This window comes from Secundilactobacillus paracollinoides DSM 15502 = JCM 11969, assembly GCF_001311135.1.
Taxonomy (GTDB): Bacteria; Bacillota; Bacilli; order Lactobacillales; family Lactobacillaceae; genus Secundilactobacillus; species Secundilactobacillus paracollinoides.
Map to the genome: position 1 here is coordinate 1 of NZ_BBAG01000005.1, position 54,799 is coordinate 54,799.

64 protein-coding genes and 11 pseudogenes (1 of these 75 cut by a window edge) are annotated in these 54,799 nt (G+C 46.9%); 45 read left to right on the forward strand and 30 right to left on the reverse strand.

All coding sequences use genetic code 11. From position 1 onward, the window contains the following. The 7 genes and pseudogenes from JCM11969_RS18025 to JCM11969_RS03235 all read left to right on the forward strand — a co-directional run. Positions 1-450: pseudogene (locus JCM11969_RS18025) on the forward strand (hypothetical protein); the annotation flags it as partial. 43 nt (positions 451-493) lie between these two features. After that, positions 494-1,708 carry a hypothetical protein gene (locus tag JCM11969_RS03210; protein ID WP_054708177.1) on the forward strand — a complete coding sequence of 405 codons (1,215 nt, stop codon included), beginning with the start codon at positions 494-496 and terminating at the stop codon, positions 1,706-1,708. A 9-nt stretch (positions 1,709-1,717) separates the two neighbouring features. Then, a complete protein-coding gene (locus tag JCM11969_RS03215; protein ID WP_054708179.1) occupies positions 1,718-2,920 on the forward strand; it encodes a hypothetical protein in 1,203 nt (400 codons plus the stop codon). Next, the gene (locus tag JCM11969_RS03220) at positions 2,910-4,199 is read left to right on the forward strand and encodes a hypothetical protein (protein ID WP_054708189.1); all 1,290 of its coding nucleotides are present in this window, start codon (positions 2,910-2,912) and stop codon (positions 4,197-4,199) included. Before JCM11969_RS03215 ends, JCM11969_RS03220 begins: the two co-directional genes overlap by 11 nt. A gap of 203 nt (positions 4,200-4,402) precedes the next feature. After that, positions 4,403-5,056 carry a hypothetical protein gene (locus tag JCM11969_RS03225; protein WP_054708192.1) on the forward strand — a complete coding sequence of 218 codons (654 nt, stop codon included), beginning with the start codon at positions 4,403-4,405 and terminating at the stop codon, positions 5,054-5,056. A 184-nt stretch (positions 5,057-5,240) separates the two neighbouring features. Then, a pseudogene (locus JCM11969_RS03230) lies at positions 5,241-5,960 on the forward strand (SDR family oxidoreductase); the annotation flags it as partial. Between the two features lie 338 nt (positions 5,961-6,298). Next, positions 6,299-6,835, forward strand: a complete 537-nt coding sequence (locus JCM11969_RS03235; RefSeq protein ID WP_054708195.1) for a TetR/AcrR family transcriptional regulator — start codon at positions 6,299-6,301, stop codon at positions 6,833-6,835. A 69-nt stretch (positions 6,836-6,904) separates the two neighbouring features. On the opposite strand, the gene JCM11969_RS03240 is transcribed toward JCM11969_RS03235, so the two are convergent. Then, complete coding sequence (locus tag JCM11969_RS03240) at positions 6,905-7,213, reverse strand: hypothetical protein (protein WP_054708198.1); 309 nt, start codon at positions 7,211-7,213, stop codon at positions 6,905-6,907. Between the two features lie 237 nt (positions 7,214-7,450). Here JCM11969_RS03240 and JCM11969_RS03245 point away from each other — a divergent pair, with 237 nt between their 5' ends. The 4 genes and pseudogenes from JCM11969_RS03245 to pepI all read left to right on the forward strand — a co-directional run bounded on the left by JCM11969_RS03245 (position 7,451) and on the right by pepI (position 10,646). Further along, positions 7,451-7,771, forward strand: coding sequence for a PadR family transcriptional regulator (locus JCM11969_RS03245; RefSeq protein WP_054708201.1), 321 nt, complete (start codon positions 7,451-7,453; stop codon positions 7,769-7,771). Continuing rightward, a complete protein-coding gene (locus tag JCM11969_RS03250; protein ID WP_054708204.1) occupies positions 7,764-8,396 on the forward strand; it encodes a DUF1700 domain-containing protein in 633 nt (210 codons plus the stop codon). Before JCM11969_RS03245 ends, JCM11969_RS03250 begins: the two co-directional genes overlap by 8 nt. Beyond that, the gene (locus JCM11969_RS03255; protein ID WP_054708205.1) at positions 8,393-9,352 is read left to right on the forward strand and encodes a DUF4097 family beta strand repeat-containing protein; all 960 of its coding nucleotides are present in this window, start codon (positions 8,393-8,395) and stop codon (positions 9,350-9,352) included. The genes JCM11969_RS03250 and JCM11969_RS03255 overlap by 4 nt, the downstream gene beginning before the upstream one ends. A 416-nt stretch (positions 9,353-9,768) precedes the next feature. Beyond that, positions 9,769-10,646 (forward strand): annotated as a pseudogene (gene pepI, locus JCM11969_RS03260) (proline iminopeptidase). Positions 10,647-10,691: 45 nt separating this feature from the next. Here the strand turns inward: pepI and JCM11969_RS03265 are convergent. Both JCM11969_RS03265 and JCM11969_RS16945 read right to left on the reverse strand, forming a co-directional pair. Beyond that, positions 10,692-11,117 (reverse strand): TetR/AcrR family transcriptional regulator C-terminal ligand-binding domain-containing protein, encoded by a 426-nt coding sequence (locus tag JCM11969_RS03265; protein WP_054708208.1) that lies wholly within the window; start codon positions 11,115-11,117, stop codon positions 10,692-10,694. Next, the gene (locus JCM11969_RS16945) at positions 11,117-11,293 is read right to left on the reverse strand and encodes a TetR/AcrR family transcriptional regulator (RefSeq protein WP_162231446.1); all 177 of its coding nucleotides are present in this window, start codon (positions 11,291-11,293) and stop codon (positions 11,117-11,119) included. The genes JCM11969_RS03265 and JCM11969_RS16945 overlap by 1 nt, the downstream gene beginning before the upstream one ends. Positions 11,294-11,388: 95 nt before the next feature. Here JCM11969_RS16945 and JCM11969_RS03270 point away from each other — a divergent pair, with 95 nt between their 5' ends. Both JCM11969_RS03270 and JCM11969_RS03275 read left to right on the forward strand, forming a co-directional pair. Next, positions 11,389-12,852, forward strand: a complete 1,464-nt coding sequence (locus tag JCM11969_RS03270; protein WP_082409151.1) for an MDR family MFS transporter — start codon at positions 11,389-11,391, stop codon at positions 12,850-12,852. Positions 12,853-12,905: 53 nt separating this feature from the next. Next, on the forward strand, positions 12,906-13,865 hold the full coding sequence (locus JCM11969_RS03275) for an alpha/beta hydrolase (protein WP_156319239.1): 960 nt from the start codon (positions 12,906-12,908) through the stop codon (positions 13,863-13,865). A gap of 379 nt (positions 13,866-14,244) precedes the next feature. Here the strand turns inward: JCM11969_RS03275 and JCM11969_RS18575 are convergent, their stop codons facing one another. Both JCM11969_RS18575 and JCM11969_RS18580 read right to left on the reverse strand, forming a co-directional pair. Further along, the gene (locus tag JCM11969_RS18575) at positions 14,245-14,592 is read right to left on the reverse strand and encodes a hypothetical protein (RefSeq protein WP_225353105.1); all 348 of its coding nucleotides are present in this window, start codon (positions 14,590-14,592) and stop codon (positions 14,245-14,247) included. Further along, entirely contained in the window at positions 14,589-15,053 is a 465-nt protein-coding gene (locus tag JCM11969_RS18580) for an SDR family NAD(P)-dependent oxidoreductase (RefSeq protein WP_225353106.1), read from the reverse strand. Before JCM11969_RS18580 ends, JCM11969_RS18575 begins: the two co-directional genes overlap by 4 nt. A 147-nt stretch (positions 15,054-15,200) precedes the next feature. On the opposite strand from JCM11969_RS18580, the gene JCM11969_RS03285 reads away from it, so the two are divergent. The 3 genes from JCM11969_RS03285 to JCM11969_RS03295 all read left to right on the forward strand — a co-directional run bounded on the left by JCM11969_RS03285 (position 15,201) and on the right by JCM11969_RS03295 (position 16,733). Then, positions 15,201-15,779 carry a TetR/AcrR family transcriptional regulator gene (locus tag JCM11969_RS03285; RefSeq protein WP_082409152.1) on the forward strand — a complete coding sequence of 193 codons (579 nt, stop codon included), beginning with the start codon at positions 15,201-15,203 and terminating at the stop codon, positions 15,777-15,779. Between the two features lie 71 nt (positions 15,780-15,850). Next, a complete protein-coding gene (locus JCM11969_RS03290; protein ID WP_225353107.1) occupies positions 15,851-16,462 on the forward strand; it encodes a TMEM175 family protein in 612 nt (203 codons plus the stop codon). A 76-nt stretch (positions 16,463-16,538) separates the two neighbouring features. After that, positions 16,539-16,733 (forward strand): hypothetical protein, encoded by a 195-nt coding sequence (locus JCM11969_RS03295; protein ID WP_054708212.1) that lies wholly within the window; start codon positions 16,539-16,541, stop codon positions 16,731-16,733. Positions 16,734-16,788: 55 nt separating this feature from the next. On the opposite strand, the gene JCM11969_RS03300 is transcribed toward JCM11969_RS03295, so the two are convergent. Beyond that, positions 16,789-17,181 carry a tautomerase family protein gene (locus JCM11969_RS03300; protein ID WP_054708215.1) on the reverse strand — a complete coding sequence of 131 codons (393 nt, stop codon included), beginning with the start codon at positions 17,179-17,181 and terminating at the stop codon, positions 16,789-16,791. 107 nt (positions 17,182-17,288) lie between these two features. Then, positions 17,289-17,447, reverse strand: coding sequence for a hypothetical protein (locus JCM11969_RS17535; RefSeq protein ID WP_156319240.1), 159 nt, complete (start codon positions 17,445-17,447; stop codon positions 17,289-17,291). A gap of 190 nt (positions 17,448-17,637) precedes the next feature. On the opposite strand from JCM11969_RS17535, the gene JCM11969_RS03305 reads away from it, so the two are divergent. Next, the gene (locus JCM11969_RS03305; RefSeq protein WP_054708421.1) at positions 17,638-18,813 is read left to right on the forward strand and encodes a DNA/RNA non-specific endonuclease; all 1,176 of its coding nucleotides are present in this window, start codon (positions 17,638-17,640) and stop codon (positions 18,811-18,813) included. A gap of 58 nt (positions 18,814-18,871) precedes the next feature. On the opposite strand, the gene JCM11969_RS03310 is transcribed toward JCM11969_RS03305, so the two are convergent. Beyond that, positions 18,872-19,471, reverse strand: coding sequence for a TetR/AcrR family transcriptional regulator (locus tag JCM11969_RS03310; protein WP_054708218.1), 600 nt, complete (start codon positions 19,469-19,471; stop codon positions 18,872-18,874). Between the two features lie 162 nt (positions 19,472-19,633). Here JCM11969_RS03310 and JCM11969_RS03315 point away from each other — a divergent pair, with 162 nt between their 5' ends. Next, on the forward strand, positions 19,634-20,374 hold the full coding sequence (locus tag JCM11969_RS03315) for a DUF3658 domain-containing protein (RefSeq protein WP_054708221.1): 741 nt from the start codon (positions 19,634-19,636) through the stop codon (positions 20,372-20,374). 37 nt (positions 20,375-20,411) lie between these two features. On the opposite strand, the gene JCM11969_RS03320 is transcribed toward JCM11969_RS03315, so the two are convergent. After that, a complete protein-coding gene (locus JCM11969_RS03320) occupies positions 20,412-21,743 on the reverse strand; it encodes an FAD-dependent oxidoreductase (protein WP_054708224.1) in 1,332 nt (443 codons plus the stop codon). 102 nt (positions 21,744-21,845) lie between these two features. Between JCM11969_RS03320 and JCM11969_RS03325 the strand changes: the two genes are divergently transcribed. Together JCM11969_RS03325 and JCM11969_RS03330 are read left to right on the forward strand one after the other, a co-directional pair. Further along, entirely contained in the window at positions 21,846-22,205 is a 360-nt protein-coding gene (locus JCM11969_RS03325; protein ID WP_054708227.1) for a winged helix-turn-helix transcriptional regulator, read from the forward strand. Then, positions 22,206-22,613, forward strand: a complete 408-nt coding sequence (locus JCM11969_RS03330) for a MerR family transcriptional regulator (protein WP_054708230.1) — start codon at positions 22,206-22,208, stop codon at positions 22,611-22,613. It abuts the gene before it with no gap. 89 nt (positions 22,614-22,702) lie between these two features. Here JCM11969_RS03330 and JCM11969_RS19610 read toward each other — a convergent pair whose 3' ends face one another. Together JCM11969_RS19610 and JCM11969_RS19615 are read right to left on the reverse strand one after the other, a co-directional pair. Continuing rightward, positions 22,703-22,966: an SDR family NAD(P)-dependent oxidoreductase gene (locus tag JCM11969_RS19610; RefSeq protein ID WP_263849993.1), complete on the reverse strand. Its 264-nt coding sequence runs from the start codon at positions 22,964-22,966 to the stop codon at positions 22,703-22,705. Next, positions 22,963-23,406 (reverse strand): SDR family NAD(P)-dependent oxidoreductase, encoded by a 444-nt coding sequence (locus tag JCM11969_RS19615; RefSeq protein ID WP_263849994.1) that lies wholly within the window; start codon positions 23,404-23,406, stop codon positions 22,963-22,965. Before JCM11969_RS19615 ends, JCM11969_RS19610 begins: the two co-directional genes overlap by 4 nt. Before the next feature lie 199 nt (positions 23,407-23,605). Between JCM11969_RS19615 and JCM11969_RS18585 the strand changes: the two genes are divergently transcribed. Together JCM11969_RS18585 and JCM11969_RS03345 are read left to right on the forward strand one after the other, a co-directional pair. Then, positions 23,606-24,694, forward strand: coding sequence for a TOTE conflict system archaeo-eukaryotic primase domain-containing protein (locus tag JCM11969_RS18585; RefSeq protein ID WP_054708233.1), 1,089 nt, complete (start codon positions 23,606-23,608; stop codon positions 24,692-24,694). Next, the gene (locus JCM11969_RS03345) at positions 24,625-26,409 is read left to right on the forward strand and encodes a DEAD/DEAH box helicase (RefSeq protein WP_369523186.1); all 1,785 of its coding nucleotides are present in this window, start codon (positions 24,625-24,627) and stop codon (positions 26,407-26,409) included. Before JCM11969_RS18585 ends, JCM11969_RS03345 begins: the two co-directional genes overlap by 70 nt. A gap of 113 nt (positions 26,410-26,522) precedes the next feature. Here the strand turns inward: JCM11969_RS03345 and JCM11969_RS03350 are convergent, their stop codons facing one another. Further along, complete coding sequence (locus tag JCM11969_RS03350; RefSeq protein ID WP_054708239.1) at positions 26,523-27,053, reverse strand: TetR/AcrR family transcriptional regulator; 531 nt, start codon at positions 27,051-27,053, stop codon at positions 26,523-26,525. A gap of 253 nt (positions 27,054-27,306) precedes the next feature. On the opposite strand from JCM11969_RS03350, the pseudogene JCM11969_RS18590 reads away from it, so the two are divergent. Beyond that, positions 27,307-28,575, forward strand: a pseudogene (locus tag JCM11969_RS18590) (FAD-dependent oxidoreductase). A gap of 124 nt (positions 28,576-28,699) precedes the next feature. Here the strand turns inward: JCM11969_RS18590 and JCM11969_RS17540 are convergent. The 3 genes from JCM11969_RS17540 to JCM11969_RS03375 form a co-directional block, all read right to left on the reverse strand. Beyond that, positions 28,700-29,041: a hypothetical protein gene (locus JCM11969_RS17540; protein ID WP_054708245.1), complete on the reverse strand. Its 342-nt coding sequence runs from the start codon at positions 29,039-29,041 to the stop codon at positions 28,700-28,702. 79 nt (positions 29,042-29,120) lie between these two features. Next, complete coding sequence (locus tag JCM11969_RS03370) at positions 29,121-29,441, reverse strand: MFS transporter (RefSeq protein WP_054708248.1); 321 nt, start codon at positions 29,439-29,441, stop codon at positions 29,121-29,123. A 20-nt stretch (positions 29,442-29,461) separates the two neighbouring features. Next, on the reverse strand, positions 29,462-30,577 hold the full coding sequence (locus JCM11969_RS03375) for a DHA2 family efflux MFS transporter permease subunit (RefSeq protein ID WP_054708251.1): 1,116 nt from the start codon (positions 30,575-30,577) through the stop codon (positions 29,462-29,464). 165 nt (positions 30,578-30,742) lie between these two features. Here JCM11969_RS03375 and JCM11969_RS03380 point away from each other — a divergent pair, with 165 nt between their 5' ends. The 4 genes and pseudogenes from JCM11969_RS03380 (at position 30,743) to JCM11969_RS03395 (ending at position 36,723) form a co-directional block, all read left to right on the forward strand. Further along, the gene (locus tag JCM11969_RS03380) at positions 30,743-31,171 is read left to right on the forward strand and encodes a MarR family winged helix-turn-helix transcriptional regulator (protein ID WP_054708254.1); all 429 of its coding nucleotides are present in this window, start codon (positions 30,743-30,745) and stop codon (positions 31,169-31,171) included. A gap of 5 nt (positions 31,172-31,176) precedes the next feature. Then, positions 31,177-31,791, forward strand: a complete 615-nt coding sequence (locus tag JCM11969_RS03385; protein WP_054708257.1) for a flavin reductase family protein — start codon at positions 31,177-31,179, stop codon at positions 31,789-31,791. A 673-nt stretch (positions 31,792-32,464) separates the two neighbouring features. Beyond that, positions 32,465-33,800 (forward strand): annotated as a pseudogene (gene brnQ, locus JCM11969_RS03390) (branched-chain amino acid transport system II carrier protein). A 390-nt stretch (positions 33,801-34,190) separates the two neighbouring features. Beyond that, a pseudogene (locus tag JCM11969_RS03395) lies at positions 34,191-36,723 on the forward strand (M1 family metallopeptidase). A 99-nt stretch (positions 36,724-36,822) separates the two neighbouring features. On the opposite strand, the gene JCM11969_RS03400 reads toward JCM11969_RS03395, so the two are convergent. The 7 genes and pseudogenes from JCM11969_RS03400 to JCM11969_RS18030 all read right to left on the reverse strand — a co-directional run bounded on the left by JCM11969_RS03400 (position 36,823) and on the right by JCM11969_RS18030 (position 39,417). Then, positions 36,823-37,251 (reverse strand): nitroreductase family protein, encoded by a 429-nt coding sequence (locus JCM11969_RS03400; protein ID WP_054708260.1) that lies wholly within the window; start codon positions 37,249-37,251, stop codon positions 36,823-36,825. Further along, positions 37,209-37,457, reverse strand: coding sequence for a nitroreductase family protein (locus JCM11969_RS20255; protein ID WP_082409157.1), 249 nt, complete (start codon positions 37,455-37,457; stop codon positions 37,209-37,211). Before JCM11969_RS20255 ends, JCM11969_RS03400 begins: the two co-directional genes overlap by 43 nt. Beyond that, a complete protein-coding gene (locus JCM11969_RS03405) occupies positions 37,441-37,671 on the reverse strand; it encodes a hypothetical protein (protein ID WP_054708263.1) in 231 nt (76 codons plus the stop codon). The genes JCM11969_RS20255 and JCM11969_RS03405 overlap by 17 nt, the downstream gene beginning before the upstream one ends. 50 nt (positions 37,672-37,721) lie before the next feature. Continuing rightward, positions 37,722-38,281, reverse strand: a pseudogene (locus JCM11969_RS03410) (SDR family NAD(P)-dependent oxidoreductase). 104 nt (positions 38,282-38,385) lie between these two features. Further along, a complete protein-coding gene (locus tag JCM11969_RS03415) occupies positions 38,386-38,823 on the reverse strand; it encodes a TetR/AcrR family transcriptional regulator (protein ID WP_054708269.1) in 438 nt (145 codons plus the stop codon). Positions 38,824-39,020: 197 nt separating this feature from the next. Next, the gene (locus tag JCM11969_RS03420) at positions 39,021-39,305 is read right to left on the reverse strand and encodes a hypothetical protein (protein ID WP_054708272.1); all 285 of its coding nucleotides are present in this window, start codon (positions 39,303-39,305) and stop codon (positions 39,021-39,023) included. Then, positions 39,238-39,417, reverse strand: coding sequence for a hypothetical protein (locus tag JCM11969_RS18030; RefSeq protein ID WP_162231447.1), 180 nt, complete (start codon positions 39,415-39,417; stop codon positions 39,238-39,240). Before JCM11969_RS18030 ends, JCM11969_RS03420 begins: the two co-directional genes overlap by 68 nt. Before the next feature lie 221 nt (positions 39,418-39,638). On the opposite strand from JCM11969_RS18030, the pseudogene JCM11969_RS03425 reads away from it, so the two are divergent. From JCM11969_RS03425 to JCM11969_RS18610, 9 genes and pseudogenes are all read left to right on the forward strand, one after another. After that, a pseudogene (locus JCM11969_RS03425) lies at positions 39,639-40,530 on the forward strand (ABC transporter ATP-binding protein). Position 40,531: 1 nt separating this feature from the next. Then, a complete protein-coding gene (locus JCM11969_RS03430; protein ID WP_065901791.1) occupies positions 40,532-41,398 on the forward strand; it encodes an ABC transporter permease in 867 nt (288 codons plus the stop codon). A 31-nt stretch (positions 41,399-41,429) separates the two neighbouring features. Further along, positions 41,430-41,900 carry a hypothetical protein gene (locus JCM11969_RS03435; RefSeq protein ID WP_054708275.1) on the forward strand — a complete coding sequence of 157 codons (471 nt, stop codon included), beginning with the start codon at positions 41,430-41,432 and terminating at the stop codon, positions 41,898-41,900. Next, positions 41,876-42,088: a YdeI/OmpD-associated family protein gene (locus JCM11969_RS03440; RefSeq protein WP_054708278.1), complete on the forward strand. Its 213-nt coding sequence runs from the start codon at positions 41,876-41,878 to the stop codon at positions 42,086-42,088. Before JCM11969_RS03435 ends, JCM11969_RS03440 begins: the two co-directional genes overlap by 25 nt. Before the next feature lie 34 nt (positions 42,089-42,122). After that, on the forward strand, positions 42,123-42,575 hold the full coding sequence (locus tag JCM11969_RS03445; protein WP_054708281.1) for a LytTR family DNA-binding domain-containing protein: 453 nt from the start codon (positions 42,123-42,125) through the stop codon (positions 42,573-42,575). A gap of 10 nt (positions 42,576-42,585) precedes the next feature. Then, positions 42,586-42,999 carry a DUF3021 domain-containing protein gene (locus JCM11969_RS03450; protein ID WP_054708284.1) on the forward strand — a complete coding sequence of 138 codons (414 nt, stop codon included), beginning with the start codon at positions 42,586-42,588 and terminating at the stop codon, positions 42,997-42,999. Positions 43,000-43,401: 402 nt separating this feature from the next. Continuing rightward, positions 43,402-43,983, forward strand: a complete 582-nt coding sequence (locus tag JCM11969_RS03455; protein WP_054708287.1) for a TetR/AcrR family transcriptional regulator — start codon at positions 43,402-43,404, stop codon at positions 43,981-43,983. 79 nt (positions 43,984-44,062) lie between these two features. Further along, a complete protein-coding gene (locus JCM11969_RS18605; protein WP_054708288.1) occupies positions 44,063-44,509 on the forward strand; it encodes an aldehyde dehydrogenase family protein in 447 nt (148 codons plus the stop codon). A 26-nt stretch (positions 44,510-44,535) separates the two neighbouring features. Then, positions 44,536-45,015 carry an aldehyde dehydrogenase family protein gene (locus tag JCM11969_RS18610; protein WP_056987007.1) on the forward strand — a complete coding sequence of 160 codons (480 nt, stop codon included), beginning with the start codon at positions 44,536-44,538 and terminating at the stop codon, positions 45,013-45,015. Positions 45,016-45,067: 52 nt separating this feature from the next. Here JCM11969_RS18610 and JCM11969_RS03470 read toward each other — a convergent pair whose 3' ends face one another. From JCM11969_RS03470 to JCM11969_RS18625, 5 genes are all read right to left on the reverse strand, one after another. Continuing rightward, a complete protein-coding gene (locus JCM11969_RS03470; RefSeq protein WP_054708295.1) occupies positions 45,068-46,387 on the reverse strand; it encodes an MFS transporter in 1,320 nt (439 codons plus the stop codon). A gap of 640 nt (positions 46,388-47,027) precedes the next feature. Further along, positions 47,028-47,423: a VOC family protein gene (locus tag JCM11969_RS03475; protein ID WP_054708298.1), complete on the reverse strand. Its 396-nt coding sequence runs from the start codon at positions 47,421-47,423 to the stop codon at positions 47,028-47,030. Positions 47,424-47,512: 89 nt separating this feature from the next. After that, positions 47,513-47,839, reverse strand: coding sequence for a zinc-binding dehydrogenase (locus JCM11969_RS18615; RefSeq protein WP_225353110.1), 327 nt, complete (start codon positions 47,837-47,839; stop codon positions 47,513-47,515). Then, a complete protein-coding gene (locus JCM11969_RS18620) occupies positions 47,808-47,960 on the reverse strand; it encodes a zinc-binding dehydrogenase (RefSeq protein WP_263849996.1) in 153 nt (50 codons plus the stop codon). Before JCM11969_RS18620 ends, JCM11969_RS18615 begins: the two co-directional genes overlap by 32 nt. Continuing rightward, on the reverse strand, positions 47,899-48,456 hold the full coding sequence (locus JCM11969_RS18625; RefSeq protein ID WP_225353111.1) for an alcohol dehydrogenase catalytic domain-containing protein: 558 nt from the start codon (positions 48,454-48,456) through the stop codon (positions 47,899-47,901). Before JCM11969_RS18625 ends, JCM11969_RS18620 begins: the two co-directional genes overlap by 62 nt. Before the next feature lie 148 nt (positions 48,457-48,604). Between JCM11969_RS18625 and JCM11969_RS03485 the strand changes: the two genes are divergently transcribed. Further along, the gene (locus tag JCM11969_RS03485) at positions 48,605-49,117 is read left to right on the forward strand and encodes a TetR/AcrR family transcriptional regulator (RefSeq protein WP_054708301.1); all 513 of its coding nucleotides are present in this window, start codon (positions 48,605-48,607) and stop codon (positions 49,115-49,117) included. Positions 49,118-49,131: 14 nt separating this feature from the next. Next, on the forward strand, positions 49,132-49,689 hold the full coding sequence (locus JCM11969_RS03490) for an IS1096 element passenger TnpR family protein (RefSeq protein ID WP_054708304.1): 558 nt from the start codon (positions 49,132-49,134) through the stop codon (positions 49,687-49,689). A 96-nt stretch (positions 49,690-49,785) separates the two neighbouring features. Here the strand turns inward: JCM11969_RS03490 and JCM11969_RS03495 are convergent, their stop codons facing one another. Continuing rightward, positions 49,786-50,193 carry a MarR family transcriptional regulator gene (locus JCM11969_RS03495; protein ID WP_225353112.1) on the reverse strand — a complete coding sequence of 136 codons (408 nt, stop codon included), beginning with the start codon at positions 50,191-50,193 and terminating at the stop codon, positions 49,786-49,788. 170 nt (positions 50,194-50,363) lie between these two features. Here JCM11969_RS03495 and JCM11969_RS19620 point away from each other — a divergent pair, with 170 nt between their 5' ends. The 4 genes and pseudogenes from JCM11969_RS19620 (at position 50,364) to JCM11969_RS17545 (ending at position 50,940) form a co-directional block, all read left to right on the forward strand. Next, positions 50,364-50,504 (forward strand): TMEM175 family protein, encoded by a 141-nt coding sequence (locus tag JCM11969_RS19620; protein WP_082409167.1) that lies wholly within the window; start codon positions 50,364-50,366, stop codon positions 50,502-50,504. After that, positions 50,501-50,569, forward strand: a pseudogene (locus JCM11969_RS20260) (hypothetical protein); the annotation flags it as partial. The gene JCM11969_RS19620 and the pseudogene JCM11969_RS20260, both read left to right, overlap by 4 nt. Positions 50,570-50,590: 21 nt before the next feature. Then, positions 50,591-50,791: a hypothetical protein gene (locus JCM11969_RS19625; protein WP_263849997.1), complete on the forward strand. Its 201-nt coding sequence runs from the start codon at positions 50,591-50,593 to the stop codon at positions 50,789-50,791. After that, positions 50,788-50,940 carry a hypothetical protein gene (locus tag JCM11969_RS17545; protein WP_156319241.1) on the forward strand — a complete coding sequence of 51 codons (153 nt, stop codon included), beginning with the start codon at positions 50,788-50,790 and terminating at the stop codon, positions 50,938-50,940. The genes JCM11969_RS19625 and JCM11969_RS17545 overlap by 4 nt, the downstream gene beginning before the upstream one ends. Positions 50,941-50,984: 44 nt before the next feature. Here JCM11969_RS17545 and JCM11969_RS03505 read toward each other — a convergent pair whose 3' ends face one another. Then, positions 50,985-51,245, reverse strand: coding sequence for an NADPH-dependent FMN reductase family protein (locus JCM11969_RS03505; protein ID WP_054708310.1), 261 nt, complete (start codon positions 51,243-51,245; stop codon positions 50,985-50,987). Beyond that, positions 51,226-51,603, reverse strand: coding sequence for an NAD(P)H-dependent oxidoreductase (locus tag JCM11969_RS03510; RefSeq protein ID WP_054708313.1), 378 nt, complete (start codon positions 51,601-51,603; stop codon positions 51,226-51,228). Before JCM11969_RS03510 ends, JCM11969_RS03505 begins: the two co-directional genes overlap by 20 nt. A gap of 160 nt (positions 51,604-51,763) precedes the next feature. Between JCM11969_RS03510 and JCM11969_RS03515 the strand changes: the two are divergent. The 3 genes and pseudogenes from JCM11969_RS03515 to JCM11969_RS03525 form a co-directional block, all read left to right on the forward strand. Then, positions 51,764-52,263 (forward strand): annotated as a pseudogene (locus JCM11969_RS03515) (GNAT family N-acetyltransferase). A gap of 580 nt (positions 52,264-52,843) precedes the next feature. Continuing rightward, a pseudogene (locus tag JCM11969_RS03520) lies at positions 52,844-53,959 on the forward strand (thiamine pyrophosphate-dependent enzyme); the annotation flags it as partial. A gap of 161 nt (positions 53,960-54,120) precedes the next feature. Further along, positions 54,121-54,799 carry the 5' portion of an FAD synthetase family protein gene (locus tag JCM11969_RS03525; protein ID WP_054708314.1) on the forward strand. The gene runs 194 nt beyond the window's last position, so the window shows 679 of its 873 coding nt (coding positions 1-679); it begins with the start codon at positions 54,121-54,123; its stop codon lies off the right edge, out of view.

Sequence of the window (54,799 nt, forward strand, 5' to 3'; positions counted from 1 at the left end):
AATATAGAAACTTATAAAATTTTAGTGCTCACAACTGATAAATTTATTCGAAGCTATACGCCTTTTTTTGAAGCGAATGCGGTTCCATTTCAATTTGCACAAGTTTTGAAGAACAGTTTGGTTGTTCTTGATGAATTTGATAGTACAAAAGAGCGTCTATTGGAAAAAAGTATTGACGATGCTCTAAAAGTTAAAGTTGATTTGCTGAATTTGTTTAAGGCAATATACCGAAATTTGCATAAGATAGCTGATTTACCATCAGAGCTTCAAGAGATTATGACAGAAGAGCAATCTGTGGAATTTAATCGCTTAGAAACCAGATCAGATACACTATTAAGTCGTTTTGGCTTGAATTATCTCTATAAAACGCTTGATAGAAATGAAACTGAAAACTTTTTGATTCATGCGCCTCAAAGAACATTAATTAGTAGCGGAAAAAAATTGGCATAGTCATTTTAATGAGCAGACAAACTCTGTTGACTTAGGTGTTGAGATGAAGGACGATTTGAAATTCCAGCCAATGTTGTATCAGGTTGTCAGCTTTATTAGACAGTTTACTAAGTTTGTTATTTACTGTGGGCGTAAATATCAAAACAAAAGGGCTCAAAACGCTGACTATCATCAAGATAGCATTAATTTACGAGAGGCTTGTTATTCTATCTATGATGCCTGGACGTTTGAACCTAATCAGATAAATGTTCTTTTAAGTTTAGGATTGGATGGTAAACCAAACCATCAACACAATAACAAAAAATCTATACCAAAATCTGAGCATAGATTTCAAGATTATGGCCTGAGTTTATTTAGTTTTACAAACGCTGAGCGTCATGACCTCCGTACTGACATTAATGCTTCATTTTTCGCGATAACTCCGGAACACTATCTTTTGGATATTTTGGATAAAGTTAATGTTTTAGGTTTATCCGCCACGGCAGATGTGCCTTCAGTTCTTGATAACTATGATTTAGGATATCTCCACGAAAAATTGGGAAAATCGTTTATGGACGGCAGACAGTATCTCACTGAGGCGACTCAAGCCGAATTTAATTATGATGCTCGATATACTGAAAATGGTATTGAAGTTGTCGCACAAGTTGTTAGTCGAGTTTTACACTTTAAAGAAATGCTCAAAAAGTTCATTTCAGATCAAGAGATAAAGCAACATGAAAGTTTGATTGAACAGCTAGAAAATGAGTTACAAAAAGTGGTGAACAAGATAAAAGTAGCAGATGACAGGGATACCTTTAAACAGCAAAATTATTTTAAAGAAAGATATTTTAATCTTTTTAGTAGTTTTATCGCGTTTTTAACTGACCAGAATTTAACGTCATTCCTTGGGTTACAAACATTATTACCGAAACATAATAATCCGACTATGTCATTTGAATTTGTGACGCAGACGTTTACGGCTCTGTGTGAAATATTGGCAATACCTGAGCCTAAGCGCCCTCAGTTGATGATAATTGCTAAGTTCAAGAAGCAGGATGCAATTTCTGAAGAAGTTGAATCTGCTTTGGAGTTGCCTAGCCAATCAGAAACGAGAGTATATTTACTCAGTGCCTACAAAGCACTCGGAATTGGTCAAAATCTGCAACATAGGCTAGGTGATTTTGAGAAAAACCGAGTCCGAAGTATTAGGATATCTGATTCAGATTTTAAGGATAGTCGAAATGAAACTGTAGATTTAGCGGGTATGTATTTGGGTTAAATTACTAATGTGTTAAGTAATGGGGAGCATTTTGAACTTAATCACGATGGGATTAAACTGCTGACTGAACTTGAGTATTTAATTGACGATAATGAACTCGAGTATTCTGAAATGCAAAACCAGTTCCATTTTTTGGAAGATCAGACTCGTCATTACCGTAAGCCTAAAAACCTGCGAAGTGTTGCTGCAAGTCATCTAGGTATGATTATTCAGGCTCTTGGCCGAATGAACCGAACGTTTAACAAAATGCCGAAAATAACTATTCTTGTTGCTAGTCAAATTGTGAAAAATTTAAATACGGTGGGCATGAATGCCGACTTGTTAAGTCCTGAGGTTAAAAAAGTATTGGCGTGTGGTAAAAACACTGAAGACCAAAAACAGTATGAAGATACGCATAATTTAGCACAAAAACAGAGTTTAACAGCATATACGCTTCGTGATTTACATCGATTACTTGGTGGCCTTCAGTCAATAAAAACTGTCAGTGCGGAATACCAAAATTTGCGGGAATATTTTTTACAGTACCCGACTATTGATGGAAAAAAGTTGGCAAAACAACAGAATATTACCTCGGCAGGATGCCTGCAATATTTACCAAATGCTTCTCGAGTAACGCACTACAGCACTTTATGCAAGAACGAAAAAACGGGATACTTCACTTTTCCAGGAAATATTGATGTTTCAGCTTCATCCTCGGGGCTTGAAACCATGTTAAAATTTCCAGGATTAAAACAGGAATTCAATCGGTTGGGTTATGCAACCTCTTGGCAACAAGAGGACTATATTCTAAATCCTGTGCAGTTTATCAATATGTATTTGGGAGTTTTAGGAGAGGCTGCTGGTAAATACATCTTCGAAAAAGTTTGGGATGAAAAGTTAATGACTTTTCAACAAATCGAAAATAACGAGCTCTTCGATTTTAAGACTAACCATCACGTTGCGATTGATTTTAAAAATTGGCGTGAACCACATATGGCGTCGTTAGACAAAGAACGGCGTCACATTATAGATAAACTTGACCATTTAAGGGAAAACACTAACGAAGAATGGCGGGTAGCTGTGATTAATATTATTTCTACCAAGGATGTTAAGCCGGTTGAAACACATGATCATAAAATTTTAGAAGTTTCGGCTTTGATAGGTAACGATGGTCAACTTGTTCTTAGTGATGCTGAAAAAATTGAAGTTGGGAGATTCCTAATTGAAAACTAAAAAAACGATTTTAACAAATATAGTCGATTATACCTTTGATAAGATAGCATTTGATATGGATTTCCGGCTGATTAGAGTTCAATTACAGGACAATTCAGAGCAAAGTCAATTTCAACAAATAGTTCAGCGTATAGATGTAATTGCTATGACGAATCTAAGCAGCAGTATGTGCTATCTTTTAATGGTGCGGAGAGGGACGTCTGTTACTGAATTGGAGAAATCCAATCTTGTTTTCGAAATTATCAGACTTGGTAATCTTCCGGATAATGTTTACGAAAATCAAGTTTTTCAATTACTTTTAAATCAGGAATCTGCATTAGAAAATTTACAGCCTGAAAAAAATAAAAGTCCTCATCTACTGATTAGTCTGAACGATTGGGTGAACAAACCTAAAAGGACAAATGATTGGAAACAGCGATACGCACTTAGAGTTGGATTGAATTGGGAAAGTGATCTCGATTTAAAAGTGCAAACTTATACGCATTTTCCCAAGAGTAAGGAAACAGACGAGTTATTTTATTGGAATTCTGAGAGGAGAAATCTACAAAAATCATTCATGCACAAGGAGTCCGTGCTTTTTCGATATAAAAATGGTACCGGACGAAATAGTACAGTTGCATTTTTGAATTTGGAGCAGATTGAAAAATTTGAAGTATCTGAAGTCGGTGTGGCTTGGATATTGTTAACAAACGTTAGTAAGCATTTTGGTAAATATTTTGAACAATTGCCTAAATATTTAGGTAGTGAAGTTTTGCAGTTTGATAAACAGAAGTTGGATAATAAGGCAGCCATTTGGCGACAATTTAAAGGCGAAATCATCAACATTTATTATGATTCCAATGAACCACTGACGAAAGTTTTAGCTTTGGAAATTAGTCATGCGTTACAAGATAGCGGAATATTAAATGATTATGGTATCCAAATTAAGTTGTCAGATAAATCAAGTTCTGGATTTAACATTCAAATTATTCGCGATGCACGAGATACTGGCAATATTAGTGACACCTATGAAGTTGGCGATAGTCAAAGATATATTCAACACGCAACTATTGAAAATTTTGGTGGCTTTGATAAGCGAACGAATGCATTGAATTGGCAATTAGATCAAACTGGGAAAGTAGATGCAGCTAATGACGATACCCTTGTTAAGTTGGCACAAGAACTCATCATTAAACGAGATTTGGCGAATCGTGATGCCTCAATAATTTCCCTGCCATTAGTCAAAAAACATGTGATTATAAATTTTACAGAATTGAGTGGATACAGCAATCCCCATTAATAGTTGTCGTCATTCAATTTACAATTGACGCATTTAGACATATTAAGCTTACCAAACGAGTCGTTAACTTTGATGAATTTGATGCAGATGATGAGTTTAGTCAACTGGCCTTTAAGGTTAAGAACAGTCTAAATTCTACACAAGATAAGCGGTTTCTTTGGCAGCAAATTGATTGTATTATCAGTCGTGGTGATGATCTTATAATGATTCAACAAACGCCTCGTCGTACAATGCCAAATGGAGAGTTGTTGTCTCAAAAGCTGGGTCTTAGTGACCCATATCAGCCTCTTTTGCAAGCAGAGGTTATTGAAGCTTTGAAGACATTATTTGATTCTCATGCTGGGCAAAAACTATATCAGGGAACGGTTCAGAATCTAATCCAAATTATATCTTCGATGGATGATAGTAATCCTGATCTGGGTGACATCAAAAAAGTCATAAAGAAAAAAGAAATTACATTTAAAAATAAAATTTTGCAAACAATTGATAACGATCTAGAGGAAACTGCCGGTTTTGCCTTTAGCAGCTCAGTTAGGCAAAAAACAAATTCAGCAATGTTGGAAGGATTGCAGGGAATTGGACTAACCAAAATTGCGAATGACTTTTATTATTATGTTGGTTCCGACAAAGCATTGAAACTATCCGTTAATCGTGCTGTTATGCTCAGAAAACTAGTTGTCCTTGATGGTGATGATTCGGCAGTTGAGAAAGAATTTCCAGATTTTTCTAAAATGATGAGTGTTGAGTTTGTTAGAAATGGTCAATATACGGTGTTGCCATATCCAGTTAAATATTTGAGAGAATTTTGGAACTATGAACAACGTATTCATCCAATTGATCCCGCTAAATTTGAGTGATGAGTCTAGTTGATTATTAGATCTTTTGATTCTGAGTAAAAAAGATACAAACACTGAGTGACTTGTATCCTATCCTCACAATCCCCGTGCAATCCCCACCCAACGTGCTATTCTAGTTTCTCGTAAACAAAAACTAACCGCACACATTGGAGGATTGACGATGACAGCATAATTAGAGAATAAAGTCGCATTAATTTCAGGATCCACAACCGGGATCGGTTTAGGAATCGCACAGTGTTTTGTTGATGAAGGGGCCAAGGTGATCATCACCGGCCACCGGTTGCATGATGAAACCAAAATGTTTTTGGCCGACCACGCAGACAGTGCTGAATTTCAGCCACTTGAGGTTACGGATGAGACTAACTGGTCGAAATTAACCACCGATATCGTTTCAAAATATGGTCACTTAGATATTCTTGTGAATAACGCTGGCGTCTTCCCCCAGCCAGTGCCGATCGATGAAGAAACGCTTGAGGACTGGAATCACGTCATGGACATTAATTTGACCGGGACGTTTCTCGGCATCAAGCATGGCATGAAAGCCATGCGCAAGGGCGAGGGCGGGTCAATTATCAACATATCGTCAGTCGAAGGCATCGTTGCTGAACCAACTGCCGCAGCGTACAACGCCAGCAAGGGTGGCTCACGATTGCTGACAAAATCAGCAGCACTAGATTCAGCCGCAAACAACTATGGCATCCGGGTTAATTCAGTCCACCCAGGATTTGTGAAAACAGATATGATTCCAGACGAGGTGGAACAAGCAACCAGCAAGTTGACACCGCTGGGCCACATTGGCAAGCCGGAAGATATTGGCAACATTTGTGTTTATTTAGCATCCGATAAGTCAAAATTTGTCGCCGGTGCTGAGTTTGTGGTGGATGGGGGATTTAGTGCAAGGTAGAGAGTGTGGAGCAAGGCGTTTTGAGGGCGGAGCGTAAGTAACTCTGGTCAGAAAAGTCCGGGTCTGACTTTTTTGACCAGAGTTGCTTACGCAGTAGCCCTCAGCCTTGCGGAACACGTTTAGGCAATCTAACCGAGAACCACGTCGCCAAACTATCTTTGAACAAAAAATGCACAACCAACCCACCAGTGTCAATTAATACCCGAATACTCTGAATCCCTAAGCCCCCAACAAGCCAGCAAAAAAAAGCAATCCAGGCTCACCCCCAGCTCGCTTTTAAATTCCCAAAATAAGCCTATACTATCCCTAAAGCCTAAAGTTCGAAAGGGGATAGTCAAATGGACAAGCGCCTCATCAAAACAAGAGAACGTCTCTGGCAGGCACTCTTCAAACTGATGAAAACGAAGTCGATCGCCGATATCACAGTGACCGAATTGTGTGACATCGCGGGCATTACACGGCGCACCTTTTACCGCTCGTTTAACAACGTGATGGCGGTTTTCGACAGTTACAGCGACACCCTTTCAGACCGCAGCAAAGAGGCGTTATCAGCGCATTTTACGGATGTGGACCACCTTTTAGCAGCGGTGGATGAGACAGTTGTCGCTAACTATGAGGGGCTGAAACTCATTTATACGGATCCGCGCCACGGGCAGTTGCGCGCGAATTTTGTTGACGATTTTTACCAGAGTTTGGTTCGCATCGTGCTGCCAGATCCGACGAACGTGCACAATCAATTGGTGATGAAGTATGTTGCGAGTGGCGTGATGGGCATGTTTAGTGAATGGTTCAAAAGTTTCACAGACGTGTCCTACGGTGATTTTGCCAAAATGGCGAAGCCGTTGATCCATAATAGTTTAACGATGCTTGAATAGCTGCCACAATTTGAATTGGCATCAAAAACCACTATCTGTTAGTTGCAGATAGTGGCTTTTTTAATTTGGTTACCCAATAAAGCCATGCCCGCGCAAAGCCTCACGGGAGAAATCGTCCGCGGCTTGGTACCCGTGATCGAGTTGGTCGTTGATGTAGATCTTGTTATAGAAAAACGAAAAAATAATGCCAATGATGCCGGCGCCAAATCCAAATGTGGGTAGGCCGAACACGGCTTCAACGATCAACAGAATAAAAAACCACTTCCAGTCACCGCGAAACAGTGGCGGTAGGCAGCCAAAGAAAAAGACGGTCCAGGAAAACCCAATTTTTGCTGATTTGACCTGATGAGTTTCCGGATTTGATAGATTGATATGCACGGATGTCGCTCCTTTTTAACTCGTGATAATAGCGTGTTACCTCACCCATTATGCCATAGCCCGGTTTCAAACGATATGATTATAGAAAAATAAGGTCGGTTAACGCCGATATGATACGGTTATGGGCAACATCTGTTGCACGTACTAAACAAAGGCGCTTGACACAACCCCCTGACCTCAGGTAAGATGTTCATGAAATCATATTATACGAAGTATAATATTGTGGGAGGTGATAACGTGGCAATTCAAGTCAGTTCAGAATTGTTGGATGGCTGTGTGCTGGCCATTTTGTCGGAACAAAATTATTACGGTTATGCGCTGACGCAGCGGGTCCAGGAGTCCATTAAGGTATCGGAATCTACCATGTACCCGGTGTTGCGCCGGTTGAAGAAAAACGGGTGGTTGACCACCTATGATGAACCGTATCAGGGACGTAACCGGCGTTATTACGAGATTACATCGGAGGGCAAATTGCATTTAGCAACGATCCGTAACGAATGGCGGACGTTTAAAAATGGCATCGAATCTATGTTAGGGGATGAAACAGAAAATGGATAAATACTTGAAGGCGTTCAGCAGCTACCTCAACCAGCTCAACGATGCAGAACGTGACGAAGTGATGAACTTTTATTCAGAATACTTACAGGATGGCGGGTTCACGAATTACGATGATATCGTGGCTGAATTAGGGACGCCCAAACAGTTGGCACGTAAGGTGCTGGCGGACTATTCGATTCGCATCTTAGATGATCCGGACACAGGGAGTACCCGGACGAAGACGCAACAATCAAAAACGCAGGTGCGGACGATCTGGCTCATTGGGTTAGCGTTGTTGTCAACACCAGTAACGATTCCAATGGCAATCGCTGCAGTTGCTGTCATGGCGGCTGTGATGATTGCGGCGGCTGGGGTGTTGTTTGCCATTATCATGGCGATTATTGGAATTCTTATCGGCGGTTTAACGGGATTTGTTGTCGGTTTTGGTGTGTTGGCGACCTCATTTAGTACTGGACTGACGTACATTGGCGGCGGTCTTGCCATTATCGGAATCTTCATGATGCTGATTCCGGTTATTGTTTGGATCGTTCGGGGGATCATTCGCGGGACATTGGGGTTCAGTCGCTGGTTATACAGCAAACTTTCGCGGAAGAATAAAGCTGAGGAAAGGCGGGATCACAAATGAAAAAGACAGCAATTATTGGGGGCATCATCGCGCTCATCGGTGTGATCCTGTTTGCGGTCGGACTGGGACAGGGTGGTCTGAAATCTATTTATTGGGACAATGGCTTTAGGGTCAACCACAGCGAAACCAAAACGGTTAAGTTTAAAAAAATCAACCAAATTGACGTGACAGCCTCGACTTCCGGTCCGATTATCATCAAGCAGGGCAATACACCGGAAGTGAAGGTGCATTCGACAAAAGCGAGTCCAGTAAAGGCTTCGGTTGCCGGAAATAAACTGACGATTTCAGCGAACCGCAAATCAGGGTTCCTGGTTCATGGGTTTAGTTTTGAATACACTTCTGATTCAAGCGGCTATGGTAACGCCAGCGTAACGGTGACGGTGCCTAAAGGGATGAAGCTTGATACGCTCTCAACTGACGGAGATTCAAGCATCATCGTCAAAAATGTATCCGTTAAAACGATTCAAAATGATGGCGATAACGATATTGACCTCTCGCATATGCGGTTAGCGGATACCCTGAACATTCAGGGGTCTACTTCTGGTGATAGCGACGTGACGCTTAACGATGTCGCCGCTAAGGGTCTTAAACTGGACGCAACCGACGATGTGACCATTGCCAATAGTCGCTTTAACGCGCAAGACAGCCAGATTCAAACGGATGATGGCGACATTACGTTGCACAATAATGAATGGCGTAGCTTGACCGCCAGCAGCAGTGACGGAGATATTAGCTTTAATCAACAGAAGTTGGGTCAGACGCTGAAGGCCAGCACCACTGATGGCGATATTAACGGCGTCGTTGCACCGGATAAGGGTGTGGGCATTCAGACGCACGTTTCAGATGGCGATTCGACGATCTTTGGTCATAGTGGGCGTAGTTATGGGTCCGCTAAGGCAACGCAGACATATGTGCTGTCTTCTACTGATGGTGATATCACGGTGAATATAAATTAAATCGGCACGCTAACCTTGGGGATCTGAGCTGGGCTGGCGTGTTTTTTTGTTTTGGGGTGATGAGTCAAATGTGCCCATATGTCACATTGTGTCAGCGTTTGGTCCTACAAGGTTGAGGCGGGGTCTGCAATGCTGAAAGGCTCCACTACGCTACGATAACAGTAATCGTCAGCATAAATGGTAGGGCCTTCATAAGGGGGCATGGACTCTGTTATTTAATCGGTACGGACAACTGGCACATCATTAAGAAGCATTGCTGTCAATGGCCTTACTGGCAGTCGCGAGCCACCACACGGAGTGCCAAATTGCGGAATGCAACGGACGAGTACCCATTATTAGAAGTCCCCTTGGTTTGCCGTCAATGAAAGCGTACAATCGAAATTGATACCATTGACTATGTAAAGGAGATCGATCATATGAAAATTGAAGAAGGGTACATGCCGTTTCGCGGGTTTAAGACCTACTACCGCATTGTCGGTGAAGCGAACGGAAAGGCGCCATTATTACTGATTCACGGTGGCCCCGGCTCATCACATAACTATTTTGAACTGTTGGACGACTATGCCGAAACTGGTGACTGCCAGCTGATCATGTACGACCAAGTTGGCTGCGGGAAATCCTCCTTGCCAGAAGATGAGTCCGTCTACGTCAAAGAGACCTGGGCAGAAGAACTGATTGCCTTGCGCAAGTATCTGAAATTAGACGAAGTACATATGCTCGGCCAGTCCTGGGGTGGGATGCTGGAAATGCTGTACCTGACCCAGTATGATCAGACCGGCGTCAAGAGCGTCATGATCGATGGGTCGCCAGCCTCAATTAAGTTGTGGACGCAAGAACAACATCGTTTGATTTCATATTTGAGCTATGAAGATCGTGAAGCGATTGCGGAAGCTGAACGGACAGGGAATTTCTCTGGGCCGAAGTATCTCGCTGCTAATGACCGTTATATGGAACGTTATTGCTGGGACGACCCGGATGAGAATTCGCCGGAACCGTTGCGTCGTGAAACAAACGGGAAACGTGCGAGTCTGATCGCTGAAGGCCCAATGAATTTACCGAAAACGGGACGATCAGCGACTACGATGTGACTGATGATCTGCATAAGATTCACGTGCCGGTTCTGGTTACCAATGGGACGGATGACCTGTGCACACCGTTGATCGCCAAGTCGGTTTACGACCATATTCCGGGTGCCAAGTGGCACTTGTTTGCAAATAGCCGGCATTTAGCGCTGCTGGATCAGCATGATGAATTCATTGCTGTTTTGGATAAGTGGTTAAAGGAGAACGACTAATTTAAAAAGGACCGTTAAGCTCATTTTTGAGTTTAACGGTCCTTTTTAGTGCGCACTATTTAAATAACTCGGCAATAATATTTGGTCAACGAACTGGCTAACGGCGTCATCCGAAAGCGCGCCCTTAGTCAAAATCTCAGAAGCAACCAGAATCAATGGCAGGCTGATCAACGATGGCCCAATATGCGCTAAATCAACTTCGCCGCGATCAGCTGCGTGGTCGAGCACCTGGTGCATGATCTTCGCAAAACGGTTATCTTCAGATTCCTCACCCAGAGACGCGGTCACTTTATCCAACGTAATGTCGTGCAACCGGTCGAGTAAAACACCCTCTAGCATCCCTGTGGTCAGCGTTTTGAGCGCCATTTGAAAGTAGTCAAACAGGCCAAACAGGTCATCACGCAGATTACCAGTGTCTGGAAGCTCGAATTTAATTTCCGGCCCGTACTTGCTGAACGCACTGATGACCATCACGCTTTGGTGGGCCAATGCCGATACAGGGTATTCTTATTGGTGCCCGCTAACGTTGCGATGTCTGAAATGGTGAGATCCTCATAACCAACTTTATTTAATTGTGTCCAAACCGTTGATAGAACAGCCTCTTCTAAGGCTTTCCCACGGCGACGGGTGCTCTTTTTTTCTGCCATTTTAAATAAACCCCTTGCATTTTTAAGGTACCGTGGTACCATAAATATCATATTAAAGGTACTACAGTATCTTAACACAGATTCGAGGGAAAAACATGACAGAAAAAAAGGAACGCAGTTTTACAAGTATTGCAACGATTTTAGTGCTTGGTGCCATCGCGCCAATGCTGGATAGTACGGTGATGAACGTTGGTATCAACACGATCATGACCGCCCTGCACAGTTCAGTGAACACGATTCAGTGGGTGACCACGGCGTACGTGTTAGCGCTGGGAATCATGGTGTTATTTACAGGGTGGGCCGCTGACCGGTTCAGCGGTAAATCGCTCTATGTTGCAGGGTTGAGTGTTTTCTTAGTGGGGTCAATTGTGTCTGGCGTTGCCGGCAGTGTTGACGTGCTACTGGCTGGCCGGATCATTCAGGGGGCTGGTGCCGGTCTGATTATCCCATTGTTATCGACGCTGCTGGTGCGCGCCACTGGTGGTAAGAATCTTGGCAGCACCATGGCAATGGTTGGTCTGCCGGTGGTGTTTGCCCCGATTCTTGGGCCGACGATCGGCGGGTTCATCATTGACCAGCTCAACTGGCACTGGATCTTTTACATTAACATTCCTATCGTAATTGCGGCGCTGATCTTGATCTGGGTCATGATGCCGACGTTTCCCGCAACGCAGAAAACGAAGCGGTTTGACTGGTTCAGCTTCATTGACCTTGGTGCCATGTTTAGCTTGCTGATCGTTGCTATCATCAACTTCAGTGAACACACCAACATTACCCACGCCAGTGTCATTTGGCCAATAGTTGCCGCAATTGTCCTGCTGATTGCCTACGTCATTTACGCCTGGAAACGGCCGAAGAATGCACTCGTTAGCTTGTCGTTATTTAAATCCAAGAATTTTTCCGGTTCAGTTGTCATCTTGTTGATGTCAGGGATCACCGTCAACGGCGCGCTGTTCCTGTTGCCGCTATACCTGCAAAATGTCCGCGGGCTCAGTGTCGTTTGGTCCGGGATTTACCTAATTGCGCAGGGGGTCGGCATGCTGCTGACCCGGACACAGGTCGGCAAACTCACTGACCAGTTTGGTGCGCGTTGGGTCGTCATCATTTCAGTTGCCATCACAATTGCCAGCACGCTGCCGTTTGTTTGGTTTGGTGCTTCGACCAGCAAGTATCTGGTCATGGCGATGCTATTCTTCCGCGGTATCGGCCAAGGTGGGCTGACCATTCCGGTGATGTCGGACTCCTTTGTTGGTCTGCCAAGTGACATGATTTCGCAGGCCACTACCGCTACCCGGATGATCCAAAATGTGGGCAGCGCGCTCGGGACTGCCGTGTTAGCAACCGTCATTTCAAAGCAAATGACCGGTGTCCTGCCAACGGTTGCCCACATGAGCAACGCCTACCACATGGCCTTCATCTGGTCGGTTGCGTTTACCGCCGTGGCAATCATCCCAGCTTGGTTCCTATCCCACCACGCAAAGGTGAGTGCAACTAAGGATGTTAAGTCTCAGGAAAACACCGATGATACCCATGTGATTGAAAAACCGAAAACGATATAATAATGGCAACTTATTAAACCTATTCGCAAAGATGGGTAAAGGGAGTCGTCATTATGCCACACATTTCAAAACAAGATATTCATCCAGATCTGCGGGCAACCGCTAGTCTGGTCAAACACGTGATCCACTTTCGTAAGCCAAGTCAGTTTGCCCATGCCAATTGGGTCATGACTCACTTTACCAAGGGGCATTTTCCAAAGGATCTGGATATTACCGAAGCCTGGGCCGTCCGCGGTAACGGGACGAAATTACGGCTGCTAGTTGCACGCCCAAAGGACCAATTGCCAAACGCAACGGGTGTTCTCTGGCTGCATGGTGGCGGATATGCCACTGAGGTGCCGGAGGAGGACTTTGGGTACGTGCGCCACATTCAGGAGGTCGCCAACGCGGTGGTGGTCTTGCCAGACTACCGTTTATCAACGGAAGCGCCATATCCAGCTGCCCTGGATGACGCTTACTTGGCGCTGAAATGGTTGCACGATAATGCCACTGATTTGGGCGTGAATACAAACCAACTCTTCGTTGCCGGCGAGAGTGCGGGCGGTGGCCTGACTGCAGCCTTGTCGCTGTACGCGCGGGATAAGGGCGCCATCAAGATTGCGTTTCAAATGCCGCTGTATCCAATGTTGGATGATCGGCCAACCGAAACGTCAGCGGATAACGATGCGCCGGTTTGGAATATGGAAGCAAACCGGGTAGCCTGGCAGATGTATTTGGGTGAACTGTCTGGGACGGATGACGTGCCGCCATACGCTGCTCCAGCGAGGGCAACCACTTACGATAAGATGCCGCCGACCTATACCTTTATTGGGACGATCGAACCGTTCTATGCTGAAACGATGGCGTACATTAAGCATCTGCAGGATGCGGGTGTGAACGCCCATGTCGATGTGTACGAAGGTGCCTTCCGCGGGTTTGATTTAATTGCGGCGAAGAAGCCGATCAGTAAGCGGGCGACGGAAGGTTGGCAGGCTGCGTTTAAGGATGCGAGCGAGCGGTATTTTACGGAGTAGAGTAGAGTGTGAAGCAAGGCGGTTTAGGGGCGGTGTGTAACGGACTCTGGCCGAAAAGTCCGGTCCTGACTTTTTGGCCAGAGTCCGTTACACGTTAGCCCCGTGCCTTGCTGAACACGTTTCGGCACTGTTGCCAAGAAAGCCGTAAACAGGCATCACCCAGTAGCCAAAGTGAATAATTTCCGTGCCTGACTTTTAGATCCAGAGACCGTTACACGTTAGCCCCGTGCCTTGCTGAACACGTTTCGGCATGGTTTCCAAGAAAGCCATTAGTCTGCACTACCAAGTGATTTAAGTTAAAAAATGAATGCTCACAGAATCAGACAAGCAGAAAAAACGCGCATTATCGCCTAATAGTCAGGCAATAATGCGCGTTTTACTACACCTTCAACATCCGTTCCGCAACCTTATCCAACACCTTATAGGGCATCAACCGAGCTCCTTTCATGGCAATCTTATCCTGGCGGGTCACCTGATAACGTATCTTTGGCTTATCAGCAGTAGCGGCCTTAGCAATCACACTCGCCACCTGTGCCACAGTCTGCGTTGCCTGCGTGATCATGCTGGCCTGTTTCTCAGCAGCCTTCCGATAGGGTGAGGTCTTTGGCGTGACCTTTAGCATCTGTTCATTCGTTACGTTTGCCCAGTTGGTTTTTGTAATGCCAGGTTCCACAATAACGACATCAATGCCAAACGGTTTGAGCTCAAGTCGTAGCACATCACTCATTGTTTCCAGCGCGTGTTTTTAGATGTAGTACCAACCGCTAATGCTGAGTAGCTTTGGCCAGCGAGGGAGGAGATGTTAATGATCCGGCCGCTGTGCTGGGTGCGCATAATGGGAGTGACTTGTTGAATTAGGTCAACGATGCCGAACAAATTGACGTCAAGTTGCCGCCGCGCTTCATCCAGCGGCACTTCTTCCAACGCCCCAAAAGATCCGTACCCAGCGGCGTTGACTAAAACGTCGACCCGGCCGTAAGTTGACTTAATAAATTGCACAAAGTCCTGAACGCTGTCGTGGTCGGTCACATCGAGCGGATGAAAAACGACCCCGGCTTTTACTAATTCGTCAGCGTTCTTGAGATGCCGGGCTCCGCCGACAACGGTGTAGCCCTGAGCCGCAAAATCGAGGGCGGTTTGGTAGCCAATTCCGGATGAAGCACCAGTGACCACTGCAATTTTTTTCATGATTAACACTCCTCTTAAACGATAATTCTATCGCTAATAATAAATGACGATAGTATAAACGATAGGACTATCGCTTGTCAATGGAATGGCGTATACTAAGTAAGATGATTTCATCAGCCAAACAACTAGTGCTGGTGGGGAGGTGCGATGATGAAACTAAAAAGTGAAGCGCTGCGGAAAAAAATTATCGCTACGGCAACGACATTAATGATTGAAGACGGCATCGAAGGGACGTCAACGGTCAAAGTTGCGAAACAATTGGAGATGGCACAATCGAATGTGTATTCCTACTATAAAAGTCGTGAGGACTTGTTATTAGCTGTTTTTACCTACCATCAACAGCTAATGGTGGCCAGTCTCATGCCTTTACTGGATGAAAGCGCGGCACCGATTCAACAATTTGAGACTCTGTTTTCAGGCCTGATCCAGTTTGCGAAGGTCCACTATGATTCGATCCGCATCATTATGCTATTTCGTAATCAGCCGAACTGGCGACAAAAACTGCCAACCATCAATGACGATGCCTTCTTTATCAGAGCATTTAAGTTATTACGAGATTATCAAGCGGCAAAAATCGTAAAACCCGTGCCGGTCGACTTTTTAGTCGAGGGTGCGTTTTCTATCGTGGTGAACTATGTAACGGCATTGCATGCTGGTGAGTTAACGGAGGATAAGCTTACAGTGCAGGATGTCATTTCGTTGATTGAGGATCTGATGCTCGTTTAGTCAAAATTAGCGTCCAACTGTCTTCGCTTTACGCTGTTCGACCACCTGCCTATAATGATGGTATACCAGTAGTGGTTGTTCTTCAGAGGGGGGATTGGACGTCGAAAGAACGAATCATCGCCTTTACAGATGCGGTACTTGCGATTATTATGACGATTCTAGTGCTTGACCTTAAAAAGCCAAGTGCAATGACGTGGGCTGGATTATACGGACTGAGGGAGAGCTTTTTTGCCTACGCACTGTCCTTTTTTTGGGTTGGTTTGATGTGGTATTCTCACCACAATGCCTGGCAAAAAGTGAAGGTTATTGGTAATTCTACGGTTGTCTGGACACTGTTTATGCTGTTTTTCGCATCATTATTTCCTTACACAACGAGTTTAATGGCAACCCATTTCTATAATCCAACAGCACAGTCGCTGTATGGCATTGTTGTGATCTTAGTGTCGTTTTGTAACGTCGGAATATCCCATACTTTAAATACAGCTAACCGCCCTCTGCGCTTTGGGCTATTGTTCTATTTACCAAACTACTTGACAGTTCTTGACTTTGTCATCAAGTTTGTTGGGTTGGCGATTGCCGTGACAATCTATCCGCCAGCGATGGCGTATGCGGTTTTGATTAATATTGGCTTGTTGCTGATTCCTGTGAAAAATAATTTGGGGACGGTGACAAGGAATCATTGAGGTAGTGAAGTCAGATGTTGATATATAAGCATTGAATTGTTGTGATGAAAACTACCGAGGTTTATGAGGGCGACTAATGGTGATTATCGGGGATAAGCACGAACATAAACGACTATTAGCTAGGATGCGGGATTTAAATACTGATGTTGATCCGCAATCTGATCCATTTAACAGCGCCGCCAATCAGGCGGAACTTAAGCGTCGATTTGAAGAAATGAAGCGAAATGAAAACGAGATAGAACGTCATCGACTTATCGAAAATGACGATTAATCGACAAAAAAAGACTGACCCAGCGGCCAGTCTTTTTATTTGGCATAAATTCGCGTTACAGTTCCCCAGTAATAAATTGCGCCTTACCCGAAGTAAAGCTCCAATCTTCATCTTGATTCTCCACAAGGTTGATCATCAAATCGTGATCATCAAGTTCAAGCTTTTGCTGTAATTGATCGTGCAGCAAGCGGTAGAAGGTGATCTTTTCCTCCTGAGTCCGCGGGCGGGTTCGAATACTGAGCAGGATGCGTTTGTTTGTCCGAGTAAAGCCTAAGCCAGTGTCTTCCATGACCAGTTCTTCAGGTTCGTGATAGGAAACAATCTGGTAGCGGTCACCGGCTGGCGCATGGAATGCCTCACGGGTGACATCGTAGGCGGTGTCGAGGATGGTTTGGACCTGTTCTTTCGTCCAAGCGTGGCGCACGAGATGGAATTGTAAAAGTGGCATGTGATGGCCTTCTTTCATTGTGTTTGCCATTATTATAGTCGGTAAGCTGTTGCGAATTTTAAAAAATGCTTGTGATTTACGGGATATGTTTCACGTGAAACATCAACTCAATTCGTGAATAAATTTGTTAAATAGGCGACCAGCTGATTCAGATCATCAGTAGAAACGCTATCCCGGTCAGCCAATACTAGAATCACACCAAGCACCGCACTGCAAAAGGCGTCGATACAGAGGTCCGGCATGGGGGCGTTGACGATGGCGGTCAAAATGGGCCGTTTTCCTACACACTCTTGCTAAGTCAACCACCATATCATAAACTTATGGTAGCAGAAATTGTCTACATCGCCACTTACTGTGCTACGAACACGCGTTTCAAGAATTTAGGCCATTATCCGTAAGTGGTTGCCTAGATGTTTCGCAAATTTATTGAGGACGTTATGGAGGCAGATTATTTTGATGACCAAACAGCATCACCGATCCCTTGTCAAAACACTGACGGTGCTTGGTGCATTTTTACTGGTTGGGGGCGGTTTGACGGGGTGCGGCAGCAGTGCCGACAGCAAAACTTCCGAGCAAAACCAAGACCAGTCATCGTCAGTTGTGCACAAAAATAAGACTGCAGCGCACAACTCAAGTGCGTCACATTCGAGTTCGACCAATTCAAGTAGTGCTGCAACTCAGCAACGATCGACCACAACTGATGCATCGATCTTAAAGCGGCTTGTCAGCTATACCAATAAGGAGTCAGCGGGACCAACGCAGAACTATTACTGGGATAACGGCCGTGCGCACATCACCGGTTTTAGTGGTATGAAGGCTGGTAGCTACCATTTTTCAGCTGACAGTCAAGGACGTTCGGCAACGGCGAAAGCGGTGCTGACCTATTCTGAATATAAGGCTTCTCAAGGCTCACGCCAAGGGGATCCGTTAGAGCCGCCAGCATGGCCAAGTAGTAATCCAATCGTTGCCATTAACTTTAGTTTAACGGGTCGGACTTACCATGGATATCTGTACAACCGAAGCCATTCCATTGCGGATAGTTTGCTGGGCGCCAAGTCCTACACGTCAGCCTACAACTTCACGACGGGGACGCGACCGCAGAACGTTGGTGCTGACCAGGATGGCGGGATGCGTGCTGCTGAGGAAACTGCTGAAGGTTACTGGCAGGACCACCCGAACAGTTCACAAACGATTGATTACGAAACAACACCGCTATACCAGGGGAGTGAAACAATGCCCCGGGGGTCGATCGTTGATATCAAATCGTCCGATAACGTCATCAACAAAGAGTTTGTGGTGATCAACTCGGTTGAGGGCATCAAGGTCAACTACAACACGGGCAGTACCAATGCTAAGACAACTGGCACGACCAGCCACGGGTACGGGTATCATTCGAGCTATCGGTCATCAGCAGCTTCCAGTTCGTCAACGACCACAAGCCAAAGTACTGCTGGGGCAACGAAGTCCGGCAAGTGGACGGTGGCACCTGCTGGGAAAGTCTATGTTTCTGACAGCAAGAAGTACTACACGAAAGTGATCAACCCAGCTAATTACGATTGTGTGACTAAGTCGCAGGCTGCTGCGGAGGGTGCAACCCAAGCAATTCGGGGTAATCAGTACGCGCAACCGTAAAAAAAGAAACTAAAAAGGCCTAGAAATCATATAATTTCTCGGCCTTTTCTATTGCTTGTCAGACCCGCGGCAACATACTCTCGATCAAGTCAAATTGATGCGCGACTTGTTCCGACGTGACACCGCTTGTCAGTGCCAGCACGCTGAGCCCCTCGATGAGGAACATGATGTGCTCGGCAAGTGGTTCGAGGTCGGTATCTTGAAGCACGTGTTGCTGGACACCAAAGTCCAAAACGGTGGTAATGGTCTGCTTGATCATGGCAAACTGTTCGGCTTGGAAGGTTTGGTCTTCGGGCCGTTTGTGAGTGAAATAATACTCATAAACGGCACGCAACAGGCTGTCGTTGAGCCCGCTGAGCAGGCGGTCACGTTGCCCGTCAAAGTAATCTTGCAGGACCAGGTCAAAGTCGTTTTTTGAAACGATATCCTGCTGGAATTCCTCCAGGGAGTGGCTGTTACGTTTGTTGAGCACAGCGACAAAAACTTCATCCACGGAATGAAAATACAGGTAAATGCCGCCGCGACTGATGTTTGCTTCTTCGATGATGTCCTTCATGGTCACATCCAAAAAGCCTTTTTGCTGAAAAACGCGGCGACCGCTGGTGATGATCGTTTCGCGCTTTTGTTTTTTACGTTCGTCGTTGGTTAATGTGGCCATGAGGCACCTCCTTGTGCGCTATTAAGTCTAGTTTAGCACACTATTAGGCGCATTAAGGCCACCGTTCGGGATGATTGTTGGGAAAATAAAAAACAATGGTCCTATTGATTGCGTATATAGGGGTAGTTAGGAAACCCTATTTTTTAATTTGGAGGCAACACTATGATCGATCTCACATTTAACGATGACTTTGCTGACACCCTGCATCAGAAATTAAAAGTGCCGGTGATCAGCTTACAGCTTGATCTGCAAATTGGCAATCTCCATCGACTGCGCAGCCCGCTGGACCCGTTTTGGCAGTTGAAAGCAAAATACGAAACCAACGCAACTTCGGCACAATTGGTGGCAACAATTCACCAGCAGTTGGCACGATTACGGAAGACCACCGATGCCGGTGAGGCGTTACGGGTGTGGTGGAGCGACACGGCGGACGATGTTTTAGGCCTAATGTGGCTGTGCAATCGTTTGGCCGACACGCAGCTGCCCGTAGTCCAGGTCAAAGTCCCGCTGACGGAGCCCAACTATCAAAACCGCGATGTACTGATGCAGTTTGCAACGTTAGGCGAGATTGACCCGAGTATGTTGTCAGGCTATTTAGAAGGTGCGCTACCGCTATCGCACAGCATCCAGCAGACGTACAGTTACCGTTGGCGGGCATTAGCTAGCGATAACGCCCCATTGCGGGTTAATCTGAACGGTCATGTGGTAAGCGTACCGGAGACGTTTTACGATGGCGCTCTGCAGCAGGTGATGCTAAAGACACGGTTAACGCCAGTGTCGTTTGCAAAACGTCGCCGAATCGTTGGTGAAACGCTCAGCACTTATCCGATTGGCGTGCCAGGATGGTGGTATGCGTATCGATTGGATTTTTTGAATGACCATTCTAAAATAAAAAGGCACTAGCATGCAATTGCATTTCCAGTCCCTTAGTTAATATTATTTAGAAATTGAACAAGTCATTCAACGCTTCCGTCATCGTCGGGTGCGTATAGATCTGATCTCGCAACACTTCAGCCGGCAAGTGATTCTGCATGGCGACCGCAATCACGTTGATGGTCTCATAGGCTTCCTCAGCGTAAATGGTGACACCAAGGATTTGGTGCGTCTCTGGGTCAATCAGGGCCTTGTAGCTGCCACGAGGGTTACCGATCACTTGGGCCTTTGGAACGCCTGCAGTGGCCATTTTAAGCACTTGATAAGGTGTCCCTGCAGCCTTGAGCTGAACTTCCGTTTGACCGACACTGCTGATTGCCGGATTTAAGAAAATGGTGTTGGCGAAGATGGGTCGGTTGGTGCGCGTCCGGGTCTTATCGCCGAAGAGTTGGTTGGCCATAATGCGCCAGTCATCCAGAGAGACGTAAGTAAACTGCGGACTGCCGGCGACATCGCCGAGGGCGTAAACGTTGGCAACACTGGTTTCCAGCGTGTCATTCACAGCGATTTCGCCGCGGCTACCCGTTTCGATATGCGTCCGTTCCAAATGCAGATCATCCGTGTTCGCACGCCGACCGGTTGCGACCAACAGCGCGTCCGCGTCAATGGTTTGGCTGCCAGTCTCAGTGGTCACGGTCAGGGAAAGACCCGTGGCGGTATCGGCGACTTTTGTTAACTGGGCGTTTAATAGGAACGACACACCATCTGTTTCCAAATCAGCCTTAGCTGCAGTCGCAATTTCCGGTTCGTACCGCTCCAAAATTGCCGGTGTTTGGCCAATGACTGTGACGTCACTGCCAAATTGCGCGTACATTGACGCAAATTCCAAGCCGATGGGGCCGCTGCCAAGAATCGCTAAGCGTTTCGTTTGCTGGGATTGGTCCAACAGTGTCTTGGAGGTGAACACCCGCTGACTGTCGTTTAGCCCTGCGATGTTTGGTAAGATCGGCGTTGACCCAGTATTGATGAAGATGCGGTCCGCCGTGAGCGTTTCAGTGCCAGAATCATCAGTGACTTGGAGGGTGTGGTCGTCCAAAAATTCAGCGTCCGCGTTTAATACGGTGGCGGTTTCCTGGTCAGTAACTTTATGATAGTTCTTGTTCCGCAACATTGAAGTGAGCTTATTTTTAGCCGCAAAGGCGTCTGCGTAGTCCTCACCGTTATGCGAGTTGATGATCATGTTCTTTGTGGGGAGGCACGCCACGTTAATGCAGGTGCCACCGTACATCATGGCATCCTTTTCAATGACTAAAACGTCCTGTCCGTGTTGGACTAAGGTGCCAGCAAGTGTTTTGCCAGCCTTACCAAAGCCGATAATGATGTTTGTAAAGTGCCGCATGTAAACCGCCATCCTTTCAGTTTGTAAATCTCGTTGTCTATAGTATAGTGGGGATAAATTAACGATGCAATTAGGTACTTTTTGGTAACCAGGAGGGATACGATGGCAGCGACATACATGGCGGATGGTGATCTGTTCACCTGTCCGGTGGAAGCAACAACGAGTTTGATCGGTAAAAAATGGGTGCCGACGATCATGATGACGTTGGCGGACCAGCCGTACCGGTTTGAAGCCCTGCACAGTACCATGGCGGCGAGCAAGAAAGTGCTGAAACAACAACTTGATGTGTTGATTGCAAACGGCCTTGTGCATAATGACAAGCAACAGCGCGATAATCAGGTCATTTCCAGCTATTCATTGACGGCACAGGGGACAGCGCTGATGCCGGTCATTTTTGCAATGAAGGAATGGGGTACACAGCATTTGGTGTGCGATGCTTCTGGCAGTCGGAGCGAGGTTTAATTGAGTTTTGAGGTGATCGGTGACGTGACAAGTATTAAGAATGCAGCGGCTGAGGCGGGTGTGACGCCTAACGCACTGCGCTACTACGAAAAAGTCGGGCTTCTGACCATAGCCCGCGATAAGAACGGTATCCGCCAGTACTCAGGCCACGATCTGGACCGGGTGCGCATCATCTGCATTTTACGGCGGATGAATATGCCAATCAAAGATATCCGCGTGAGTCTGGACATTGGCGATGATCCAACCGTATCGGAACAGGAACGGTTTAAACAACAATTGGCCGATCTAGCCGATAGCCTGGATCAAAAAATGGTCGAGATCCAACAAGAAAAACAACTGGTACTGCGGAAAATGCGGGCCGTTGATGCGCATATTAACCGAACAAAGACCGATGAATCAGCTGTTTAGGCTGACACATCGGTCTTTTTAAATGACTAACGACTTGTTACCAAGCTACCGTGCCATCCGTATTCGTAAACGTTGCGTTACTGTCATCATCAGCTGGTGGCTAATTCAACGGTCCGGGCAACGCCTTCGTCAACCGGTTTAGCGCCCATTTTTGCGACCTGTTTAGGATCAGCACCGCCAAATTCAGTGGCAACCATCCCTGGATCAATGGCGTTAACGGTAATTGGCAACCCGTCACGCGTCATTTCCTTGGCCAGTTGCACGGTGTACATATTAACAGCGGCTTTCGCAGACTGATAGCCAACGGCGACAGCCCGAAAAACACTGGCTTGTGGGTTCAGGGCGTTAGTCATGGACCCATCATGCTGGAAACATTGATGATCTTGGCCTTGGGTGCCTTTTTCAATAGGGGCAAAAAGGCCTGGCACATGTAAACGACGCCAAAGTAATTCAGGTCGAAATCCTGACGCATTTGGTCGGTGTTGACGACGGAAGGTTGTTGACGCCCGTCGAACACGGCACCGGCATTGTTGATTAAGATATCCAAACTGCCATAGTCGGTTGCAATACGGTCTGCAGCTGCTTGAACGGATTGTTTATCGGTAACATCGAGCGGAATCAGGGTGGCGTCGATACCAGATTGTTTGAGCTGTTCGACAGCCTGGGTCCCTTTTTCAGCGTTTCGGGCACCGAGTAGAATACGTTGCCCCTTTGCGCCGAGTTCTTTAGCAATTTCAAAGCCCATTCCCCGATTGGCACCGGTGATGAGTGTGAGTGGTTGTGCAGTTGTCATGGTGATGACCTCTTTTTTATTTTTGTAGGTTGAGGCTACTTTAGCACGTTAGCGTTAGGCTAAGGCAAGGAAAAGCATGTCTTTTTGTAAAAAAACGTAAAGTCGGGGATAAAACGGGCGGAATATAGCGACATACCTAGTATTCAAGCGAATAACTCGATAGAATGGGGATAACAATGATGAGAGGTGGGGTGCGCACATGGCTAAACAATTTTATATCGATGAGCGGGGGCGGCAATTTTGTTTAACAAGTATTGCCGTTGACCGGAATACTAAGAGCAAGTTAGCTGTTTACACGGTTGACGACGATTCCCAGGTTTGGGCGGAACCGCTCGATCAATTTAGAGCCCGCTTTCATGCGAAAAAGTCTGCAAAAATTACCGTGCAAACAGAACCAAATACTAAATTGCAAACGAACACGCACCTCACAACAACGCAGAAAATCGCCCTTTATCGTCAGCGGTTCAATGCACGACAAGATGTTTATGCTGACCGTTATTTTAATAAGAAATTGCAAAAGAATGTTTATAGTCCAAAGACTGGTTTTTACAGTAACGGGCAAAAGGATTATAAGCATCCGTGGCCACTGACGGATGCCGTTATCAAGGCACATCTAAAGGGTGAGGCCTTTATTGGTCTCTACCCAATGCTAAAGGATGATACGACGAACTTTCTGGTTATCGATATTGATAAGCATAACTGGCAATCAATTTCCCAATCGATCCTTAAAGTGTGCCACAAGTATGATTTACCGGTTGCAATGGAACGCTCCCAGTCAGGGAATGGCAGCCATTTATGGTTCTTCTTTAGTGAACCGATTTTAGCTGAAACTGCACGTAAACTTGGCATGTATGTACTGCGCGAAGCGATGACGACCGACCCAGATATCTCGTTTGAAGCGTTTGATCGTCTTTTTCCCAGCCAAGATGTTTTGTCACGGAAGGGATTTTGTAATTTAATCGCGGCGCCGCTACAATACAAAGCCATGAAAGACAACGATGGCAGCCTGTTTATTGACGAGAAGTTTAACGCCTATGCGGATCAATGGCAATTTTTAGCACAGATCGGCACTTTAACTGGCGAACAGGTGAGTGCAACTCTGGGTAAACTGACACACCTGAATTATTGCATAACGATTTATCGACGATTAAAAAAGGACTCAGCATTATTCGCAGTGACCAACTGTACATTGATAAAACGCAACTCACCACTAAGCAGATCAATGCCCTTAAGTGGACGGCCACCTTTGCTAATCCCGATTTCTTTCAAAAACAAAAGAATCGGCTAAGCACCTACAATACACCGCGCTACATTTCACTCGCTTCTGGTAACGACCACTTCTTAGTTTTGCCTAGAGGGATCGAAGACCACCTTGAACAAAGTCTGGATGAGCCAAAGATTACTGATAAAACGATTCGAGGCAAAACGTTACACGCGACCTTTAATGGTCAGCTTCGGCCTGAACAGCAAGCGGCGCAAACAGCGCTATTGAAAACACACATGGGCATCCTATCGGCTCGGACAGGGTTTGGTAAGACTGTCATTGCTGCGAGTGTGATTGCAAAGTTGAAGGTTAAAACCCTAGTTATCGTAAACAACAGGGAGTTAGCCGAACAATGGCAAAACCGACTCACAGAATTTTTAAAAATTGACGATGAACCGTTTGTTGAACTGACAAAAACTGGCCGAAAAAAACATAAAACCGTTATTGGCACCTATTTTGGGTCCAAAAAACGACGGAGTAAGTTAGTGGATATTGCCACTTTCCAGACGCTGGATCGCGTCGATAATCTTGCAGAGTTCTTTAAGGATTACGAAGCGGTTATCATTGACGAAGTGCATCATTTAGCAGCAGTTACGTTTGACAATGTGATCAAAAAATTAGCGGCCCGCTACATTTATGGGCTTTCTGCAACGCCATATCGGCGGGATGGCTGGGATCCAATCATATTTTTACGGGCTGGGCAGATTGCGTATAAGACCGCTAAAGTTGACGAACAACAGTTGATGACAACTGAAAGAACACTCATTACGCGAGTTACAAATTTAGGTGAGATCAATGGCGCGTTGCTGGAGAGTAACAGTTTAGCTGAAAACTACGAGGCGATGACGCAGTCTGTTGATCGCAATGACCTGATTTTAAACGATATTCGAGAAAACTATCAAAACGGGCGCCATCAATTAGTGTTAACACAACGGAAAGCCCATATCGAACTCTTGAAAACAACGCTTGAAAAGGAGCATTTACCGGTTTTTGAACTCTCTGGTCGACAAAAGCCTAAGGAAAACCAAGCCGTTGTGGCAGAAATTGAAAAACAGACGGCACCATACATCATTATTGCCACTGGGTCGTACATTGGTGAAGGTTTCGATGTGAAATCAATCGATGCGCTGCTGATTACGATGCCGGTATCATGGAAAGGCACCGTTGAACAGTATGTTGGTCGGTTGAATCGGGACTTAGACAATAAGTCGGACTTGCTGGTGTACGATTATGTTGATCTGTTCATACCGATGCTGGCACGGATGTATCAAAAACGTTTGAAAGCCTATCGTGACCTTCACTATCGCGTACTGTCTGATGAGGACCGTGATCAAGGTATTCAAATCCTTAATAGTCAGCATGCTAAGAATGCATTTTTGGCTGATTTAGAATCGGTCAATAAGGATAACCAAAGCGTGATTATTGGCAGCCAGCAAATTGATGAAACGACCACGGCCATTCTTAAACGCGTGAATACAACGAACTTGCAAGTGGTTTCCGCACCACAACAACGCCAACCTAATCAGCAGGCGTATAAGCAAATTACTAACCAGGTACCCAAGTTTGTGACTTGTGAGGAGACGCCTGAAGTGGTCATTATTAGTGAGCGCGTGGTTTGGTATCGCTACAAGGATATCATGCGCCCTGGAAATCATAATCTTACGCTTCGGCTGAGTAGTAGCGCGATTGCTGAGCAGTTTATGAAACAGTTTTCTGGGGATATTTCGCTACTGGATTAAACCAACAAGAGTGTGACAGAAGGCGTTTTATTTCAGAGTTAAGAGGTCCCAACTGAAATCCCTGATTTGGGGGTTGAGTTGGGACCTCTTATATTTTGAATCGACCTTCGGCACTAAACATCAGGCAGTTTAATCATCCGCCGAAACAGCGCATTCAACTCCCGTTCAGAAATCGTCACATTCAGATCAGCCTGCCATTCCAGAAAACTAAACGCATTGTTAACGAGGGTGTACGCGACAAGTTCTTTTGGAATCGTTGATGACCAATTGGCGCGGTTCAGTGCCTCCATGTAGTAGTTTAAAAAGTATTGCCGGTAAGTCCAATGAAATTCTGGGTCGCTATTTTGTTTGCTAATGATGTCTGGCAAGGGGGCCTTCACGATTTCTACAAACATGGTAAAGGGTTCATTCATGAGCCTGTGCAACGCTAAGTTGTGATTATCGATGGTGAGCCCCTCAAACATATCGTATAGCAGGTCCGATTTATCATGATAATGCTGGTAAAAAGTGGTGCGATTGATGAGGGTGGTATCACAGATCTGTTTCACAGTGATTTTTGAAAAGGTCGTGGTTTGCAACAGCTGAATCAAAACGCGCTGTAGTTGCTGTTTGGTTTTTCTGACACGTAGATCATTGTCATTCATGGCTTCTCAACTCCTAGTGAACTGTTCACAAATAGTATACCGTTATCTGGACACCTGTTGGGTATTGTTGACTATTTTATTTTGTGAAAATGATAGCATGGTGTTGAAAGCGAATACAATATAAGTTAATCAATATCAGGGAGGTCTTTGAGATGACCAAAACTTTAACGACGGATGTGTTGATTGTTGGTGGCGGTGGGCAGGTATTTCAGCAGCCTTATCAGCAAGCCAAAGTGACGCGAGTGTTATTATTTTGGAGAAACTAGCACAGTTAGGCGGATCAACAGGTATGTCAGGTGGTGGTATTTCAGCAACTAATACGCGTTTTCAACGTGAGCGGGGAATCCACGACAAAAAGCAGGATTGGATGAATCTTTGGCACGAACGCGAAGCCACTTCTAATCCTGATGGACCGTATCCAGACTATGATTTTGTGGATTATTACATGGATGAGGCAGTAAAAACGACAGAATGGTTAGTGGATCATGCCGGCCATCACTATGGTGACATTACGGGATTTGGTTTGGATCCCGCTAAGCGCATCCACTTTCCTGGAAAGGGCGGCGAGTTGGGTGGTCCGCTGTTGATTCAAAATTTATCAGCTACGTTGGCTAAAACGCCGGTCAAAGTGATGTTGAATACTGCAGCTAAATCATTATTAACAGATGCGGAGGGGGCCGTTACAGGGTTAACGGCAACTACCCCAGATGGTGACATTGAAATTACGGCTAAAAAGATAATTCTGTCATCCGGCGGTTTTTCTAAGAGCAAAGCATTGATGGAAAAATTCGTGCCAGCCGCCAAGTCAGCGTATGAGCATAGTTTCTCTGGTGCTGGTAATCAGGGAGATGGTATTGTAATGGCGCATCAAATTGGTGCAGCTCTCTACGAAGACCCCTGGGTTATTGGCGAGGGAATTACCACCAATGTTCGTCACACATTTCCATTAATGATGGATTGATCAAAGGTTTACGTCGATGGTGATGGTAAACGATTTATGAATGAACAGACGCACTACGCAGTCGTGACTAATGACGTCATTGCAGCAAAAACACCGTGGCTGATTCTGGACACTACTAAGGAAAATGCTGATATCATTGAAGCGCTAAAGACTGGATTGGCCTCTGGAGAAGTGGTGGTTGCTGACAATTTCCATGATCTGGCAAAACAGATGCAGGTACCAGCTGACGTACTTAGTGAGACCATGACTTCATACAATCAAGGTGCGCATGAGGGACACGATACAATGGGGAAAGATCCGGAGTATACGGTTCCAGTTGAAAGAGTACCCTACTATGCAATTAAAATTTACCCGGTCATCATGGGAACCTTTGGCGGTGTGAAAACGACAAAGCAATTTGAGGTCTTAACAGATGGTGGGCAAGTCATCAAAAACCTCTTTGCAACTGGTGAAACGGCTAATAAAGTCATCTATAACCACGTGTACATGTCTGGTAGTTCGGTCCAATTTGCACTGACGAGCGGGCGGATTGCTGGTGAAGTAGCTGCTAAACAGCTTTAGTAGGATAGTTTAACTCACGGATAATTGTCATGATCTATAATAAAACGACCTCGAACTAATCCATGCAGGATCAGGCTCGAGGTCGTTTTATAGTGCCGAAATTACTTATTCTGAACGGCGTCAATCAACGCTCTGACTTCCGCAATCTTCTCCGGATAATCAGCGCTATCTTGTGCTGGCAGTGCTTGATCAATTCAATGATCTTCCGTCCGGTGACAGCAACCTTTTCGTTAGCGGCACCGGTCGAATTGAGAAATGAGATGATGAGGACCATATCGAGTGTGCGTAAGGCAACCTTGTCGCCAGCGATGGCTTCCTCGCCCATGTTTTTGATTGAGATACGTAAATTTCGCAGCTTGCGCTTTTGCTCGCGCCGTTCGTTCATGTACGGTAAAAATAAGGCGACACAGACGGCTAGAAATTCTGAAATTGCTGCGACCCACTCTGAAATTGTTCCCCATTCCATAATCGTTTCCCCCAAAGACTGTTTAGTTAAATCGAATTATAGGAGTCTTGCGGCCGAAATGCCAGCATTGGGTTGACGGCTAGTCTTTTGCAGGTTCAGCAACTGGTGCTTGCTTTGGTTTGGCCTCAGTCTTTAAGAAAAGGCCAGCGATGATGCCGACCACACCGATACCCGCCGCCACCAGCAGCGCGGCGTGCGTTCCGGTCATGAAGGCTTGGTGTACTTGAGTCACATAAGCGTGCGGATTCGTTCGCAACAGAGCCGTGCTTGGCGCAGCGTTATCAGAAACGTTTTGCATAACGGAAACAAGCAAAGCTGTCCCAATCGATGCACCGATTTGACGGACCATGTTGTTGCCGGCGCTCCCGTGGCTGATCAGGTCAGGCGTCAGTGACTGCATACCCAAGGTTCCTGAAGGCATCATGCGAGGGCCAGGCCAACATTTCGCAGAGCATACAGGGCAACGATGATCCAGGTTGCGGTGCTGACGGTGATGAAGGAAAGAGCTAGGGTACTTAGCGTCATGGTTGCAACGCCGAGAATGATGATCTGTTTGCCGCGCCCTTTGCCCAACAGATAACCGGCCACTGGACTCATCACAAACATGACAATGGCCCCTGGCAGCAGTGTTAATCCTGATTGCAACGCGGTTAACCCGCGAATATTTTGCAGGTAGATCGGTAAAATGAATTCGACAGCGACCATGCTAATTTGCGCAATGGCACTGATTACGGAAGCGAGCGCAAAGTTGCCCTTCGCGAAGACTTTGATTTGAAGGATGGGGTTGGCAATTCGTGATTGCCGGAAAAGAAAGGCGACCATGATAAGAACGCCAAGGACCATCGGCCAAAATGAGATGGCGGCTAACCACCCGTGATCGCCGATATTTGACGCCCCGTAGAGGATGCCGCCAAAGCCGACCATGGATAAAATGACGGATAGCCAATCGAGCGGCACGATTCGGTGTGGCACAACGTCGGCCATGAAGATCAGAATCATGATGAGGGTGATGACGGTGACTGGAATCATTACGTAGAAGATGGATTGCCAGCCCCAACCGTCAACGAGCCAGCCGCCAAGGGTCGGACCGATGGCGGGTGCCAGACCGAAGACTAGGCCCATCAACGTTGTGGGCACACTGCGTTCTTCGGGGCCGTAAACGGAGAAGAGGATGGTCATGCTCATGCCGGACAGCACGCCGGCACCGATGGCCTGGATCAACCGGGCAATCAACAGAACTGGAAAACTGCCAGCTACTGCGGCGACCACCGTCCCGACAAGGAAAATGGTTTCGAAAGACAGCATGAGCCACTTGGTATTAAAGCGGTCGGCCAACCACGCTGTGACGGGAATGAGGATGCCGCTCACAAGCGAATACCCAGTGGATAGCCACTGAACGGTCGAGGTGCTGATGTTAAACGTGTTCATGAGATGCGGTTGCGCGACTGAGAGGATCGTTTGGTTGATCATCATGGTAAACGCACTGAGGATGACTGCGGCGACCAGAAGCCACCGGATGTATGATTTGGATTGCATGTGTAGGACCTTCTTTGAAATAGTTAGATACTTAACGGTAGCTAAGATTAATGCATAGGTATCTAACTGTCAAGTACCTAATCATAAAACATCTATCTTTTTTGAAAATCCTCGGTTATACTGGTGTCAAAAGACCATCTACTTAAAACAAAGAAAGGCATGAAAATGGTATCAAATGGTGAATTGATCAACGACCTCATGCGCGCGATCTCTATTAATCAGCGCCGAATGGTTGAGTCAAAACTGCGCGAAGTCAGTCCGATGACGCCCGAACAATCCCGCGCGTTGCAGATGATTGGCGAACGACCGGGCATTATTCAACGGGAACTCGCGGACCTCTTTCATCGCCGGAGTGCCAGTGTCTCCAATTTATTACAGAACTTAGAGCGTGACGGGTACATTGTGCGCAAACGGCCCAGCAATAATGGCCGTAATAAACAGATTTTTCTCACGCAAAAGGGAACTGATGAGTTGGCAACCATTACGGCGGCGTTTAATCGCGGCACCCAAAATGTGGAGATGCCGTTGACGACGGATGAACAAGTGCAGCTGATTGGGTTGCTCCAAAAAATAGCTCGGAGCCAAGGAGGATGAGTGAGATGTATCATTTTAGAAGCGATGATTTAACACCAGTGGAACGCTATAAATTGCTCTCGGGCAGCGTGATTCCGCGGCCAATTGCCTGGGTGATGACAAAGGATATTGAAACGTTAAACCTGGCACCCATTAGCTTCTTTCAGGTTGCATCGGGACTGATGCCTTGGCTGACGCTGTCGGTTGGGTACCGAAACGGTAAGCGCAAGGATACCGCGGACAATATTTTGACGCACGAAGAGGCCGTGGTTCACCTCGTTGACGAAGATCTCGTGAAACAAATGAACGCGACGGCGGCCTCGCTCCCGCATGATCAAAGTGAACTGGATTTGATCAACCTGCCGCTGGTGCCGAGCCAAACGGTGGAGGTGCCGGGACTTAAGGCGGCAAAAATCCGTTTTGAAACAAAATTGTACGACTATAAACTGCTGAAGGATCCAACAGGCCAGCCGATGAGCGACTTCTTCTTTTTGGAAGTGACAGATATGTACTTTGATGAGTCGGTGTTGGATCCGGATAAGAAGTATGTGGACTACCATGCGTTTAATCCAGTTGCAAGATTGGCTGGGCCGAATTATGCGATGTTGGGGAATGAGTTTGAGTTGAGGAGACCGTTGTAGAGCGTGAAGCAAGGCGGTTAAGGGGCGGAGTGTAACGGACTCTGGCAGAAAAGTCCGGGTCTGACTTTTTTGCCAGAGTTCGTTACACAGTAGCCCCTTGCCTTGCTGAACGCGTTTCCGCTAGATAAAAGTAAAGCACGTCGCAAGTCACTCTCTAATAACAAGCACAATAAACCTGACTTTTTTTGCCAGAGTCCGTTACACGTTAGCCCCGTGCCTTGCGGAACACGTTTCCGCTAGATAAAAGTAAAGCGCGTCGTAAGTAACGCTCCAATAACAAGTACAACAAACCTGGTATTTTTGTCAGAGTCACTTACGCAGTAGCCCTCAGTTTCCCGGAACGCGTTCCCGCTAGATAAAAGTAAAGCACGTCGCAAGTAACGCTCTAATAACTAGCACGACAAACTTGGATTTTTGCCAGAGTTGGCTGATGCAGTAGCCTCAGCCTTGCGGAACACGTTTCTGCTATGTGGCATAGAAAGATGTCCGAAAAGTAATCAGATTAGTGATTATGCATCAACAAAACAAACCTCGCTGCCCATCTCTAACCGCTTTTTGTCGCGCTCTTTGTTAGAACCTCATGAGATCAAAGACCAAAGCCTACCTTGTCAATCAAATCCTTGATAAAATACAGGTAAGACTGTCGCGTATGCGACTGAAAGAGGCCATTTTGATGACTAAAAAATTAACAAGCCGCGACATGCTGTTCATTGGCATGATGTTATTTGGCATGTTCTTTGGCGCAGGGAACCTTATTTTCCCTGTTTTTGTGGGGCAACAAGCGGGGACAAGCTACTGGCCAGCCCTGATTGGATTTCTGATCTCAGGCGTTGGACTGCCCTTGTTAGGGGTGGCTGCCATCGGCATTACAAAGACGGACGGTGTCTTTACGCTGGCTCAAAAGGTGAATCGCTGTACGCCTATGTGTTTACGATTTTGTTGTACATGTGTATTGGACCCTTATTCGCGTTGCCGCGGTTGGCATCCATTTCGTTTTCCGTTGGGTTAACACCATTTGTGGCAAAGACCCATCAGAGCGGTGGTTTATTAGTGTACTCGATTCTCTTTTTCGCGGTTGCGTGGTTCTTTGCTCGCAAGCCCTCGAAAATTATGGTTTACGTAGGCAAGGTGTTGACGCCGGCGTTTCTGGTACTGCTCGCAATTTTGTTAATTATGGTTCTGATTAAACCGATGGGGCATGGACAGGCCCCGGTTGGTGATTTTGCCAAGGTACCACTAGTTGCCGGCTTTACCGCTGGCTATTCCACGATGGATGCCTTGGCAGCGTTGGCGTTCGGGATAATTGTGGTGAACGCCATCAAAGGGTTGGGCGTCACGCAGCCACCCAGATTGCGAAGGACACCATTCGCGCCGGTGGCTTAGCAGTTGCGCTGATGGCCGTTATTTACGGGTTACTGGCACTTCTAGGGCGAAACGCGCTTGGTCGTTTTGGCCGCGCAGAAAATGGCGGTCCGATTCTTGCAAACGTTGCCCACGCGTACTTCGGTGATTTAGGTAACGCACTGTTGGCAGTCATTGTGATCATTGCCTGTTTAAAGACTGCGATTGGTTTGATTACCGCATTTGGGGACACCTTTAAAGAGCTATTTCCGAAGGTGTCGTACCAACTCTTGATTGGCCTGGCGAGTGTGTTGCCGCTGATTTTTGCCAACGTTGGTTTGGAACGACTACTAGTGATTTCGACGCCAATCCTATACTTTATCTATCCACTTGCCATTACGTTAATTTTGCTGGGGTTATTGACACCATTCTTGGGGGAATCGCGATGGCTATTTGGTACGGTAACGGTGTTCACAGTGATTCCGGCCATCCTTGACGGACTGAATGCGATGTCCACAAGCCTGCATCATGGCTGGGTGGCGCAAGTCCTCAGTTGGGGCCAGTGGCTGCCCGGATTCAGTCTGGGACTTGGCTGGACAGTGCAGGCATTGATTGGCTTGGTTGTTGGACTGATTCTTGCGAAGTGGCGGACACCGGCCAGCAACTAAGCAGAGGTTGAATTGATGCTAAATACTATTTATTGGCCGATTACGAAAGTAGTTAATGACTTCTGATGGCAACCATTGTAGTAGTGTTTCCTATTGAGTTAGTCATTAATTACGACTAGACGAATCAGAGTATGAAGCATTGCTGTCAGTGCCCTTACTAGCAGTCGAGGGCGGATTCTCCGCAAACTCGGTTTAACGCCATTGTGATATTTATCTGTTGGTCAAAACGATGCTCAACGTGAGTGGAATGTAACGGCCTTCTCACCTGAATCAGAATGATGACGAATAAAGCCCCGCTTCGTTGAAAAGCGGGGCTTTTTGTAGTCGTCATGAATCATTTGTTAAACACTCTGTTGTATAATAAAGCCAATACTCTCAAGGGGGTCCATTATGACAGCGTTAAAACACTTTTATGAAACATTTCAACCATCGCATTACAATCTTTACATTGATGTGAACCGAGCAACCAAGCTGATTTCTGGGACGTCCACCATTACTGGTGACGCTAAAGAAGCCAATGTGCTGATTCACCAAAAATTCATGACCATTAACAGTGTGACTGCTGATGGTAAGCCTGTTACCTTTACCACCGATAATGAAAATGAGGCCATCCACATTACGCTGGCGCAACCAGGCGAAACGACACTGGCCATCGATTACACAGCGCCATTGACCGATTCCATGATGGGCATTTACCCGTCATACTATGAAGTGAATGGTGAAAAGAAGCAGATCATCGGGACCCAATTTGAAACGACCTTTGCGCGTCAGGCCTTTCCATCCGTGGATGAACCGGAGGCCAAGGCCACGTTCGACCTCGCGATTAAGTTTGACGAGCAGCCTGGTGAAACGATTATCGCCAACATGCCGGAAGACCACGAAGAAAACGGTGTGCACTACTTTGAGACGACGGTTCGGATGTCGACTTACCTGATCGCCTTTGCGTTTGGTGACCTGCAATCCAAGATCACGAAGACGAAATCCGGTGTTGAAGTCGGCGTGTTTGCCACCAAGGCGCACCAACAAAAGAGTTGGATTTCGCACTCGATATCGCAAAACGGTCAATTGAGTTTTACGAAGACTTTTATCAAACACCATATCCGCTACCGCATTCCTGGCAACTTGCACTGCCTGATTTCTCAGCCGGTGCCATGGAAAACTGGGGGTTAGTGACCTACCGTGAAGCCTATCTGACGCTTGATCCGGATAACACCTCGCTTGAAATGAAGCAATTGGTTGCGACCGTGATTGCTCACGAACTTGCCCACCAGTGGTTCGGTGACCTTGTGACGATGAAGTGGTGGGACGACCTGTGGCTTAATGAATCCTTCGCTAACATGATGGAATACGTTGCCGTGGATGCCATCGAACCTGACTGGCACATCTGGAACTGTTCCAAACTTCCGAAGCCCCAATGGCGTTGAACCGGGATGCAACGGATGGCGTGCAGTCCGTGCATGTGCAGGTCGAGGACCCAGCGGAAATCGACTCCTTGTTTGACGGTGCCATTGTGTACGCCAAGGGCGCGCGGATGCTGGTCATGGTTCGGGCACTGCTTGGCGACGATGCGCTGCGTAAGGGCTTAAAGGCTTACTTTGCTGCGCACCAATACGGCAACGCAACGGGGGCTGACCTCTGGGCTGCCCTAGGCGATGCGTCCGGGTTAGACGTTGGGGCGATCATGAACTCCTGGCTGGAACAACCGGGTTATCCCGTAGTCACCGCAGCTGTTAAGAATGGCCAGCTGACCTTGTCTCAGCAACAATTCTTTGTGGGTGATGGTCAGGATAAGGGCCGGCTATGGCAGATTCCGTTAAACAGTAACTATGACGCTGCGCCGGAGATCTTTAAAGACCAAACTGTGACGGTTGGCGATTACGCTGAGTTGCGTAGGACTAATGGCAAGCCATTCCGAGTTAACGTTGGCAACGACTCACACTTTATCGTGAAGTATGATGAGACCCTGTTAAACGACATTTTGAAGGATGCTGGGGCGCTGGATGCCATTTCGCAGCTGCAGATTCTTCAAGATCAGCGGCTATTAGCTGAGGGCCGTCAAATTTCCTACGCCGATGTGGTACCATTACTGCCTCAGTTTGCGGCGAGTGAACGTGCCGTTGTAACGACGGCGCTCTATCAAGTCGCAAGCAATCTGAGGAAGTTCGTTTCACCAGAATCTGCCGAGGAAAAACAACTGCAGGCATTCTTCAATAAACTGAGTGCTGATCAGGTGGCGCGGTTAGGCTGGACGGCGAAGGCGGGCGAGTCAAACGATGACCAGTTAACGCGGCCATATGTGTTGAGCGCAGCCTTGTACGCGCAGAATCAGACCGCCATTGCGGACGCGCACGCGCTGTTTACGGCAAATGCGGACAAGCTAGCTGAACTGCCGGCTGACACCCGGGGCTTTATTTTGGCAAACGAGATCAAGCACTTCGGCAACGAAGCGTTGTTTGACAAGCTGTTGGCTGCGTACCGGGCAACGGCGGATGCCAGCTATAAGAGCGACATTCGTGGGGCCTTGACGGGGACGCCGGATGCTGCGCTGATCACGAAACTGATCGGCCAGTTTGAAGATGCCGACACCATTAAGCCACAAGATCTGCGTGGCTGGTTCCGTGGCGTTCTCACCAACGAAAAGGGCGAACAGGCTGCCTGGGACTGGATCCGTAACGAGTGGCAGTGGCTGGAAAAGACGGTTGGCGGTGACATGGAGTTCACGACCTACATTACCGTTATTACCGGTATTTTCCGGACACCGGAACGGTTGGCTGAATTTAAGACGTTCTTTGAACCGAAGCTGCCAACCCCAGGGCTGACGCGTGAGATCACCATGGATATTAAGGTGATCACGAGCCGGGTTTCATTGATTCAGGCGGAAGAGACTGCTGTTAATAAGGCAATCGCTGCTGAAAATAACTAGATTAATTCACTAAAAAGAAACTGAAAATCTTATGATTTCCAGTTTCTTTTTGTCGTTATAACTATTTCGAGATTAACAAACTGTCTCGTCTGAGTTTAATCACCGAAAGCTCAAAATCTTTGTAACTGGTAACCGAACGGATTCAGTCGGGGCGCTGGCCGCCTTTCCAACGGCTAACATGATGATTGGCACATATCTTTCGGGGGCCATCCCCAGCACTGAACCGATTTTCTCATGGTCAAAGCCGGTCATTGGTCCGGTTTCAAACCCGTGGGCGCGGGCGACCAGCATGAATTGCATGGCTGGCAGGGCGGTGTCCAAGGTGAATGAATTGCGCAGATCTGCTGCTGACATCTGCTGGTAGATCGTCTGAATCATGGTGACGTAGCGTTCGTCGACACCAGCGGGCAGGAGACCCGCAGCCTTTGTTTGATCAAAAATGAATTGGGCGTTGTCAGCGGCCTGGAGGTCAGCGAAGAAGACAATTAGTGCCGAGGCAGTCTCGTTTTGGTGCACATCGTTTGGCATGAGGGGCTTGATCTTAGCTTCATCGCGGGCGAATCAATCACCACGATGCGCCACGGCTGCACATTAAGGGCAGAGGGTGCAAGTGTTGCCTCAGTAATCATTTGCGTGAGTTCTTGACGATCGATTTTGACGGTTGGGTCAAAATCGTGAATGGCGTGACGGCCGGTAAGGATTTTTTGGAAACTTGGCTCACTGGTTGAGGACATTAGCGGCACCTCCTTTTACAGCCTTTGATGATTTAAAACCTCCCAACGCAATCTTCGTTAAGAGTCGTTTCGGCAACAACCGGTTAGCAATGACGGCCACTCGAGCACCGTAGCCAACGGGGTAGTAATATTGCGGCTTACGCGTCGTGGCGACCTGGTAAATTAGTGTGGCTACTTGTTCTGGCGTGAGGTTCTTCGTCGCCGTAGTCGTCATTGCTTGGTGCACTTTGGCGGCTAATCTGGCGTAGGCGTGGGTGCCATATTTTAAGAAGGCGTCACTCTGCGAGCCATCGGCGTTTCAATACCGCCTGGCTGCAACACGCTGACTTGGATGCCAAATTGTTGCACTTCGGCTCGTAGATCATCTGATAAAACGTCAAGCGCTGCCTTAGTCGCAGCGTACCAGCGAAAAACGGCTGGACGACTTGGTTGACCATTGAAGATACCGTGATGATCCGTCCGTGGCCCTGACGGCGCATAGTGGGCAATGTCTGCTGAATGAGGGTGAGTGTGCCGAAGACATTCACGTCGAAAGTTTGTTTTGCTTCGGTAATGGGCACCTGTTCGATAGCACCATTAACGGCTGTTCCAGCAATATTTGCTAAAACGTCGATGTGGTCCGTCAGCGTTAAAATTTGTGCAACCGCTGATTTGACTTGTTCAGCATCGGTGAGATCGACGTCGATCATGTGGACATTGGGTAATTGCGGTTGCTGCGTTGCGTGGCGGGCCAGACCAAAGACGTTGAAGCCCTGTCGGCTAAACTGTGTGACTGCTGCTTGACCAACGCCGGATGAAGCGCCGGTTACGATTATTGTTTTCATTGTGCCACTCCTTTTTCAGCTACTGTACTGAAAATGACAGCGTGTCACAATCGCAAGAAATGCGAATCTTTCCCAAAATCGGCCATTTTAACGAATCTTGCGGATTAAAACGTTTGAAGCAGGGCGGTCATATCGTGTTTGAAGCTCCCACTAAAGGTTTCAAGCGTTGTGGTTTGCGGATCCTCATTCCATTTTTGGATAATGCCTACCAGCATTCCAGCGTAAGCATAGGCGAGAAATTCAGGTTGGCTGGCGCGGCGTAATTGGGTGATCAACGGGTGAGTTGTGTCGCTGATGATTGCCGTTTTAAGGTTGTCTGCTAGAATTTTGGTGAGGTCGGTGTATACGGTGGTACTTTTATTTTGGCTGGTCATGTTCCGTAATTGCGCTTGGTTGGCGGTCATGACGCGACTGATTGCTGTCATAAAATCCACCCCCTGGTTGAGGTCGGCCTGAACCGGCTTGCAGATCAGCATAAGCACCTCACCAAGCAAGGCGTATTTATCGTCGAAGTAGCGGTAAAAGGTTGAGTGATGGATCATTGCGGTCTTACAAATGGTGCCAATGGTAATTTGGAGGGGGTCGTTTTCAACAGGGTGTTCATGGTTGTCACGATATCCAGCTTTGTGCGCTGTTGTTTGAGTGTTTGCGTCATGGTGGTCTCCTTATAGGGTCATTATCGATACTGTAGCACAGAACGCGTATTGACAGTGTGAAATACACATCATTGCCCGGGTTATCATTGCCGGTATTTAAAGTAGTCGGCGGCGGAAAACGGCACAGCTGGTAAGTTCTCTGTGAGGCCTTCAAATAGGGCTTTTTCCTCGACGGCAGAGAGGGTCTCATCGTTCTTGAGCGTGTCAAACAGGTAGACATAAATGATAGCGTCAATATCAGCATGTTGGTCACACCAGCGATGGACACGCTGTTTGAGTTTCTTGTTGGCGCGAATCTTGTCAGGGTGGCGGGTGTAGTGGTAGCCACGTGGCGTTTCGAGCCGATTTGTAGCCGTAACCCTGGGCATCGTCGACCATGTTGCCGTCGAGGTCAAAAACGCGGTAGCGGGTCTCAGTGAGTGATTCGGTGTTTGCGTTTCTGGTGGTCTGGTAGGCTTTAACGATGTAGTCTTTTGACATATGAGCGCTCCTTAAAACAGTGATTTGTGCAGCTACTCATACATACGTTTCTGGCTAGCGCATTGTTTTAAAAAAAGGTCAAATTTCCCGGGTAATAATTAATTAATTGCCATCATCCGACCACTTAGCCCCAATTTCAACCACTCGTTGGTTCAACTGAGACAATTTAGGCCGAAAGCACTATGCTTAGGTCATCAAGTATGAATCGGGGGATGAACACTATGTCAGAATTAAGCATTCAGGATCTGACCAAGACGTTTAAAACGAAGGTTGCGGTCAACCATTTGGATATGCAGATTCCATCTGGGAAATTCATTGCATTTTTGGGGCCAAATGCGCCGGTAAGTCAACCACAGTTGGGATGTTGACGGGGCTGACGCAGCCCACGAGCGGCCAAATCAAATTGGGCACATTGACGCCCACAGATATTGCGTATCGGCAACAGATCGGGGTCGTTTTTCAGTACGGGGTACTGGATGATAATCTCACGGTCCACCAGAACTTAAAACTACGAGCGGCAATGTATCCCAATGTGGATAAGGCGTGGTTGGACCGTTTGGAAAACGACCTTGGTCTAACGCCGTTATTGAATCAGCGCTATGGCACATTGTCGGGTGGTCAGCGCCGGCGGGTAGATATTTCCCGGGCAATGATTCATCGACCAAAGATTTTAATTTTGGATGAACCGTCAACGGGATTGGACATCCAGACTCGAACGGTGATCTGGCAAGTGATTCATCAGCTGCGCAAAGAATTGCAGATGACGGTGATCTTAACGACCCACTACCTGGAGGAAGCCGAGGCGGCTGATTTTGTTTACGTCATCGACCACGGTGAGGTCATTGCTGCAGATTCAGTGAGCCATCTGAAACACGAGTATGCGCAAGTCGAAATGACACTGATTTCTGACCAGCCTGAAACGTTGCTGGCTAATCTGCAGCAGGACGGTTATCAGCCAAACAGGCGCAAGAAAAGGTGACCTTAACGGTGGCTGACGCTCAGACGAGTATCGATGTCCTGGTTAAGAATCGGCAGTACATTCAACAGTTTGACAGCCACGAAGGTGATATGAACACAATCTTTTTGGCACTAACAGGAAAGGAGATCCGTTAAGATGACAGCCTTTATTAAGCGGAATTTACAGCTCTTTTTCACCAACGGCAGCAACTTATTCTTTTCACTGCTAGGGGCACTGATCTCATTTGTGCTCTACATTGTTTTCCTAAAGCAGAACATGGCGAGTGCCTTACCGTTTACTGGTAAATCGGCGGTGCTTGATCCCTGGGTCATTGGTGGGACGCTCACGGTGACAGCCGTGACAACAACGCTAAGTGCGCTCAGCCAAATGATTCAAGACCGGGAACGGGGCACACTCGCTGACTTTTTGATGACGAAACTCGCCTATTGGCAACTACAAACTGCCTACCTTGTCAGTGCGTTTATCGTTGGCTGGATCATGCAGATCATCATGGCGGGTGTGATGTACGCTTATTTTGCAGCCGTGGATGGAATTACGATCCCCTGGAAGCTAACACCGCAATTAATTGGCATCGCCGGTTTCAGCAGTTTGATCTGGACGGCGTTTAGTCTGCTATGTTTGAGCTTTGTCAAAAAGGTGGATACACTGGGCAAACTGGGTACCATCATTGGCACAGCTTCAGGGTTCTTTGCGGGAGTTTACATTCCAATTGAATCGGTACCAAAAGCTGCGCAAACGTTGATGAAGATCACGCCAGCACCATACAATGCCGCACTGTACAGACAACTATTAATGAAGACGGCACTTAACGATAAGTTTAGTGGCGCCCGAGCAGGCCAAAAAGCCGCCTTTGAGACGGCGTTTGGGGTTCGACTTAAGTTGGGTTCAGTATTATCATTAACTTCAGTATATGGCGTTATGCTGGCATTCTTAGTCGGCTTCGTCATTGTCGCCTTGCTATTGATGCGTCGGAGTCGTAAACAAGTCATGGTGCGCATATAGTCAACTCATTGGGTGAAACGAGGGTCAGCTCATGGAAAATTTAGAAAAACTTGGGTTCACAAAATATCGGCATATTAGTCTTGATCACGTTCCAGCGTCACTTAGTGTATTGGTCGATGGCCTGATTGTAGAACCGCTCTCGACGGCGACTGATCTGCGGGTAGTCTTTGCGTTAAGTTTGCCTGAGATGAAGGCCCACATTAACCAGGTGGCCGCCGATAAACAGCTGGCGGCGTATGGCGTCGTCTACCTGCTGTATCCTAAACTTGCCAGTAAACAGTACCAGGGGATTCATCGGGATGCACTCTTTTCATTTTTGGCCATTAATCACACGACTGGGGAAATTGGGGCCACGGGTTTGAAATTTTCTCGCATGCGCAGTTTTAATGCTGACTTTACGATGATTGACCTGCGCTGCTATCAGCGGCGCCGCGACGCCAAACGACCAGTCAACGCGTCGGTGACTACGCAGATCGGGTGCAAGACCTCGCACAACGACTGAGTGGTGAACCTGCAGCTGCCAGTTATTTTTCTGAGCTGACGCCGGGTTATCAACGCGGGTGGGCGCGCTACGTTTACTCACCAAAACAGGCGGCAACCCAGCAGACGCATTTTGATCAGGCGGTCGCTGCGTTAACCGCTCATCAGCCGACCTGGGCTGCGTACCGGGCTGCTCAGAAGCATAACTGAGCGATTATCAAACCGAAAAGAGGCGCCACCACTGATGAAAGTCACCTTTGAAATAACTGCCGCAGTGCCACAAGATGAGATCGAAGTGGTCGTGCGTGCTGCAACGTTATCGCCAGATGTTACCCAGCTGCTCAATCGCCTGAACCAGTTAGGCGTCCGCCCCGCGGTACTCCCGATCACAGTCGCTGACCAGGTCATTATTTTAGCAACGGCTGACATCATCGCGCTGGAAGTAACCGGTGAGCGATTGACCGTGCAAACCGTCAATAAGATCTATCAGATTAACGGTCAGCTGAAAACGATGCTTGCGCGACTGCAAAATCCCGTTTTTGTTCAAGTTGGGCGAAGTGTCGTCCTCAATATTGATTATTTAACAGCATTAGAAGCTGAATTTTCTGGCAACATGACGGCAAAAATGACGAACGGTCTAAAACTCACGGTCAGCCGTAAGTTTTTACCCGATCTGAAACGCAGCATTGGCATGTGAGGTGGCTAAAATGAAAGCAATAAAAACGTTAATTGTCTACGCGATGTACGGCATTATGGTTGGGGCGACGATGTATCTATTAGTCATGATGACCGGGGTCCACGTGTTTTCGGTGACGCCCGTTAATATCGTTGCGCTCTTCGTTTTGTCAGGATTGATCGGGTTGTTATCGCGGTTATTTGATGGCGACCGGCTGTCATTTATTCAGCAACTCAGTATTCACTTTGTGGCCACATTTGTCCTGGTAGTGGCAGTAAATGCAGTGATGCACTGGCACTTCTTGTCGACCGGCACTTGGTTGCGATTTGGTCTCATTTTTCTGGCTGTATACTTCATTGTTTGGCTCGGCTGGTACGTTCAGACGCGACTGACTGCTGATAGTATGAACGCGCAGCTGCAGGCGCGACAGCGTGATGGTAAATAGTAGTGCAAAGGTCAGTACTCAAGACTGGCCCTTTGGAATTGTTTGAGAGGATATAGAATAGAGATATGGATAAAATTTTTGAAATATTATGTATATGCATAATTGCCGGCGCAGGTTTACTTTTGATCGTTAATTTCGTAACTGCTTTTAAAACCACGTTATTAGTGACGCTTCTCTTTTTGGGAAGTTGGTTTATTAAAGACCGTTTTTTAGTAGATAGATGATATTGAGGTCATGACCGTCGTTTGCGGGGGTGGCTTTTTCACTTGAATCTAAGGAGAGAGCAGTATTTAACTGCCAACGGAATCATTCTTGGTGGGGTTAAGTTTTTCCTGTTGACAAAAAAAGCGGAATCGATTATTATCTTAATCGAACGTTCGATTTATTAAAAGGAGCTTAGCAATGCGAGAAAAAGATACAGCCAAGGCAAAAACAATTATTGATCAGGTCGGCCATATTATTTTGGAAGAGGGCATTTCAAACGTGTCGATGTCGCGAATTGCAAAAGCGAGCGGCATCTCATCATCGACCATCTATGTGTACTTTGCGGATAAGGAAGATGTTTTAAAACAGGTTTACTTAGCAAACAAGCAGGGCCTTGCAGATTATTTGGCCGAGCATGTTGACCAGAACATCTCTGATGCGGTTGCGTACGTGCGTGCTTTTATGACCGCAGTTTATGATTTTGGTCAAACGCACTATGACGCTTTGATGATCATTGACCAGTTTAACCACTCACCACTCCTAGCACATTTGGCGGTTAGTGAAGCAGAGTCGTTTGCGGGCTTTGAACCGTTATTTGCACGCGTTAAACAAGCGCCGTCGGGGACGTTTCAGGCGGTTGACCCGTTAGTCCTGTTATCATTTGGTTATGCCCCAGTTGTGATGTATCTTCAAGCGATAAAGCGGCGACAATTAGATGCTGATGCAACGACGATCGACCAAGTCGTGACCATGTGTCTGAATGCCATGCAACAACACTAATGCACTATAAAATATCTGAACAGATATTTTTTTAAACTTAAAATAATCGAACATTCGATTAAAAAGGAGACTTTTAAAAATGACAACTTTAACAGAATTGAACCAATCATTTAAACGTCAACGTGAAAGTTATTCACGCGCCCAACCGATGGCATACGAGGAGCGCATCGCCTCCCTAGATAAAATTGATCGCATGATTAAAGAAAACGTCAATGAATTAGTTGCAGCCTTACAAACTGATTTTGGTCAACGAGATCCAATGCAGATCCTAGGCGCAGATATTAGCGGCCCAATTGGTACCATTGCTTATGTGAAAAAACATCTGCAACGGTGGATGAAGCCAGATAAGAAACCAATTGGGATGATGGCGTTAACGGGCACTCGCCAATTTATTTTAAATGAACCGCTGGGTGTTGTTGGGATTATGTCACCCTTCAATGCGCCAATTGATCTAGCATTGGACCCAGCTGTGGAGGCAATTGCGGCTGGTAACCGGATGAGGCAAAACGGGCAGGGACGACGCTGATTACCATCAATCCTAATCGTGAAGAGATGCCGGATGCACAAGCTCGATTGATGCCCTTTACGTTAGCTATTAATCCGGATCCCAAACTTCGCGTTGCCCAAGAAGAAATGTTTGGCCCTGTTTTGTCGATTTTTTCATACGAGACGCTCGATGAAGCCATCTCGTTGATTAATACGCATGAAAAATCACTGGCCTTGTACATTTTCGGTCAGAATCAGCGGCAAATCGACCAGATTCTCAGTCAAACGTCATCTGGCGGTGTGGATATCAATGAGTTATTCTTTCACGCTGGGTCACATGAAATGGGCTTTGGTGGTGTCGGTTACTCAGGTATGGGCCGATACAAAGGCGGTAAATTAGGTTTTGAAGCGTTCAGCAATCCGAAGTCTGTGTATAAACAGGGACGACTCGCAAAATTCACCAGCCGGTTCATGGTGCCGATTCACAATCCAAGGGATGTTGACCAATACCAACGTCTTATGGGGATTCATTTGAATAACCACTAAAAAAGCACTCATGGCCGATTGCACGGCTGTGAGTGCTTTTTGGATGTCATGGTTACTTCGTATAATCGATCTCCTTAGTTTCCTTAGTCGTTAACAAGGCTAAGAATGCCACGATGGCCATGATTGCCAGGTAGAAGCCAACGGCGTGGATGCCCCATTGATCAACTAACCAGGATGCTAACGTTGGCGCAAAGGCTGCGCCAACAATGGCTGAAGCGTTGTAGGCGATGCCGGCACCAGAGTACCGGGTGCTGGTTGGGAATAGTTCAGGCAACAGTGCGGCAACGGGGCCGTAAACGACACCCATTGCGAGGAAGCCGACAATCAAGAAGAACAACCCGCCAGCAACGTTGTGGTTGCCGTTTAATAAAAATGGGAAGATCATCGCAAAGGCGGCAATCAAGATGGTGCCGAGTAACAGGACCTTCTTCCGGCCAAATTTATCTGCCATCAAAGAAGAATAGAGGATCATTGCAGCGAAGGCCACGATCGACCCCATCAGCATCAACAGCCACTCCTTATTGGCGAAGCCTAACGCGGTGGTGGCGTAACTGAGTGACCAGGTTGAAAGCAGGAAGAAAAATGTGTAAGAAACGGACATCGTCAAAGTGCCTTGCAGAACTTGACGCCAGTTTTCTTTGAAGACCTTAGCAAGTGGTGCTTTTGTCACGTTATCTTGTTCTTGAGCCATCCGGTATAGCGGGGTTTCTGACATCCGTCGCCGGATCCACAGCCCCACGATAACGAGTACAGCTGAGGCTAGGAATGGAATCCGCCAGCCAAAGGCTTGCATCTGAGACGCAGTCAGATTGGATTCGAGGATGTAGTAGAGGCCGTTACAAAGGAAGAAGCCGATTGGTGCGCCGAGTTCAGGAAAGGCACCAAACAGCGCCCGCTTGTTCTTGGGGGCGTTTTCGGTGGCCACCAGAACGGCGCCAGACCACTCGCCGCCAAGGCCGATTCCTTGGATGAACCGGCAGAGGCAGAGGAGGGCGATCGACGCCATTCCAAGTTTTGCGAATCCTGGTAATACCCCAATTAGAACGGTTGACACACCCATGATAAGTAATGAAACAACCAATGTGCGTTTCCGGCCTAACTTGTCACCAAAGTGGCCGAAAATCAGTGACCCCAGTGGGCGAGCAACGAAGGCCACCCCGAAGGTCAATAGACTCAGAATCATAGCGATGGTGGGGGTCACTTCTGGGAAGAACACCTTTGGAAAATATGTAGCGGCTGCGGTGCCGTAAGCGTAAAAGTCGAAAAATTCAATGGCGGTTCCAATCATTGAGGCTAAAATAACAGTCTTCACCGGGTCCCGTTCGATCGTTTTCGTGGGTGTTGCTGATAGTGCGTTTGGTTGAGTTTCCATTGCGTCACTTCCGTTTCTTAGAATTTGATGTGAAAAATTGCAATATGTGTGATGAGACTATGTGGGTGTTGCCAAATCCTGGGACTATGTGTCACTGACGATGAGCGTCACCTCCGTTTTGACTAAAAAAGGCCAGGGCTGAATTAACAGCTCCTGGCCTAAACCATCGCTGCCCGTTGCTTGCGGGCATCATCAAATGACCCGCAGACTAAATGACAATAATGTCTTGGGCAATGACGACTACATTCACGTTGATGATAGCGGTAGTTTTTCGCATGGTGTTTGACCTCGAATTTTTAGAATAGGTTGACTATACCAGATGAAAAATGAAAAGTAAATGGCAAATTGATTAAAATATTTATTTTTCTCTTAGAATGTTGTCTGGGTTCGGTGCGGGATGGGGTGCGGGGGTTGGGTTGATGTTGGGGATTTGGGGATGGAAAAACTCAGGTTGCCGAGGCTTTGTGCTTCGGTTGCCTGAGCTTTTTGGTTGGTTTTGAGTTCCTTCTTGGCAACGTAGTGGAAACGCGATACACAAAACAAGGGGCGGCCATGTAAGGGACTTCGGCAAAAAATCCAAGCCCGGGATTTTCCACCAAAGTCCCTTACATTCTGCCCCTTACCGTTTTGTTCCACGCTCTTACTCTAACCAATCCACCGACACCACATTCCCATCCAGATCCTTCACTTCCAGCTCATACATCTGGTCTTCCGGAATGCCCATATCAACGTGGTAGTAACTGCCACCGTTTTTCTTTGCCGTTTCCGCAAAGCGTTTCACGTCTGTTACACTATCCAGACTCAACGCAATCATTGCGCCGCTTGTTGTTTGCGTGTCCGCAATCGTTTGGTTCTGCAAGAATTGGGCGTAGAAGTCGTGGGTCAGCAACATGAACCAGATGTCGTCGCTCCAAATCATCGCGGCGGATTTTTCGTTTGAGAATGCTTCATTTTGCTTGAACCCGAGGGCGGTGTAAAATGCGATTGCGTTTGGCAGGTTGGTTACTGGTAGGTTGATAAACACCATTTTTGTCATCGTTTGGCCTCCTTAGGCAGGACATGTGTCTTATTTGAGGCCATTATACGAAAAACTAGCGTCGTGCGTCCACGACTATTACTCAGCAGTTAGTCAGCAACGTGAATCACGAGTTTCTCAGTTGTGTGATGGCCCTCAATCTTTTGATGCGCTTTGATCACGCTAGCGGCAGTGAACGGCATCGTCTGCAGTTCAATATCTAATTGACCCTTGGTAAAGAGGTCGCTTAACCCAGCCATCAAAGCGGTATCTGTATGCGAAAATTGGAAACTGACGCTCTTGTCGGGCAGTGCAAGCTGTTCCGGGGTGGGTTGACCAGCGACGGTGACAAGTTTTCCGCCTGATTTAAGCACGGCCAGGCCGCCCGCAATGTCGCCAGCAGTATCAAAACACAGCGTCCACAGTTGAAACGACATCCGCCACCGCTGTCGTGTGGTAGTCGATGATCTGATCGATGCCAAGTTTCTGTAACAGTTCAGTATGCGCTGGACTGGCAGTGGTGATGACTTTTGCACCCAACGCCTTCGCAATCTGCACCGCAAACAGACCAACACCCCCAGCACCGCCCTGAACGAGTACCGTGTCGTTTGATTGAACCTTTAAATTCTGGACGATGGCCTGGTAGCAGTCTCCGCGGCAATTGGCAGTGCGGCCGCCTGGTCAAATGACATCCCGGCAGGAATCTTGGTAATGGCAGCTGGATCCACGACCGTTGCCTCGGCGTAACTGCCCGCGTTACCGGATGGTCACTCGCCAAGGTGCCAAAAACGTGGTCACCTGCGTGATATTGGGTCACATTCTGGCCAACCTCAGTAATGATGCCGGAAAAGTCCCAGCCTAAGACTAACGGAAATGACCAGTTATCAGAAAATGGCGACTGGAGGTAGCCAGCTCGAGCAGCGATATCCATGGGGTTGATACTAAAGGCGTGGATGGCGACAGCAACGGTGTCCGCCGTGAGTGCTGGTTGGTCAAGATTGATTTCGTGGAATTCGTCGGCAGTGCCGAATTGATTAATGGCGATTGTTTTCAAGTTAAGTCCTTCTTTCAAGTTTAAATCCTAAACTCTGTTAGAATGAAGCTAGTTTAACACCGTCGTAAAAATAGACAATCTATACGTTATCAACAATGTCGAAAATACCGACACTTTAAACAAAATGTCTTCGAAAGGACGATTTAGGATGGCAACTCGGCAACAAGAACGAACCGAAAAACTCATTTTTACAGCATTCCAGGAACTCATGACGCAAAAACTATTCAGTAAGATCACCGTCAATGATATTGCCGATCAGGCGCTGATGCACCGCTCAACGTTTTACACGCACTTTACCGATAAATATGACCTGCTGGAACGCTATTTACAAGCAAAACACCAGGACCTCAATGAGGATGCACAGGCGGTGTATGACCATCCGTTTACCGCATTTTCGCTGAAAAACGAGGCGCTGTTGCCAATGCTTCAGTACCAGAGCCGCGATGAAACGTTTCGCAACGGGCTCATTGAATTCATGATGCACATGATTCTGCAACTGCCATCAGACAAAACGGAAATTGAGAAATTTTTCATTATTGGCCGGATCAAGGGCATCACACTATGGATCTCTGAAACGCACCAACCATACGATATTTTAACGGATTTTGCCTATTTGGATGAAATTTACCAAACCGGCAAACTCCCCGTCACTCACCAATAAGGAGGCCCTTATCTATGGCAACCACCGCGGCGATTCTAATTCATGCCAAACTCAAAGATACGGCGACTTGGCGCCAATTATTGGTGCCGGTAGCGATCCGCTATGATCAACTGCACGTGCTGTTGCAGCTAGCTTTTGGCTGGCAAAACGCTTATTTACATGTCTTTTATCCATTAGCTCAGGATAACAAGCAGTACGTTCGCGCATCCTATGATGAAATGGGGGTGACGGACGGCGTCATTGCCAGTTATCCAACCGAGAAAAACTATCTGTATCCAGACATCAGTGAGGGGCCAGTGGTATATGATTATGCCATTGATGCCGGTTATTCGATTGAACTGACGCTGAAAGAAGAGGTAAGCTTTGCCGGGTTAAAGGCACGGAATTTACCCTCCTGCACGGCGGGTCGAGGCTCAAATCCGCCTAACGAGCTGACAAACACGGTTGATGATCCTGTATTTCATCGCGCAGACCTTAATCGGGCTCTTGCACTTTGGGCGCAGGCTGGCAATCAGATGATCTTAGCGGATGATGATGGGCTGACTGAGACTGATCTGGATGATGACTACTAATTTGTAAGAAAAAACGTGTCGAACACCGAGGTGGTAGTCGACACGTTTTTTACTTTTTTTGATTGATAATATCATCTAAATGCTGATTATAAGCCGCTAGAAAGGCCAGTGTATCATCAACGAGTGATTGGTCGGTTTCCGTAAACAACGCGGCGTCACGGTCCTCAAATTGGCGATTAAGGGCGGCGTGCGTGTTGTACACGTCCTTGCCTTAGCAGTGAGTCTGAAATAAATTTCTTTCTTATTATCCGGCTTTTGGTAACGTTCAATGAGGGCGTTTTTCATCAACCGCCGTGTCATTTTACTGACGGCGCCACGTGTGACGTACATGGCATTAGCAATGATGGTTACGTTCGCGTCCGGATGATTACCGATGAATTCGATCGTGTGCACCTCAGCTGGCTTGTAACCGGCGAGCTGCTCGTCTAGTTGCGTGTGTTCCAGCAGGGTTGTCTTATCGATCAGCGAACTCATGCTGGCCATAAATTGCGCTTGTTTGTTCAATACGCTGTCTTCCTTTCGATGAGTCATTATAGGTAGCATATCAAATAAATGTTTCCTATTCAACAAAGCGAAATGTTTCATGTGAAACATTTTTGCGGTGTTCAATTATTATGACTGCCCTTAAGCACTATTCTTAGGTATGATGGAGGTAACATTTGGAGGTGGTCAACGTGAATAAGGGGCGACTTGAAGCGTTCACGGATGCGATTTTAGCAATTATTATGACGATTATGGTGTTGGAACTCCATACACCGGAAGGCTTTACGCTGGCGGCAATTCAAAATGAACTCATTCCATTGTTAGCTACGTGATCTCGTTTGTCGGGATTACGAATCTCTGGGCAACACATCATTTTATTTTTGAACCCATGCATAAAGTGAGCTATGGGGTGTTTATTGTGAATATGGCACTGCTGCTGTGGGTATCGTTGGTGCCCATCACAACGGCCTGGGTGGCAACGTACCCTACGAAATTTATTCCGCAATTGGCGTACATCGTGGTTATTTTTGGCTGGGCGATCTTCCTTTTGCTGTTGGGACATGAGGCACATCGAGCGATGAAGATTATCCGACCAACATTATGGCGGGCCGCGAAATGAGCGGCATGCTGGTTATTATGGTGATCGGCGCGATTGCGTCGTTCTTCTTGCCGTATGCGGCACTGACGACTGGGGTGATCGTCATCGGGATGTACCTCGTGATTCCACACCAAAACTTTGTGCGGCATCACAAACGTAAGGGTAACTAATTAAAACGACCAGTCAGGCAATGACTGGTCGTTTTTTTGCGGGACTAAAAAACTGTTGCGATTTCGTCCGCAGTCCGAAAGGCTTCGGCCATAATGCTGTCAGCGCGCTTGGGATAGCGGTCCATGCCTTCAACGGGAAGGGCAGTGACGTCAGCGCCCAAGAAGGTCATGACATCCTTGACGTAGCGGCTTGCTAAATTTTGGCCGTTCGTGATGCCGCCAGCTGCTTGAATGTGCAGCACTTGCTTGCCCGGCGCGAGTGGCCGTTCACCCACCGCAACCGTTTCAAAAGGTCTGGCCTTCAACACAAACGGTGTCAAACCAGGCCTTTAACTTCCCAGGAATCATTAAATTCCACAGGGGATTCGCGATAATGACCTTATCCGCATCGATGAACTGCTGGGTCGTTTGGCGAAACTGCGTCAATCGTGTTTGCTGCGCGTCTGGCAGGTCAGCGAAAGTCTTTCCAGCTGACAAGGCCCGCTGCGCCGTGACCAGATCTCGGTCGAAATCTGGGAATTTTTCAGCGTACAGATCGCGGACCACAACGGTGTCGTTGGTGTGAAGCTGAAGGTAACTTGTCAAGAAGTGTTCAAGGACAGTTAGGGAATGTGATGCTGAAGTTGGTTTAGGATTTGCTTTGATTACCAGTACAGTCGTCATTTGAATCGCCTTCCTTTATGTAAACTCTATGGTTATCATAACGGGTCTGATCGGGTTTGACAACGACTGCGGTTCGCAAGTTCTCACCGCGGTGTGACGTTGCGCGACCTCAGCAAGTATCGTAAAATGAGCAGGACATTAAAACTGGAGGCTCGCCATTTTGACAGTGACATTTGAGTACGCAACACACGCTGATTTACCGACCATCGTTCATATTTATAATGAAATTATTCCCAGCCGTTTAGCGACGGCTGATCTCGAGCCGATTTCGGTTGCGTCCCGAGAGGACTGGTTTACTGAATTTGATCCCAATTCTCGCCCACTTTGGGTAATGAAGGATGGTGACCAAATTGCCGGTTGGGTCAGTCTGGAATCCTTTTACGGGCGTCCTGCCTACACCAAACGGCTGAAATCAGCATCTACATTGATGAAGCATTTCGCCATCAGGGACTGGGGCAACAGGCGTTAGATTACGTATTCTCGCACCTATCAGCGTTGGGCTTGCAAAATATCGTGGCCTTTATCTTCAGTCATAACGGGCCAAGTCAGGGACTATTTAAGAAAAACGGCTTCGAGGTTTGGGGTCATCTGCCTGAAGTTGCCGAAATGGATGGGCAGTTACGAAGTCTGGATATTCTCGGGAAACATTTTGAAGCATAGATTATTAAAATTGGCGCCATCACTGAAAAGTGGTGGCTTTTTTTATGCTAAAAAAGGAAACTGCTAATTTATTAAACAACTTTGACTTTGCTTGCTAGTCATTCACAAATCAAGGCCTGCTGATTCGATTTAATAATTTGATAATAATTATAAAATAATTCAATGGTCTTTCATTAAAACAGTTGATGTTTCAACTATTTTTACCGGCATAAACACTTTCAAATAGTAACCGAGTTATGAAAAAGAATTAGAAAATAAACAGTACGAACAGAAAATCCTGATTTGCTTGTGAATTCCATAACAGTATCCTGTTTTTAAACACATCACGGCATGTGTTGCTGTAATGACAGATATTCCGAAATCGTCATACCTGTAATCCAAAAACAGAATGTCATCGAAATTTTCTTGAATTTCACTAACTTATAGTGAAAATATCTATCGAAAAACTGAAAATCCAAAAAAAGTTTAATTAATTTTTCAGCGAATGTAAATGCTTCTAAATCATTACAGACACACGGGATTGACCGCTTAACGATTTTTCAAAAATGGGACCGACGGGTTAAAAAATATAAATTTAAGCGTTTACATTGGTGTTGGTGCCAAGGGCGCTGCTGAAGAATTGAAAGCTGCTTCTGAAAAGTTCAAGATGCCACTTGTTTCTTCCGTATTAGTGGAGGGTATCCTTGAAGATAACTATCCTGCCTACCTTGGCTCAACTGGCCGAGTTGCGCCAAAGCCAGGTGCTGAAATTGGGTTTAGCACTGATTTAATTATTTGGGTCGGCAACAACGTGCCATTTAGTATCTTCCTGTTCAACAAGAAGGCTAAGGTTATCCAGATCGATGTGAACTCAGAGAAATTTGGGAAGCGTCACCACACCGATGTTGCGATGTTAGCTGACGCAAAGAAGGCCTTGGCTGCCTTAGTTGATGCCGGTGAAGCACGCGACGCATCAGCCTTCTACAACGCTGCTTTAGCAGACAAGAAGAACTGGGACGACTGGCAAGCCAGCTTCAAGGACAGCACTGAATCACCAGTTCGTCCAGAACCGATCTTTGACGTGTTGAACCAAGAAGCCGCAGACAATGCCGTCTTTGCCATTGATGTTGGTAACGTCAACATTGACTTCGAACGTCTTTTGAAGATGCACGGCGACCAAAAGTGGTGCACTTCAGGAATTTACGCAACCATGGGCTGGGCTGTTCCTGCATCATTGTCAGCTAAGACCAACTTCCCAGACCGTGAAGTTTACAGTCTGAGTGGTGATGGTGGTTTCGCCATGTTATCAGAAGAATTGTTGACCCAAGTGAAGTACAACATGCACGTTGTCAACATTGTCTTCAGTAACGAAACGTTAGGCTTTATTGAAGCTGAACAACGTGATGATAGTCACCAACCACAATCAGGGACTGATTTAATTGCCACTGACTGGGCTAAGGTCGGCGAAGGATACGGTGCCGTTACCTTTACTGTTAAGACTAAGGCTGAATTCAAGCAGGCTTTGGAAGATGCTAAGAAGACCGATAAGCCAGTTCTGATCGACGTCAAGTACACCCACAAGATGCCATTCACGACTGAACACATGTTTATTGACCCATCATGGCAAGACCAAGGTCAAATCGATGAATTCGTCAAGACTTACGATGCTCAAGATCTGAAGCCATTCAGTTATTTTTTAAAGCAAGCGCAAGCCTAGATCATCCCGGATTCATTGACTAAGGTACTGCGATTTTAAGAAAAACACTTTCCGTAAAAATGAGCGAGCATGACTGTTTACTCAGCGAGAAAAGGTGCCGCACTGTCAGGTGCCGCACCTTTTTTTATACATATTGTCACACCATTCAGGAGGTACCAGACATGCAGGTGATTTCGCTAAACGCCCAAAAATTGAATACGTTATCGCAACAGGCACCGGTTGTCCTGGCACTCGGGTTCTTTGACGGGGTCCATCAGGGTCACCAGCAGGTCATTCAAACGGCGAAACGACTGGCGGATGAGCGCCATCTACCGCTCGCTGTGATGACGTTTAACCGCCACGCGTCACGATTATTTCAACCGGACGCCCCATTTCGGTACCTGAATACACTCGATCAAAAGACGGCCCACATGGCAGAAAATAAGGTGAATTTGCTCTACGTTGCGGATTTTAACCGCCAATTAGCCGGTCTGATGCCAACCGCATTTATCGATCAGTACCTATTAAAGTTAAACGCTCAGGTCGTCGTCGCAGGGTTCGATTACACGTTTGGTCGTGGCGGCAGTCACGGGATGGCGGATCTCGATCATCTGAGTGCTGGCCGGTTTGAAGTGGTGACGGTCAACCAACTGACCGAACGGCGCGAAAAGGTGAGTTCGACACGGATTCGTCACCTGATTGGGCACGGTGAGATCAAGGCCGCCAACGCGCTTTTAGGTTATGACTATGAAATTGCTGGTCAGCTCATGGTGACCGGCAATCGCTTAGTTGTGACGCCTGACAGTCCGTTGCAGCAGTTACCGGCAGCTGGACGTTACTTCTGCGTGGTTCGTGATGCCC

Bases quoted from the DNA above. Each gene is read 5' to 3' on its own strand.
- JCM11969_RS17545 (WP_156319241.1), top strand. From the start codon at position 50,788: ATGAGCGGCATGCTGGTTATTATGGTGATCGGCGCGATTGCGTCGTTC.
- JCM11969_RS03420 (WP_054708272.1), bottom strand. From the start codon at position 39,305: ATGCCCAGGGTTACGGCTACAAATCGGCTCGAAACGCCACGTGGCTAC.
- JCM11969_RS03275 (WP_156319239.1), top strand. From the start codon at position 12,906: ATGCCACACATTTCAAAACAAGATATTCATCCAGATCTGCGGGCAACC.
- JCM11969_RS18605 (WP_054708288.1), top strand. From the start codon at position 44,063: ATGACAACTTTAACAGAATTGAACCAATCATTTAAACGTCAACGTGAA.
- JCM11969_RS03295 (WP_054708212.1), top strand. From the start codon at position 16,539: ATGGTGATTATCGGGGATAAGCACGAACATAAACGACTATTAGCTAGG.
- JCM11969_RS03470 (WP_054708295.1), bottom strand. From the start codon at position 46,387: ATGGAAACTCAACCAAACGCACTATCAGCAACACCCACGAAAACGATC.
- JCM11969_RS03255 (WP_054708205.1), top strand. From the start codon at position 8,393: ATGAAAAAGACAGCAATTATTGGGGGCATCATCGCGCTCATCGGTGTG.
- JCM11969_RS03370 (WP_054708248.1), bottom strand. From the start codon at position 29,441: ATGCAGTCACTGACGCCTGACCTGATCAGCCACGGGAGCGCCGGCAAC.
- JCM11969_RS19610 (WP_263849993.1), bottom strand. From the start codon at position 22,966: ATGACTAACGCCCTGAACCCACAAGCCAGTGTTTTTCGGGCTGTCGCC.
- JCM11969_RS03305 (WP_054708421.1), top strand. From the start codon at position 17,638: ATGACCAAACAGCATCACCGATCCCTTGTCAAAACACTGACGGTGCTT.
- JCM11969_RS03385 (WP_054708257.1), top strand. From the start codon at position 31,177: ATGTATCATTTTAGAAGCGATGATTTAACACCAGTGGAACGCTATAAA.
- JCM11969_RS18580 (WP_225353106.1), bottom strand. From the start codon at position 15,053: ATGAAAAAAATTGCAGTGGTCACTGGTGCTTCATCCGGAATTGGCTAC.
- JCM11969_RS18610 (WP_056987007.1), top strand. From the start codon at position 44,536: ATGCCGGATGCACAAGCTCGATTGATGCCCTTTACGTTAGCTATTAAT.
- JCM11969_RS03450 (WP_054708284.1), top strand. From the start codon at position 42,586: ATGAAAGCAATAAAAACGTTAATTGTCTACGCGATGTACGGCATTATG.
- JCM11969_RS18585 (WP_054708233.1), top strand. From the start codon at position 23,606: ATGGCTAAACAATTTTATATCGATGAGCGGGGGCGGCAATTTTGTTTA.
- JCM11969_RS03475 (WP_054708298.1), bottom strand. From the start codon at position 47,423: ATGACAAAAATGGTGTTTATCAACCTACCAGTAACCAACCTGCCAAAC.
- JCM11969_RS03455 (WP_054708287.1), top strand. From the start codon at position 43,402: ATGCGAGAAAAAGATACAGCCAAGGCAAAAACAATTATTGATCAGGTC.
- JCM11969_RS03250 (WP_054708204.1), top strand. From the start codon at position 7,764: ATGGATAAATACTTGAAGGCGTTCAGCAGCTACCTCAACCAGCTCAAC.
- JCM11969_RS17540 (WP_054708245.1), bottom strand. From the start codon at position 29,041: ATGGAATGGGGAACAATTTCAGAGTGGGTCGCAGCAATTTCAGAATTT.
- JCM11969_RS03270 (WP_082409151.1), top strand. From the start codon at position 11,389: ATGACAGAAAAAAAGGAACGCAGTTTTACAAGTATTGCAACGATTTTA.
- JCM11969_RS18030 (WP_162231447.1), bottom strand. From the start codon at position 39,417: ATGTCAAAAGACTACATCGTTAAAGCCTACCAGACCACCAGAAACGCA.
- JCM11969_RS03320 (WP_054708224.1), bottom strand. From the start codon at position 21,743: ATGCGGCACTTTACAAACATCATTATCGGCTTTGGTAAGGCTGGCAAA.
- JCM11969_RS03485 (WP_054708301.1), top strand. From the start codon at position 48,605: ATGGCAACTCGGCAACAAGAACGAACCGAAAAACTCATTTTTACAGCA.
- JCM11969_RS03445 (WP_054708281.1), top strand. From the start codon at position 42,123: ATGAAAGTCACCTTTGAAATAACTGCCGCAGTGCCACAAGATGAGATC.
- JCM11969_RS03210 (WP_054708177.1), top strand. From the start codon at position 494: ATGAAGGACGATTTGAAATTCCAGCCAATGTTGTATCAGGTTGTCAGC.
- JCM11969_RS03265 (WP_054708208.1), bottom strand. From the start codon at position 11,117: ATGGTCATCAGTGCGTTCAGCAAGTACGGGCCGGAAATTAAATTCGAG.
- JCM11969_RS03375 (WP_054708251.1), bottom strand. From the start codon at position 30,577: ATGCAATCCAAATCATACATCCGGTGGCTTCTGGTCGCCGCAGTCATC.
- JCM11969_RS03235 (WP_054708195.1), top strand. From the start codon at position 6,299: ATGGACAAGCGCCTCATCAAAACAAGAGAACGTCTCTGGCAGGCACTC.
- JCM11969_RS03415 (WP_054708269.1), bottom strand. From the start codon at position 38,823: ATGATCCATCACTCAACCTTTTACCGCTACTTCGACGATAAATACGCC.
- JCM11969_RS03435 (WP_054708275.1), top strand. From the start codon at position 41,430: ATGGAAAATTTAGAAAAACTTGGGTTCACAAAATATCGGCATATTAGT.
- JCM11969_RS19615 (WP_263849994.1), bottom strand. From the start codon at position 23,406: ATGACAACTGCACAACCACTCACACTCATCACCGGTGCCAATCGGGGA.
- JCM11969_RS03310 (WP_054708218.1), bottom strand. From the start codon at position 19,471: ATGGCCACATTAACCAACGACGAACGTAAAAAACAAAAGCGCGAAACG.
- JCM11969_RS18615 (WP_225353110.1), bottom strand. From the start codon at position 47,839: ATGTCGTTTCAACTGTGGACGCTGTGTTTTGATACTGCTGGCGACATT.
- JCM11969_RS18575 (WP_225353105.1), bottom strand. From the start codon at position 14,592: ATGAGTGATGTGCTACGACTTGAGCTCAAACCGTTTGGCATTGATGTC.
- JCM11969_RS03325 (WP_054708227.1), top strand. From the start codon at position 21,846: ATGGCAGCGACATACATGGCGGATGGTGATCTGTTCACCTGTCCGGTG.
- JCM11969_RS03400 (WP_054708260.1), bottom strand. From the start codon at position 37,251: ATGCCAAACGATGTGCACCAAAACGAGACTGCCTCGGCACTAATTGTC.
- JCM11969_RS03490 (WP_054708304.1), top strand. From the start codon at position 49,132: ATGGCAACCACCGCGGCGATTCTAATTCATGCCAAACTCAAAGATACG.
- JCM11969_RS03300 (WP_054708215.1), bottom strand. From the start codon at position 17,181: ATGCCACTTTTACAATTCCATCTCGTGCGCCACGCTTGGACGAAAGAA.
- JCM11969_RS03225 (WP_054708192.1), top strand. From the start codon at position 4,403: ATGATTCAACAAACGCCTCGTCGTACAATGCCAAATGGAGAGTTGTTG.
- JCM11969_RS03315 (WP_054708221.1), top strand. From the start codon at position 19,634: ATGATCGATCTCACATTTAACGATGACTTTGCTGACACCCTGCATCAG.
- JCM11969_RS03510 (WP_054708313.1), bottom strand. From the start codon at position 51,603: ATGACGACTGTACTGGTAATCAAAGCAAATCCTAAACCAACTTCAGCA.
- JCM11969_RS03350 (WP_054708239.1), bottom strand. From the start codon at position 27,053: ATGAATGACAATGATCTACGTGTCAGAAAAACCAAACAGCAACTACAG.
- JCM11969_RS16945 (WP_162231446.1), bottom strand. From the start codon at position 11,293: ATGGCAGAAAAAAAGAGCACCCGTCGCCGTGGGAAAGCCTTAGAAGAG.
- JCM11969_RS03380 (WP_054708254.1), top strand. From the start codon at position 30,743: ATGGTATCAAATGGTGAATTGATCAACGACCTCATGCGCGCGATCTCT.
- JCM11969_RS03430 (WP_065901791.1), top strand. From the start codon at position 40,532: ATGACAGCCTTTATTAAGCGGAATTTACAGCTCTTTTTCACCAACGGC.
- JCM11969_RS20255 (WP_082409157.1), bottom strand. From the start codon at position 37,457: ATGTCCTCAACCAGTGAGCCAAGTTTCCAAAAAATCCTTACCGGCCGT.
- JCM11969_RS03405 (WP_054708263.1), bottom strand. From the start codon at position 37,671: ATGACGACTACGGCGACGAAGAACCTCACGCCAGAACAAGTAGCCACA.
- JCM11969_RS03285 (WP_082409152.1), top strand. From the start codon at position 15,201: ATGATGAAACTAAAAAGTGAAGCGCTGCGGAAAAAAATTATCGCTACG.